This is a genomic window from Histidinibacterium lentulum, assembly GCF_003789055.1.
GTDB lineage: Bacteria > Pseudomonadota > Alphaproteobacteria > Rhodobacterales > Rhodobacteraceae > Oceanicola > Oceanicola lentulus.
This window is the reverse complement of record NZ_ML119084.1, coordinates 326,843-381,278: the sequence shown is the minus strand read 5'-3', so window position 1 is coordinate 381,278 and position 54,436 is coordinate 326,843. Positions and strand designations below refer to the sequence as shown.

General features: G+C 68.6%; 65 protein-coding genes and 1 tRNA gene (2 of these 66 cut by a window edge). 54 read left to right on the top strand and 12 right to left on the bottom strand.

Annotation, left to right across the window (positions count from 1 at the left end):
- The 4 genes in view from rapZ to EAT49_RS10215 are tightly spaced (at most 53 nt apart) and all read left to right on the top strand, a layout consistent with a single transcriptional unit that may run on beyond the window.
- On the top strand, positions 1-725 hold the 3' portion of the coding sequence (gene rapZ, locus EAT49_RS10230) for an RNase adapter RapZ (RefSeq protein WP_123642211.1). Its footprint begins 202 nt before the window's first position; only the last 725 of its 927 coding nucleotides appear in the window; its start codon lies beyond the left edge, outside the window; it ends in the stop codon at positions 723-725.
- Positions 722-1,126 (top strand): PTS sugar transporter subunit IIA, encoded by a 405-nt coding sequence (locus tag EAT49_RS10225; RefSeq protein ID WP_123642210.1) that lies wholly within the window; start codon positions 722-724, stop codon positions 1,124-1,126. Before rapZ ends, EAT49_RS10225 begins: the two co-directional genes overlap by 4 nt.
- Positions 1,123-1,401 carry an HPr family phosphocarrier protein gene (locus EAT49_RS10220; protein ID WP_123642209.1) on the top strand — a complete coding sequence of 93 codons (279 nt, stop codon included), beginning with the start codon at positions 1,123-1,125 and terminating at the stop codon, positions 1,399-1,401. Before EAT49_RS10225 ends, EAT49_RS10220 begins: the two co-directional genes overlap by 4 nt.
- Positions 1,402-1,454: 53 nt before the next feature.
- Complete coding sequence (locus tag EAT49_RS10215; protein WP_185020721.1) at positions 1,455-2,348, top strand: lysophospholipid acyltransferase family protein; 894 nt, start codon at positions 1,455-1,457, stop codon at positions 2,346-2,348.
- Between the two features lie 80 nt (positions 2,349-2,428).
- On the opposite strand, the gene EAT49_RS10210 is transcribed toward EAT49_RS10215, so the two are convergent.
- A complete protein-coding gene (locus EAT49_RS10210) occupies positions 2,429-3,304 on the bottom strand; it encodes a 3-hydroxybutyryl-CoA dehydrogenase (RefSeq protein WP_123642208.1) in 876 nt (291 codons plus the stop codon).
- Positions 3,305-3,452: 148 nt separating this feature from the next.
- Between EAT49_RS10210 and EAT49_RS10205 the strand changes: the two genes are divergently transcribed.
- Positions 3,453-4,322, top strand: coding sequence for a DUF6473 family protein (locus EAT49_RS10205; protein WP_185020720.1), 870 nt, complete (start codon positions 3,453-3,455; stop codon positions 4,320-4,322).
- A 179-nt stretch (positions 4,323-4,501) separates the two neighbouring features.
- On the opposite strand, the gene EAT49_RS10200 is transcribed toward EAT49_RS10205, so the two are convergent.
- The 6 genes from EAT49_RS10200 to EAT49_RS10175 form a co-directional block, all read right to left on the bottom strand.
- Positions 4,502-5,428 carry an electron transfer flavoprotein subunit alpha/FixB family protein gene (locus EAT49_RS10200; protein ID WP_123642207.1) on the bottom strand — a complete coding sequence of 309 codons (927 nt, stop codon included), beginning with the start codon at positions 5,426-5,428 and terminating at the stop codon, positions 4,502-4,504.
- Positions 5,425-6,186, bottom strand: coding sequence for an electron transfer flavoprotein subunit beta/FixA family protein (locus tag EAT49_RS10195; protein WP_123642206.1), 762 nt, complete (start codon positions 6,184-6,186; stop codon positions 5,425-5,427). Before EAT49_RS10195 ends, EAT49_RS10200 begins: the two co-directional genes overlap by 4 nt.
- A 113-nt stretch (positions 6,187-6,299) precedes the next feature.
- Positions 6,300-6,872 (bottom strand): cob(I)yrinic acid a,c-diamide adenosyltransferase, encoded by a 573-nt coding sequence (locus tag EAT49_RS10190; RefSeq protein ID WP_123642205.1) that lies wholly within the window; start codon positions 6,870-6,872, stop codon positions 6,300-6,302.
- Between the two features lie 3 nt (positions 6,873-6,875).
- On the bottom strand, positions 6,876-7,073 hold the full coding sequence (locus EAT49_RS10185; protein ID WP_123642204.1) for a twin transmembrane helix small protein: 198 nt from the start codon (positions 7,071-7,073) through the stop codon (positions 6,876-6,878).
- A 291-nt stretch (positions 7,074-7,364) separates the two neighbouring features.
- The gene (locus tag EAT49_RS10180; RefSeq protein ID WP_123642203.1) at positions 7,365-8,189 is read right to left on the bottom strand and encodes an SDR family NAD(P)-dependent oxidoreductase; all 825 of its coding nucleotides are present in this window, start codon (positions 8,187-8,189) and stop codon (positions 7,365-7,367) included.
- 55 nt (positions 8,190-8,244) lie between these two features.
- The gene (locus EAT49_RS10175; protein ID WP_123642202.1) at positions 8,245-8,850 is read right to left on the bottom strand and encodes an SH3 domain-containing protein; all 606 of its coding nucleotides are present in this window, start codon (positions 8,848-8,850) and stop codon (positions 8,245-8,247) included.
- A 194-nt stretch (positions 8,851-9,044) separates the two neighbouring features.
- Between EAT49_RS10175 and EAT49_RS10170 the strand changes: the two genes are divergently transcribed.
- The 12 genes from EAT49_RS10170 to nusG all read left to right on the top strand — a co-directional run bounded on the left by EAT49_RS10170 (position 9,045) and on the right by nusG (position 21,168).
- On the top strand, positions 9,045-11,471 hold the full coding sequence (locus tag EAT49_RS10170) for a DNA topoisomerase IV subunit A (RefSeq protein WP_123642201.1): 2,427 nt from the start codon (positions 9,045-9,047) through the stop codon (positions 11,469-11,471).
- A gap of 38 nt (positions 11,472-11,509) precedes the next feature.
- A complete protein-coding gene (locus EAT49_RS10165; protein WP_123642200.1) occupies positions 11,510-12,922 on the top strand; it encodes a DUF898 family protein in 1,413 nt (470 codons plus the stop codon).
- A complete protein-coding gene (locus EAT49_RS10160) occupies positions 12,919-14,055 on the top strand; it encodes a M48 family metallopeptidase (RefSeq protein WP_123642199.1) in 1,137 nt (378 codons plus the stop codon). The genes EAT49_RS10165 and EAT49_RS10160 overlap by 4 nt, the downstream gene beginning before the upstream one ends.
- A 146-nt stretch (positions 14,056-14,201) precedes the next feature.
- Positions 14,202-15,377, top strand: a complete 1,176-nt coding sequence (tuf, locus tag EAT49_RS10155; protein WP_123642177.1) for an elongation factor Tu — start codon at positions 14,202-14,204, stop codon at positions 15,375-15,377.
- A gap of 120 nt (positions 15,378-15,497) precedes the next feature.
- Complete coding sequence (locus EAT49_RS10150) at positions 15,498-16,481, top strand: zinc transporter ZntB (protein WP_123642198.1); 984 nt, start codon at positions 15,498-15,500, stop codon at positions 16,479-16,481.
- 201 nt (positions 16,482-16,682) lie between these two features.
- The gene (locus EAT49_RS10145) at positions 16,683-17,333 is read left to right on the top strand and encodes a CatB-related O-acetyltransferase (protein WP_123642197.1); all 651 of its coding nucleotides are present in this window, start codon (positions 16,683-16,685) and stop codon (positions 17,331-17,333) included.
- A gap of 222 nt (positions 17,334-17,555) precedes the next feature.
- Positions 17,556-18,737, top strand: a complete 1,182-nt coding sequence (locus EAT49_RS10140; protein WP_185020719.1) for a calcium-binding protein — start codon at positions 17,556-17,558, stop codon at positions 18,735-18,737.
- 87 nt (positions 18,738-18,824) lie between these two features.
- A tRNA-Trp gene (locus tag EAT49_RS10135) sits at positions 18,825-18,900 on the top strand.
- A 59-nt stretch (positions 18,901-18,959) separates the two neighbouring features.
- A complete protein-coding gene (locus EAT49_RS10130; protein WP_123642195.1) occupies positions 18,960-19,853 on the top strand; it encodes a hypothetical protein in 894 nt (297 codons plus the stop codon).
- A gap of 54 nt (positions 19,854-19,907) precedes the next feature.
- Positions 19,908-20,102, top strand: coding sequence for a preprotein translocase subunit SecE (gene secE, locus EAT49_RS10125; protein WP_123642194.1), 195 nt, complete (start codon positions 19,908-19,910; stop codon positions 20,100-20,102).
- Between the two features lie 111 nt (positions 20,103-20,213).
- Complete coding sequence (locus EAT49_RS10120; protein ID WP_123642193.1) at positions 20,214-20,504, top strand: hypothetical protein; 291 nt, start codon at positions 20,214-20,216, stop codon at positions 20,502-20,504.
- Between the two features lie 133 nt (positions 20,505-20,637).
- Entirely contained in the window at positions 20,638-21,168 is a 531-nt protein-coding gene (gene nusG, locus EAT49_RS10115; protein WP_123642192.1) for a transcription termination/antitermination protein NusG, read from the top strand.
- 75 nt (positions 21,169-21,243) lie between these two features.
- On the opposite strand, the gene EAT49_RS10110 is transcribed toward nusG, so the two are convergent.
- Positions 21,244-21,486: a hypothetical protein gene (locus EAT49_RS10110; protein ID WP_123642191.1), complete on the bottom strand. Its 243-nt coding sequence runs from the start codon at positions 21,484-21,486 to the stop codon at positions 21,244-21,246.
- 102 nt (positions 21,487-21,588) lie between these two features.
- Positions 21,589-22,209: a YdeI/OmpD-associated family protein gene (locus tag EAT49_RS10105; RefSeq protein ID WP_123642190.1), complete on the bottom strand. Its 621-nt coding sequence runs from the start codon at positions 22,207-22,209 to the stop codon at positions 21,589-21,591.
- 212 nt (positions 22,210-22,421) lie between these two features.
- Between EAT49_RS10105 and rplK the strand changes: the two genes are divergently transcribed.
- From rplK to rplP, 24 genes are all read left to right on the top strand, one after another.
- Entirely contained in the window at positions 22,422-22,847 is a 426-nt protein-coding gene (gene rplK / locus EAT49_RS10100) for a 50S ribosomal protein L11 (RefSeq protein WP_123642189.1), read from the top strand.
- A 1-nt stretch (position 22,848) separates the two neighbouring features.
- Complete coding sequence (gene rplA / locus EAT49_RS10095; protein ID WP_123642188.1) at positions 22,849-23,550, top strand: 50S ribosomal protein L1; 702 nt, start codon at positions 22,849-22,851, stop codon at positions 23,548-23,550.
- Between the two features lie 54 nt (positions 23,551-23,604).
- A complete protein-coding gene (locus EAT49_RS10090; protein WP_123642187.1) occupies positions 23,605-24,603 on the top strand; it encodes a hypothetical protein in 999 nt (332 codons plus the stop codon).
- A 324-nt stretch (positions 24,604-24,927) separates the two neighbouring features.
- Positions 24,928-25,446 (top strand): 50S ribosomal protein L10, encoded by a 519-nt coding sequence (gene rplJ / locus EAT49_RS10085; protein WP_123642186.1) that lies wholly within the window; start codon positions 24,928-24,930, stop codon positions 25,444-25,446.
- Positions 25,447-25,515: 69 nt separating this feature from the next.
- Entirely contained in the window at positions 25,516-25,896 is a 381-nt protein-coding gene (gene rplL, locus EAT49_RS10080) for a 50S ribosomal protein L7/L12 (protein ID WP_123642185.1), read from the top strand.
- Positions 25,897-26,226: 330 nt separating this feature from the next.
- On the top strand, positions 26,227-30,369 hold the full coding sequence (gene rpoB, locus EAT49_RS10075) for a DNA-directed RNA polymerase subunit beta (RefSeq protein WP_123642184.1): 4,143 nt from the start codon (positions 26,227-26,229) through the stop codon (positions 30,367-30,369).
- A gap of 68 nt (positions 30,370-30,437) precedes the next feature.
- The gene (locus EAT49_RS10070; protein WP_123642183.1) at positions 30,438-30,752 is read left to right on the top strand and encodes a hypothetical protein; all 315 of its coding nucleotides are present in this window, start codon (positions 30,438-30,440) and stop codon (positions 30,750-30,752) included.
- Between the two features lie 12 nt (positions 30,753-30,764).
- A complete protein-coding gene (gene rpoC / locus EAT49_RS10065) occupies positions 30,765-35,012 on the top strand; it encodes a DNA-directed RNA polymerase subunit beta' (RefSeq protein ID WP_123642182.1) in 4,248 nt (1,415 codons plus the stop codon).
- 242 nt (positions 35,013-35,254) lie between these two features.
- Positions 35,255-35,515: an acylphosphatase gene (locus tag EAT49_RS10060; RefSeq protein WP_123642328.1), complete on the top strand. Its 261-nt coding sequence runs from the start codon at positions 35,255-35,257 to the stop codon at positions 35,513-35,515.
- 59 nt (positions 35,516-35,574) lie between these two features.
- Entirely contained in the window at positions 35,575-36,387 is an 813-nt protein-coding gene (locus EAT49_RS10055; RefSeq protein WP_123642181.1) for a glycosyltransferase, read from the top strand.
- A gap of 60 nt (positions 36,388-36,447) precedes the next feature.
- Complete coding sequence (locus EAT49_RS10050; protein WP_123642180.1) at positions 36,448-37,287, top strand: glycosyltransferase; 840 nt, start codon at positions 36,448-36,450, stop codon at positions 37,285-37,287.
- A gap of 280 nt (positions 37,288-37,567) precedes the next feature.
- Entirely contained in the window at positions 37,568-37,939 is a 372-nt protein-coding gene (gene rpsL / locus EAT49_RS10045; protein ID WP_005621086.1) for a 30S ribosomal protein S12, read from the top strand.
- Positions 37,940-37,952: 13 nt separating this feature from the next.
- Positions 37,953-38,423 (top strand): 30S ribosomal protein S7, encoded by a 471-nt coding sequence (gene rpsG, locus EAT49_RS10040; RefSeq protein ID WP_123642179.1) that lies wholly within the window; start codon positions 37,953-37,955, stop codon positions 38,421-38,423.
- Positions 38,424-38,461: 38 nt separating this feature from the next.
- A complete protein-coding gene (gene fusA / locus EAT49_RS10035) occupies positions 38,462-40,603 on the top strand; it encodes an elongation factor G (protein WP_123642178.1) in 2,142 nt (713 codons plus the stop codon).
- A gap of 83 nt (positions 40,604-40,686) precedes the next feature.
- Positions 40,687-41,862, top strand: coding sequence for an elongation factor Tu (tuf, locus tag EAT49_RS10030; protein WP_123642177.1), 1,176 nt, complete (start codon positions 40,687-40,689; stop codon positions 41,860-41,862).
- A gap of 151 nt (positions 41,863-42,013) precedes the next feature.
- Entirely contained in the window at positions 42,014-42,328 is a 315-nt protein-coding gene (rpsJ, locus tag EAT49_RS10025; RefSeq protein ID WP_123642176.1) for a 30S ribosomal protein S10, read from the top strand.
- 14 nt (positions 42,329-42,342) lie between these two features.
- On the top strand, positions 42,343-43,215 hold the full coding sequence (rplC, locus tag EAT49_RS10020; protein ID WP_123642175.1) for a 50S ribosomal protein L3: 873 nt from the start codon (positions 42,343-42,345) through the stop codon (positions 43,213-43,215).
- Positions 43,212-43,829 (top strand): 50S ribosomal protein L4, encoded by a 618-nt coding sequence (rplD, locus tag EAT49_RS10015; RefSeq protein WP_123642174.1) that lies wholly within the window; start codon positions 43,212-43,214, stop codon positions 43,827-43,829. Before rplC ends, rplD begins: the two co-directional genes overlap by 4 nt.
- A complete protein-coding gene (locus EAT49_RS10010; protein ID WP_123642173.1) occupies positions 43,826-44,122 on the top strand; it encodes a 50S ribosomal protein L23 in 297 nt (98 codons plus the stop codon). Before rplD ends, EAT49_RS10010 begins: the two co-directional genes overlap by 4 nt.
- 166 nt (positions 44,123-44,288) lie before the next feature.
- Positions 44,289-45,131, top strand: a complete 843-nt coding sequence (gene rplB / locus EAT49_RS10005; RefSeq protein WP_123642172.1) for a 50S ribosomal protein L2 — start codon at positions 44,289-44,291, stop codon at positions 45,129-45,131.
- A 3-nt stretch (positions 45,132-45,134) separates the two neighbouring features.
- A complete protein-coding gene (rpsS, locus tag EAT49_RS10000; protein WP_123642171.1) occupies positions 45,135-45,413 on the top strand; it encodes a 30S ribosomal protein S19 in 279 nt (92 codons plus the stop codon).
- A 5-nt stretch (positions 45,414-45,418) separates the two neighbouring features.
- Entirely contained in the window at positions 45,419-45,799 is a 381-nt protein-coding gene (gene rplV, locus EAT49_RS09995; protein WP_123642170.1) for a 50S ribosomal protein L22, read from the top strand.
- Positions 45,799-46,518: a 30S ribosomal protein S3 gene (gene rpsC, locus EAT49_RS09990; RefSeq protein ID WP_123642169.1), complete on the top strand. Its 720-nt coding sequence runs from the start codon at positions 45,799-45,801 to the stop codon at positions 46,516-46,518. The genes rplV and rpsC overlap by 1 nt, the downstream gene beginning before the upstream one ends.
- Before the next feature lie 12 nt (positions 46,519-46,530).
- A complete protein-coding gene (gene rplP / locus EAT49_RS09985; RefSeq protein WP_123642168.1) occupies positions 46,531-46,944 on the top strand; it encodes a 50S ribosomal protein L16 in 414 nt (137 codons plus the stop codon).
- Positions 46,945-47,240: 296 nt separating this feature from the next.
- Here rplP and EAT49_RS09980 read toward each other — a convergent pair whose 3' ends face one another.
- Positions 47,241-47,966, bottom strand: coding sequence for a lysozyme family protein (locus EAT49_RS09980; RefSeq protein WP_246003815.1), 726 nt, complete (start codon positions 47,964-47,966; stop codon positions 47,241-47,243).
- A gap of 108 nt (positions 47,967-48,074) precedes the next feature.
- On the opposite strand from EAT49_RS09980, the gene EAT49_RS09975 reads away from it, so the two are divergent.
- Positions 48,075-48,695, top strand: a complete 621-nt coding sequence (locus EAT49_RS09975) for a TIGR02466 family protein (RefSeq protein ID WP_123642167.1) — start codon at positions 48,075-48,077, stop codon at positions 48,693-48,695.
- On the opposite strand, the gene EAT49_RS09970 is transcribed toward EAT49_RS09975, so the two are convergent.
- Together EAT49_RS09970 and EAT49_RS09965 are read right to left on the bottom strand one after the other, a co-directional pair.
- Entirely contained in the window at positions 48,676-49,074 is a 399-nt protein-coding gene (locus tag EAT49_RS09970; RefSeq protein WP_123642166.1) for a type II toxin-antitoxin system death-on-curing family toxin, read from the bottom strand. The genes EAT49_RS09975 and EAT49_RS09970 overlap by 20 nt on opposite strands.
- Positions 49,075-49,079: 5 nt before the next feature.
- On the bottom strand, positions 49,080-49,304 hold the full coding sequence (locus tag EAT49_RS09965; protein ID WP_123642165.1) for an AbrB/MazE/SpoVT family DNA-binding domain-containing protein: 225 nt from the start codon (positions 49,302-49,304) through the stop codon (positions 49,080-49,082).
- A 204-nt stretch (positions 49,305-49,508) separates the two neighbouring features.
- On the opposite strand from EAT49_RS09965, the gene rpmC reads away from it, so the two are divergent.
- From rpmC to rplO, 12 genes are all read left to right on the top strand, one after another.
- Entirely contained in the window at positions 49,509-49,718 is a 210-nt protein-coding gene (rpmC, locus tag EAT49_RS09960; RefSeq protein WP_123642164.1) for a 50S ribosomal protein L29, read from the top strand.
- A gap of 2 nt (positions 49,719-49,720) precedes the next feature.
- Positions 49,721-49,951, top strand: a complete 231-nt coding sequence (rpsQ, locus tag EAT49_RS09955; protein WP_123642163.1) for a 30S ribosomal protein S17 — start codon at positions 49,721-49,723, stop codon at positions 49,949-49,951.
- 73 nt (positions 49,952-50,024) lie between these two features.
- Positions 50,025-50,393, top strand: a complete 369-nt coding sequence (rplN, locus tag EAT49_RS09950) for a 50S ribosomal protein L14 (protein WP_107975769.1) — start codon at positions 50,025-50,027, stop codon at positions 50,391-50,393.
- On the top strand, positions 50,393-50,701 hold the full coding sequence (gene rplX / locus EAT49_RS09945) for a 50S ribosomal protein L24 (RefSeq protein ID WP_123642162.1): 309 nt from the start codon (positions 50,393-50,395) through the stop codon (positions 50,699-50,701). The genes rplN and rplX overlap by 1 nt, the downstream gene beginning before the upstream one ends.
- Positions 50,701-51,261, top strand: a complete 561-nt coding sequence (gene rplE / locus EAT49_RS09940) for a 50S ribosomal protein L5 (RefSeq protein WP_123642161.1) — start codon at positions 50,701-50,703, stop codon at positions 51,259-51,261. Before rplX ends, rplE begins: the two co-directional genes overlap by 1 nt.
- Before the next feature lie 11 nt (positions 51,262-51,272).
- Entirely contained in the window at positions 51,273-51,578 is a 306-nt protein-coding gene (gene rpsN, locus EAT49_RS09935; RefSeq protein WP_123642160.1) for a 30S ribosomal protein S14, read from the top strand.
- A 13-nt stretch (positions 51,579-51,591) separates the two neighbouring features.
- Positions 51,592-51,984 (top strand): 30S ribosomal protein S8, encoded by a 393-nt coding sequence (rpsH, locus tag EAT49_RS09930; protein ID WP_123642159.1) that lies wholly within the window; start codon positions 51,592-51,594, stop codon positions 51,982-51,984.
- Positions 51,985-51,994: 10 nt separating this feature from the next.
- Positions 51,995-52,528, top strand: coding sequence for a 50S ribosomal protein L6 (gene rplF / locus EAT49_RS09925; protein WP_123642158.1), 534 nt, complete (start codon positions 51,995-51,997; stop codon positions 52,526-52,528).
- A gap of 13 nt (positions 52,529-52,541) precedes the next feature.
- Entirely contained in the window at positions 52,542-52,901 is a 360-nt protein-coding gene (gene rplR, locus EAT49_RS09920; protein ID WP_123642157.1) for a 50S ribosomal protein L18, read from the top strand.
- A gap of 191 nt (positions 52,902-53,092) precedes the next feature.
- On the top strand, positions 53,093-53,689 hold the full coding sequence (rpsE, locus tag EAT49_RS09915; RefSeq protein ID WP_123642156.1) for a 30S ribosomal protein S5: 597 nt from the start codon (positions 53,093-53,095) through the stop codon (positions 53,687-53,689).
- 3 nt (positions 53,690-53,692) lie between these two features.
- Complete coding sequence (rpmD, locus tag EAT49_RS09910; RefSeq protein WP_123642155.1) at positions 53,693-53,881, top strand: 50S ribosomal protein L30; 189 nt, start codon at positions 53,693-53,695, stop codon at positions 53,879-53,881.
- A 299-nt stretch (positions 53,882-54,180) separates the two neighbouring features.
- Positions 54,181-54,436, top strand: the 5' portion of a protein-coding gene (rplO, locus tag EAT49_RS09905) for a 50S ribosomal protein L15 (RefSeq protein ID WP_123642154.1). 221 nt of this gene lie beyond the right edge of the window; 256 of the gene's 477 nt are visible here — the first part of the coding sequence; the start codon lies at positions 54,181-54,183; its stop codon lies beyond the right edge, outside the window.

The window sequence follows — 54,436 nt, the reverse complement described above, 5'->3', positions numbered from 1 at the left end:
ACCGCGACTTCAGCGTCGATGCGCTGAAGGAGCTGATCGAGGGGCTGTCGGGCCATGCCGGCCTCGGCGTGCTGCTGCTCTATCTGGATGCGGACGAGGACACGCTGGTCCGGCGCTATGCCGAGACCCGGCGCCGCCATCCGCTCAGCCCGACCGAGGCGCCGCTGACCGGGATCCGGCGCGAACGGGACCTGCTGCAGCCGATCCGCGCCCGGGCGGACGTGCTGATCGACACCGGCCCCCTGAGCCCGCACCAGCTCCGGGAGGAGGTGGGCCGCTGGTTCGCCACCGACGCGAGCGCGGGCCTCGTCGTGTCGGTCACCTCGTTCTCCTACCGGCGCGGCCTGCCGCGCGGGCTCGACATGGTGTTCGACACGCGGTTCCTGAAGAATCCGCACTGGGACGCTGCGCTGCGCCCGTTGAGCGGGCTCGACCCCTGCGTCGTCTCCCATGTGCACGGCGATCCCCGGTACGGCCCCTTCTTCGACCGCGTGCGCGACCTGGTGCAGTCGCTGCTCCCCGCCTTCCGGCAGGAGGGCAAGAGCCATCTGAGCATCGGCTTCGGCTGCACCGGCGGGCAACACCGCTCCGTGACGCTGACCGAGCATCTGGCGGCGGCGCTTGCGGAGGCGGGAGAGCGGGTGTCTATTCGGCACAGGGAGCTGGAGCGGCGCGCGGATCTTGCGGTGCCGCAGGACCGGCAGAGGGGAGCCCCGGTTCCATGATCGGAGTCGTGATCGTGGCCCATGGCGGACTGGCGAGAGAGTATCTCTCGGCGGTCGAACATGTCGTGGGTCCGCAGAAGGGCATCCTGGCCATCTCGATCCAGCCCGACGACGACCGCACGGCGAAGCAGTCCGAGATCTGCGCCGCGGCCAATGCTGTGGATACGGGCGGCGGCGTGGTGGTGGTCACCGACATGTTCGGCGGCTCGCCCTCGAACCTGTCGCTGCGCGCCTGTTCCGTCGGCGACCGCCGCATCCTCTACGGGGCCAACCTGCCGATGCTGATCAAGCTCGCCAAGTCGCGCCACCGCTCCGTCCCCGATGCCGTGGCCGCGGCCCTCGCCGCGGGTCGGAAGTATATTGACAGCCTCGTGATCGACGGCGATGTGAGCGCGCCATGAGCCAGACCATCCTGCGCCGCCTCCGGATCGTGAACATCAAGGGACTGCATGCGCGGGCTTCCGCCAAGCTCGCCGAGGTCGTCGAGGCGCATGATGCCGAGGCCATCGTCCGCCGGGACGGGGAGGAGGCGTCGGGCGACAGCATCATGGGGCTTTTGATGTTGGCAGCCTCCATGGGAACCATTATTGAGGTCGAGACCCGCGGACCGGAGGCGGAATCGCTGGCCGATGCCATCGAGACCTTGGTGGCCGACCGGTTCGGCGAAGGCGATTGAGGGCGCCTCGCACCGATGCCTCTGTGGGGGATGGATCGAGGGGACCGACCGGTTTGACTGATGCGACCAGCCGAAACACGGCCGCGCCGGGGGCGCTGCTGGGGCCGCGCGCGCCGAGGGTCTACGACCGCCGGTCGCTGACCTATTCGGAGACCTTCGACAGCGGGCTGAAGCGGACCACGATCAAGGCGATCGAATGGATGACCGGCAAGGTGGAGATCATCCGCCGCGTCCGCCGCTTCGAGCGCGAGGGCATCGCCTACGGGCAGTCGTTCTGGCCCGCGACGATGAAGATCATGGGCATCGACATCCAGACCCCGCCCGAGCAGCTGGAGCGGATCCCGTCGGAGGGGCCGGTGGTGCTGGTGGCGAACCATCCGCACGGGCTGGTGGACGGGATGGTTCTGGCGGACCTGATCGGGCGGCGGCGGAGCGACTACAAGATCCTGACGCGTTCGCTGCTGACGGGGCTCGACGAGAGCGCGGCGTCCTACATGATCCCGGTGCCCTTTCCGCACGAGCCCGACGCGCAGCAGAAGATGATCGAGATGCGCGCGGCGGCGATGGATCACCTGGGCAAGGGCGGGCTGATCGCGCTCTTTCCGAGCGGCGTCGTCGCCACGTCGCGCACCGCCTTTGGGCCGGTGGAGGAGGCGGAGTGGAACGTCTTCACCGCCAAGATGATCCGCCGGTCGGGGGCGCAGGTGGTGCCGTGCTTCTTTCCCGGGGCGAACAGCCGGGCCTATCAGATCGCGAACCGGATTTCTCCGACGCTGCGGCAGGGGCTGCTCATTCACGAGATCGTCCATGCCTTCGACAAGCCCCAGGCGCCGGTGATCGGTCATGCCATCGGGGCGGAGGAATGCATGGCGCGGAGCGAGGAGCCGCGCAAGTTCATCGCTTGGCTGAGGGAGCGGACGCTGGCGCTGAAACAGGGGGCGGGCTGAGCGTTTCACGATGTAACGCGCAGCAAGCCTATCAAATATCTCGGAAAAATGGTTAACGGCTCGGCGAGGGGCAGACCGCGTCAGCGCGTGGGCACGGGTTCGTCGCCGGTGTAGTCGTAGAAGCCGCGCCGGGTCTTGCGGCCGAGCCAGCCCGCCTCGACGTATTTCACGAGAAGCGGGCAGGGGCGGTATTTCGTGTCGGCAAGCCCGTCGTGCAGCACGTTCATGATCGCAAGGCAGGTGTCGAGGCCGATGAAATCCGCCAGTTCCAGCGGGCCCATGGGATGGTTTGCCCCGAGCTTCAGCGCGCGGTCGATGGAGGCCACGTTGCCCACGCCCTCGTAGAGCGTGTAGATCGCCTCGTTGATCATCGGGATCAGGATGCGGTTCACGATGAAGGCGGGGAAATCCTCGGAGCTGGACGCGGTCTTGCCGATCTTCTCGACGAGTTCGTGAAGCGTGGCATAGGTCTCGGGCGAGGTCGCGATGCCGCGGATCAGCTCCACCAGCTGCATCACCGGCACGGGGTTCATGAAATGGACGCCCATGAACCGTTCGGGCCGGTCGGTGCGCGAGGCGAGGCGGGTGATGGAGATCGACGAGGTGTTCGACGCGAGGATCGTGTCGGGCCCGAGATGGGGGCCGAGATCCTCGAAGATCGCCTGCTTGACGGTCTCGCGTTCGGTGGCGGCCTCGATGATCAGGTCGGACGGGCCGAGATCGGCGAGTGTCATGGTGGTGCGGATACGCGCCAGGGCGGCGTCCCGGTCGTCCCCGTTCACCTTGCCGCGGGAAACCTGTCGCTCGAGGTTCTTCTCGATCGTGGCGCGGGCGGCGTCGAGCGCCTCGGCGCTGACATCGGTCAGGAGCACGTCGTAGCCCGCGAGCGCGAAGACATGGGCGATACCGTTGCCCATCTGCCCGGCGCCCACCACGCCCACGGTCCTGATCTGCATGCCGCCTCTCCCGGAGCCCGCTGTCGCGGCGACCTTAGGGGCCAATGCCGCACCGCCGCAAGAGCGGGACGTCCCTAAAGATTGTCTCGACCCCGCGCTTTAACGAAGCGGCAAGACCTCCGCGGCAAACACGAGTCCGAAAGGGGACATGAGTGTGACACAGGTGGATCGACGCGTGCGGGCAGGGGGCGGGCTGGATTACCAGCTCGGAAGCTACGGCATCTCGCGGCTCCGGTTCCGCGGACCCCGGTCGGCCCTGGACCGGGGTCAGGTGGCCTTCGTCGGGGGCACGGAGACCTTCGGGAAGTTCATCGAGCGGCCGTTTCCGGCGCTGGTGGCGGAGCGGACGGGCATGGCCTGCATCAACTTCGGCATCGTCAACGCGGGGCTCGACGCGCATCTGGGCGACAGCGCGGTGATGGCGGCCTGCCACGATGCCGCGCTGACCGTGATCGAGGTGACGGGAGCGCATAACCTGACGAACCGGCTCTACCGCGTGCACCCGCGCCGCAACGACCGGTTCGTGCGCGCCTCCCCGCGGCTGCGGGAGCTCTACCCGGAGGTGGATTTCGCCGATTTCGCCTTTACCCGGCACATGCTGGCGGTCCTGCGCGCCACCTGCGCGGCGCGATTCGAGGTGGTGCGGGCGGAAGCGCAGCGGGTCTGGGTGCACCGGATGCGTGAGTTCGCCCGGGAGCTGCCGGTGCAGCCCCTCGTCCTGTGGTTCGCCGACCGTCCGCCCGGCGCGGCGGAGGAAGTCCATGGCGCCGAGCCGCTCTTCGTCACCCGGGCCATGCTGGAGGAGATCCGCCCGGCGGTCCGCGGCATCCTCGAGATCTGCCCCACCCCGGAGATCAGGGCCCGCGGCCGCGACCGGATGGTCCACGCCCCCGGGGAGGCCATGGCGGCGGCGATGATGCTCGGCCCCGGCGCCCACGAGGCGGCGGCGGCGGCGCTGGCGGCGGAGCTCGGGCATCTCCTGCGGGGGGACCTGGCGGAGCGCCTGCGGCGCGCCTGATGCGCTTGCCCCGCCCGGGGGGCGGCGCAAGCGGGGGGCGCTGCCCCCCACCTGCGAAAGCCGGGGCTTTCGCAGGACCCCCCCGGGATACTTCCGGCCAGAAAAGCGGGGCGGGGCGGGCTGGACCGGGGGCGCGTCCAAGGGGGAGGCGATGGCCCCGCCGGGCCTTCGCGATGCCGTCAGCCGAGTTTCTCGGTGAGTTCGGGGATCGCCTCGAAGAGGTCGGCGACGAGGCCGTAGTCGGCGACCTGGAAGATCGGCGCCTCCTCGTCCTTGTTGATCGCCACGATCACCTTCGAGTCCTTCATGCCCGCCAGGTGCTGGATCGCGCCCGAGATGCCCACGGCGATGTAGAGATCGGGGGCGACGACCTTGCCGGTCTGGCCGACCTGCCAGTCGTTCGGGGCATAGCCCGAATCGACGGCGGCGCGGGAGGCGCCCACGGCGGCGCCGAGCTTGTCGGCGAGGGTCTCGATGATCCGGAACTGTTCCTCGGAGCCGAGGCCGCGGCCGCCCGAGACGACGATGCCGGCGGAGGTCAGCTCGGGCCGGTCGCTGGCGGCGACCTTGTCCTCGACCCATTCCGAGAGGCCCGGGGCGGCGGGGGCGGCGATCTCCTCCACCGGGGCCTCGGCGCCGGGGGCGGCCGCCTCGAAGGAGGAGGTGCGGATGGTGAAGACCTTGGTGGCGTCGGAGGAGGTCACAGTCTGGACGGCGTTGCCGGCGTAGATCGGGCGGTCGAAGGTCTCGGCGTCGTGGATGCCGGAGATGTCGGAGATCACCATGACGTCGAGCAGGGCCGCGACGCGGGGCAGGATGTTCTTGGCGTCGGTCGTGGCGGGGGCGCAGATGTGGCTGTAGCCCTCCGCGAGCGAGACGATCAGCTCGGCCGTGGCCTCGGCGAGGCGGTGGTCGAGGCTGGCGCCCTCGGCCTTGAGGACCTTCGCGGGGCCGAGCCTCGCGGCCGCCGCGGCGGCCTCGGAGACGGAGCCGCCGGCGCAGAGGATGTGGACCTCTCCGAGCGCGGCGGCTGCGGAGAGGGCCTTGCCGGTGGCATCGGCGTTCAGCGTGCCGTCGGTGATCTCGGCGAGCAGCAGGACGGTCATGACACGGCTCCGGTTTCCTTGAGTTTCGCCACGAGCTCGTCCACCGAGCCGACCATCTCGCCGGCCTGGCGGGTCGGCGGCTCCACCGTCTTCAGCACGGTGAGGCGGGGGGTGATGTCGACCCCGTAATCGGCGGGGGTCTTTTCCTCGAGGGGCTTCTTCTTGGCCTTCATGATGTTCGGCAGCGAGGCGTAGCGCGGCTCGTTCAGGCGCAGGTCGACGCTGACGATGGCCGGAAGGGTGACCCGGATGGTCTGGAGGCCGCCGTCGACCTCGCGGGTGACGGTGGCGCGCCCGTCCGAGACGGCGATCTCGCTGGCGAAGGTGGCCTGGGACCAGCCGAGGAGGGCGGCGAGCATCTGGCCGGTGGCGTTCATGTCGTTGTCGATGGCCTGCTTGCCGCAGAGGACGAGGCCCGGCTCCTCCTCGCGGGCGACGGCGGCGAGGATCTTGGCCACGGCGAGGGGTTCGATGTCCTGGTGCACGTCCTCGGCGGCCGTGACGAGGATCGCGCGGTCGGCACCCATGGCCAGCGCGGTGCGCAGGGTCTCCTGGGCCTGTTTCACGCCGATGGAGACGGCCACGACCTCGGTGGCGGTGCCCGCTTCCTTCATGCGGATCGCCTCCTCGACGGCGATCTCGTCGAAGGGGTTCATCGACATCTTGACGTTGGCGAGATCGACACCGGACCCGTCGGCCTTGACCCGGACCTTCACGTTGTAGTCGATCACGCGCTTGACCGGTACGAGGACCTTCATCGCGCTTTGCTCCATGGAATTGCTGTCTTGCGGGGTGTGGTAGCGCGGAGGCGCGGGGCGGGACAGGGCAAAATCGTCACGTTAGCGCTCTCATCCGGCGGTGGTCGCCGGGATCAGCGGTTGGCGCCGGGGATCCAGAGCACGTCGGCGCGGCCGTCGTCGTTGGCGATGCGGGAGGCGACGAAGAACCAGTCCGAGAGGCGGTTGAGATAGGTGACGGCGGCGGGGTTCACCTGCTCCATCGCGGCGAGTTCCACCGTCTTGCGCTCCGCGCGGCGGCAGACGGTGCGGCAGAGATGCAGGTGGCTGGCGAGGGCGGAGCCGCCGGGCAGGACGAAGCTGCGCAGGGGTTCGAGGCGGGCGTTCATGGCGTCGATCTCGCGCTCGAGGCGGGCGGTCTGGCTTTCGGCCATGCGCAGCGGCGGGTAGTCGGCCTCGGCGTCCCTGTCCATGTCGGGGCGGCAGAGATCGGCGCCGAGGTCGAAGAGGTCGTTCTGGATCGCCGAGAGCTGGCCGTCGATCTCGCCCGTCGCGTGGAGGCGGGCCATGCCGAGGGTGGCGTTGAGCTCGTCCACCGTGCCGTAGGCGGTGACGCGCAGGCTGTGCTTGGCCACCCGGGCGCCGTTGCCGAGCGCGGTGTCGCCGGCATCGCCGGTCCTCGTGTAGATCCTCGACAGTACGACCATGGCTCAGCCTCCCCGGCGGACGAGTACGAACAGAAGAATGAGGGCGACCGCGACGGCCTGCCCGATGATGCGCCAGCGCATCAGCTTGTTGGCGGTCTTCGGATCGCCGCCCTTGCCGAAATTGCCGATGCCCATGAGCAGGATCACCGCCACGCCGAGCACGGCGGCGGCGGCGACGAGAAAGAGCGGATCACTGGCCATGGGCGGGTCCTTCGGTCATGTCCCGCCCGACATAGCAGGCGGGGCGGCGGTGCCAAGGCGGAGGCCGATCCCGTGGAGCGCCTGCGGCGCGCTGCCTGCGCCCGTCCCCGCCTGCGGCCGGGACGGGCAGGGGGGCGCTGCCCCCCTGCTGCGGGGAAAGCCGGGGGCTTTCCCCGCACCCCCCGGGATATTTCCGGCCAGAAAAGGCGGAGGCGGGGCGCGCCCGTCCTCCGGCCTGCGCATCGGGGAGGCGGGCGCGGACGGAAGGCGGCGCGCCCGGAGAGGCGGGCGTCAGGCGCGCGACAGGAGGCGGTCGAGAAGCCGCGCGGGCAGCAGGCGACGGAGGGCCATGGCCGCGGTGGTGTTCGGCGTCACGGGATAGCGCGCGGCGGGGCGGCGGGCCTCGAGCGCGCGGACGAGGACGCGGGTCACGGCGGCGGGGGGGTGCTGTGTCTTGCCGGCGGAGCCCTTGTAGAGCTTCTCGAGCAGGCCTGCGCGGTACTCCTCGGCGCGGGCGGAGCTTTCCCAGTCGACCCAGCGTTCGAACTGCCGGATCGCGTTCTCGCGCATCTTGGTGGCGATGGGCCCGGGCTCGATCAGGATGACGTGGATGCCGCTGCCGGCCAGTTCCTGCCGCAGCACGTCGCTGTAGCCTTCGATGGCGAATTTCGTCGCCACGTAGGCTCCGCGCCATTTCACGCCGACGAGGCCCAGAACCGAGGAATTCTGCACGATGCGCCCGTATCCCTGGGCGCGCATGACCGGGATGGCGCGGCGCGTGAGGTCGTGCCAGCCGATCACGTTGGCCTCGAGCTGCGCGCGCAGACCCGCGGAGGGGATGTCCTCTAGCGGGCCGGGGAGGGCATGGGCGCCGTTGTTGAAGAGCGCGTCGAGACGGCCGCCGGTGATCCCGAGCGCCTCCTCGAACCCCTCGGCGATGCTGGCCTCGTCGGCGTAGTCGAGGCGCACGGTCTTCAGTCCGTCGCCGCGCAGGCGGTCCACGTCGGCGGCGGAGCGGGCGGAGGCAACGACGCCCCAGCCAAGGCGCGAGAGTTTCAGCGCGGCGTCGCGGCCGATGCCGCTAGAGCAGCCGGTGATCAGGATCGTCCGGGTCATGGCCCCTCATGGCAAGGGGCCGCGGCGGCGTCCAGCCTTGGCGTGGCCGGAGCGGTCAGAGACCGTCGAGGAGATACTCCGCCATCCAGCCCTCCTCGCCGCTCGAGAGCCGGATCATCGCCCAGCCGCCGCGGAGTTCCACGAGGTCGACCTCGGTGCCGCGGGGCAGGGTCGCGAGCACCTCGAAATCGGTCCCGGGTCCGGTGCGGACATTCACGAGGCTGCCGTTGACGGAGACGACGCCCTCGGGCGCGGGCGCGGGCGCGGCCTGGGCGGCGCGGACGGCGGTCTCGATCGCCACGGCCTCTGCGAGCGCGTCGGCGGCGGAGGTCCAGCGGACGGCGCCGTCATCGCCGGGCGCGGAGCCGTCCGGGGGCGTCAGGAACCGGGCCTGGGTCACGCCGGCGGGCTGCGGCCCGGCGGGCCCGGACGGTCCGGCAGGGGAGGCGGGCCGGGGCGAGATCAGCGGCAGGCTCGCCGCGCGGGTGACGGCGGGTGCCGGCTCCGTCGCCTCCGCGGCGGGCAGGGGGTCGGGCGCGGGGACCGTCGCCGCGATCCGGTCGGCGCCGGGCCGGGTCTCGGGCACGAAATCGGCGCCTCCGGACATCTCCCAGAAGGTCCACGCCAGAAGGGCGAAGGTCAGCAGTATGAAGCGTTTCACGGTTCGGTCCCCCCAGGATCGCTGCCGGATACGGTATTTCTGCCCTGACGTTAACAGATGATCCGGCGATTCTTGAGGGCCAAAGCGACTTTTTCGGGCGGTTGTTCCTCGGGCTCCGCAGGGGGGCCAGACCTTGTGCCGCGGCGCCCCGGGACCGCTAGACCGGCCCGGCCCGCTTGTGTAAGGCGGGGGGCATGGCGGATATTCCCGATCCGGACGACACCCCCCGCGACATCGCCGAGCCGCTGCGCCGCGCGATCGGCGAGCGCTATCTGACCTATGCGCTCTCGACGATCATGCACCGCGCGCTGCCCGATGCGCGGGACGGGCTGAAGCCCGTCCATCGGCGGATTCTCTATGCGATGCGGGAGCTCAGGCTGTCGCCCGGCGGGGGCTTCCGCAAGTCCGCCAAGATCGCGGGCGACGTGATGGGCAATTACCACCCCCACGGGGATGCCGCGATCTACGACGCCATGGCGCGGCTCGCGCAGGATTTCGCCGTGCGCTATCCGCTCGTGGACGGGCAGGGCAATTTCGGCAACATCGACGGGGACAACCCGGCGGCCTCGCGCTACACCGAGGCGCGGCTGACGGCGCTCGCCGAGGCGCTGCTCGACGGGCTCGACGAGGATGCCGTCGATTTCCGGGACAATTACGACGGCACGCTGCGCGAGCCCGTGGTGCTGCCCGCCGCGGTGCCGAACCTGCTGGCGAACGGCTCGAGCGGGATCGCGGTGGGGATGGCCACCAACATCCCGCCGCACAACATCGACGAGCTGGTCGGCGCCTGCCTGCATCTGATCAAGGCGCCCGACGCGCGGGACGAGACGCTGCTGACCTATGTGCCGGGCCCCGATTTCCCCACGGGCGGCGTGATCGTGGAGCCGAAGGAGAGCATCGCCGAGGCCTATCGCACCGGGCGGGGGGGCTTTCGCCTGCGCTGCCGGTGGGAGCAGGAGGACCTCGGCAAGGGGACGTGGCAGATCGTCGTGACCGAGATCCCCTACCAGGTGCAGAAGTCGAAGCTGATCGAGAAGCTCGCCGAGGTGATCCAGCTGAAGAAGGTGCCTCTGCTGGCGGACGTGCGGGACGAGAGCGCGGACGACGTGCGGATCGTGCTGGAGCCGCGGTCGCGCAACGTGGACCCCGAGATGCTGATGGGGATGCTCTATCGCAACTCGGATCTCGAGGTGCGCTTCGCGCTCAATCTCAACGTGCTGATCGACGGGGTCACGCCCAAGGTCTGCTCGCTGAAGGAGGTGCTGCGGGCGTTTCTCGACCACCGGCGGGACGTGCTGCAGCGGCGCGCGCGACACCGGCTGCGGAAGATCGACCACCGGCTGGAGGTGGTGGACGGGCTGATCACCGCCTTCCTGAACCTCGACCGGGTGATCGACATCATCCGCTACGACGACGCGCCGAAACAGGCGCTGATGTACGAGGACTGGTCGAGGGCGCACCAGGCCGGGATCGCACGCGCGACGGACGAGGGGGATTACGCCTCGCCGCTCGAGGGGGTCGACGTGGCGGCGCTGGCGCTGGTCACCGATGCCGAGGCGGTGGCGCCCGGGGAGATCGCGGAGGAGGCGCCGCAGGGCGTGCCGCAGCGGTTCGACGGGCGCGAGAACGGGCTGTCGGACGTGCAGGCCGATGCGATCCTCAACATGCGCCTGCGCAGCCTCAGGCGGCTCGAGGAGCTGGAGCTCGTGGCGGAGAGGGACGCGCTGATGAAGGAGCGCGCGGAGCTGGTCGACCTTCTGGAGGACGAGGGTCTGCAGTGGGGCCGGATCGCCGGGGAGCTGCGCGAGGTCCGCGCGAAGTTCGGCGCGAAGGTCGAGGGCGGTCAGCGGCGCACCGGTTTCGCCGAGGCCGAGGAGGTGGCGGAGGTGCCGCTCGACGCGATGATCGACCGCGAGCCGGTGACCATCGTCTGCAGCCAGATGGGCTGGATCCGCGCCATGACCGGTCATCTGCCCGCCCAGAGGGAGCTGCGCTACAAGGACGGCGACGGGCCGAGGCACCGCTTTCACGCGGAGACGACGGACCGGCTGCTGCTTCTGGGCTCGAACGGGCGGGTCTACACGCTGCAGGCGAGCCAGCTTCCCGGCGGGCGCGGGATGGGCGAGCCGGTGCGGCTGATGATCGACATGCCCAACGAGGTGGAGATCGTGGCGCTCTTCGCGCATCGGCCGGGGGGCAAGCGGCTCATCGCGTCGAGCGCGGGCGACGGCTTCGTCGTGGCAGAGGAGGAGATGCTGGCGCAGACAAGGGCGGGCAAGCAGGTGCTGAACGTCAGGGCGCCGGCGGTGGCGAAGGTGTGCCGCGCGCTCGAGGGCGATCATGTCGCCGTGGTGGGCGAGAACCGCAAGCTGCTGGTCTTTCCGGTGGCGGAACTGCCGGAGATGGGCAAGGGCAAGGGCGTGCGCCTGCAGAAGTACAAGGACGGCGGCCTCAGCGACGCAACCACCTTCCGCTATGCCGCAGGGCTCTCGTGGCAGGACCCGGCGGGGCGGACCCGCACCGTGGCCCCGCCCGAGCTCGACGAATGGCGCGGGGCGCGGGCGGGGTCGGGCCGCATGGCGCCGCGCGGCTTTCCCCGCGAGAACCGGTTCGATGGCTGAGGCCGCCGGGCCGATGCCCGCCTTCGGCTGACGGCGCGATGCGGGAGGGTGGTCCGGAGCCCGACGGCAAGCCGCCCGCCTCTCCCTGGCCCGGGGGTGGCGGCGGGGCCGACGGCAGGCCCGGACCGGCAGACCCCGGGGAGACCGGCGCGGAGGCGGGGGCTTCGGCGGGCGGTGCCGGGGCAGACGGACAGGGGGCGGCGCCCGAGGCCCGCTCCTCCACCTGGCCCGGCGGAGCGACGCGCGACAGCGCGCCGCCGCCTCCCCCGACGCCGGACCCCGTGCAGCATGTCGCCCCGCCCGATGCCGACACGCTCGACGTGGCCTGCGTGGCCACGCGCGCACCGCTCTTCCGCCTCGCCCTGAGGACGGGCGCGCTGACGGTGCTGACCCTCGGCGTCTACCGGTTCTGGATGAAGACCCGGCTCCGGCGCTGGTACTGGTCCTCGGTCAGACCGGGCGGCCTGCCGATGGAATACGTCGGCGAGCCCCTGGAGAAGCTGCTGGGGTTCCTGACGGCGGTCGTGGTCCTCGCCTTCTACATCGGCGTGGTGAACCTCGCGCTGATGTTCCTGTCGCTGTCGCTCCTCGAAGGCTCGGCGCCGGCGCTCCTGCTCTCGCTGGTCGGCGTGATCCCGATCTGGTTCTACGCCACCTACCGCGCGCGGCGCTACAGGCTCGCCCGGACCCGCTGGCGCGGCCTGCGGTTCGGGCTGGAGCCGGGGGCCTGGGGCTATGCCGCCCGCGCGCTGGGGCATTGGGCGGCGACGATCCTGACCCTTGGTGTGCTCTGGCCGCGGATGACCTTCGGCCTCGAGAAGTTCGTGACCGACCGCACCCGCTTCGGCGACACCGCGCTGCATCAGGGCGGCGAGTGGCGGATGCTCTGGCCCGCCTTCGTCCATGCGGCGGGGGGCGGGTACCTGTCGCTCGCGGTGGGGCTGGTGGCGACCGGGGAGCCCGGGATGATCTGGATGCTCCTCGGGACGGTGCCCTGGTTCCTCTACGGGCTCGTCCATTACTCGGTGGAGAGCAAGCGGCTGATGACGGAGGCGAAGACCGCCGGGCCGCTGGGCCTCGTCTCCCGCGCGGACCCGCGGCGCGTGCTGCGCATCTACCTCTTCGGCGGGATCGCGGCACTGGTTGCGCTGATCCTGCCGCTGGCCGCGCTGGGGATGGCGCTGGTGGCGGTGGAGATGAGCCTCGAGGAGGCGGGGGAGCTGCCGACCGCGGTGCTCGCGGCCGGGGGGCTCGCGCTTTACATCGCCGTCGCGCTGATCTGGTCGGTTCTGCGTCATGTCTTCCTGATCATGCCGGTCTGGCGGCATTACGCCGAGACGCTGACGGTGACCGGGGCGGAGTCGCTCGGGACGATGCGTCAGCGCGACAGGGATGCGGCGCTGCAGGCCGAGGGTTTCGCCGAGGCGCTCGATATCGGGGGGGCGATGTGAGCGCGCGGACGCGGATCAACGTGGGCGCGGCGCCATCGGTGTTCCGTGCCACGGCGGTCTGGCTCGACGGGGAGAGCGCGGCGCTCCGGCCGGTGGAGCTGCGGCTCGACGACGAGGGCCGCGCGCTGGTGATCGGGGCCACGGGCGTGCGCTGGGCCTACGACCGGCTGCGGGCGTTGCCGGACCTCGCGGGCGGGGACCAGATGGTGCTGCGCTCCGCCGACGATCCGGTGGCGCGGGTGATCGTCAGCCGGGCGGAGGACGCGCGGGTGATCGCGACGCGGGCCACCGCCCTGGCGCGCGTGCCGCGCGCCACGGGGCTGGGGCGGATCTCGGCGGCGGCGGTGGCGGCGGTGGTCTCGGTCCTTCTGATCGTGTTCCTCCTCGTGCCGGCGCTGGCGGACCGGCTCGCCGGGTTCCTGCCGCCGGAGGGCGAGCGCGCGCTGGGCGAGGCGACCTTCGGGCAGATCCGCACGGCGCTGGCCGACGAGATGGGCATGCCGCTCGCGCTCTGCGACGCGCCCGAAGGGCGGGCGGCGCTCGACCGGATCGGGGCGCGGCTGACGGCGGTCGCCGATCTGCCGGTGCCGCTGACGTTGGAGGTGCTGGACGACGACATGGTCAACGCCTTCGCCCTGCCGGGGGGCTATGTCGTCTTCTTCGACGGGCTGATCCGGGAGGCCGCGCGGCCCGAGGAGGTCGCCGCGGTCTTTGCCCACGAGATGGGGCATGTGGCGGCGCGCGACCCCACGCGGATCGCGCTGCGCTCTGCGGGCTCGCTGGGGGTGCTGGGGCTGCTCTTCGGGGATTTCGCCGGGGGGGCGCTGGTGCTCTTGCTGACGAACCAGCTGATCGCCGCCGATTACACCCGCGAGGCGGAGGCGGCGGCGGATGCCTATGCCCACGACCTGCTGCTGAGGGCGGACCTGCCGCCCGACGCCATCGCCACGCTCTTCGAGAGGCTGGCGGCGGAGGAGGGGGAACCTTCGGATTTCGAGCAGCATTTCCTGTCGCATCCCGCCATTGGCGACCGCATCGCCGCGGCGCGCGCGGCGATGCCCGACGATGCCGCCTTCGAGCCGCTGCTGACCGACGAGGAGTGGGCGGCGTTGCAGGGCATCTGCGCGGAGTGACGGCCTTGCCTCGGGCGCTTGATTTTCCCTTGGCGCGGCAATACAGGGGCGCGCGTTGCATGACGGGTGGTGGGGCAAAACCTCACCCTACCCATAATCCGTAGGGTGGGGTTTCACCCCACCGACCCGACCATAAGGAGCCACCCATGGCCAAGGAAAAGTTCGCCCGCAACAAGCCGCATGTGAACATCGGCACGATCGGTCACGTGGACCACGGCAAGACGACGCTGACGGCGGCGATCACGAAGTATTTCGGCGACTTCCGCGCCTACGACCAGATCGACGGCGCGCCGGAGGAGAAGGCCCGCGGGATCACGATCTCGACGGCGCATGTGGAATACGAGACCGACTCGCGCCACTACGCCCATGTCGACTGCCCCGGCCACGCCGACTACGTGAAGAACATGATCACCGGTGCCGCGCAGATGGACGGCGCGATCCTCGTGGTGAACGCCGCCGACGGCCCGATGCCGCAGACGCGCGAGCACATCCTGCTGGGCCGCCAGGTGGGCATCCCGGCGATGGTCGTGTTCATGAACAAGGTCGACCAGGTCGATGATGCGGAGCTCCTGGAGCTCGTCGAGATGGAGATCCGGGAGCTTCTGTCCTCCTACGACTATCCCGGCGACGACATCCCGGTGATCCCGGGCTCGGCGCTGCACGCGATGAACGGGACGGAGCCCGCGATCGGCGAGGAAGCGATCCGCAAGCTGATGGCGGCGGTGGACGAGTACATCCCGACGCCGGAGCGGGCGATCGACATGCCGTTCCTGATGCCGATCGAGGACGTGTTCTCGATCTCGGGCCGGGGCACGGTGGTGACGGGCCGGGTCGAGCGCGGCGTGATCAACGTGGGCGACGAGATCGAGATCGTGGGCATCCGCGACACGAAGAAGACGACCTGCACGGGCGTGGAGATGTTCCGCAAGCTTCTCGATCGCGGCGAGGCGGGCGACAACATCGGCGCGCTTCTGCGCGGCATCGACCGTGAGGGCGTCGAGCGGGGGCAGGTTCTCTGCAAGCCCGGCTCGGTGAAGCCGCACACGAAGTTCGAGGCCGAGGCCTACATCCTGACGAAGGAGGAGGGCGGCCGCCACACGCCGTTCTTCGCGAACTACCGGCCGCAGTTCTATTTCCGGACGACGGACGTGACCGGCACGGTGACGCTGCCCGAGGGCACGGAGATGGTGATGCCGGGCGACAACCTGAAGTTCGAGGTGGAGCTGATCGCGCCGATCGCGATGGAGGACGGCCTGCGCTTCGCCATCCGCGAGGGCGGCCGCACCGTCGGCGCCGGCGTGGTCTCGAAGATCCTGCAGTAACGACCGGGCAGGGCGGGTCCGACCCCCCCCCCCGCAACAGTCAGGGGCGCCCTCCGCGGGGGGCGCCCTTTCACGTTCCGGGGGCTTTCGCTCCCGGTCCCTGCGGCTAGGCTGGGCGGCATGAATGCCGATCCGATCCATTTCGCCGTGCGCCTTTCGGACGGGGCCTGGCTTCACGAGGCGGACGCGGTGGTGGCCGCGCTCGAGGCGGAGGGGTGCGCCTGGGCGCATCTGCAGGCGGATCATCACCGCGCCGAGGACTGGATCGAGGCGCGGCTCGGACATCTGCCGGAACCGGTGCGGGAGGCCCTGACCGCGGGCGAGACCCGGCCCCGGGCGATGCATGTGGGCGGGGGTCTGCTCCTGAACCTGCGGGGCGTGAACCTAAATCCCGGCGCGGAACCCGAGGACATGGTCTCGCTGCGGATCTGGGTGGACGCGCGCCAGATCGTGACCCTGTCGCGCCGTCCGCTGCGGACGGTCGAGCGGATGGCCGACCTCTACCGCGCGGGACACGGGCCGACGCGGCCGGGTGCATTCGTGGCGTTGCTGGTGGAATGGCTGACCGACCGGATCGAGCAGGCGGTGGAGGAGCTCGACGACCGCACCGATGCGCTCGAGGAGCGGCTGATCCGGGGCGACAGCGAGAACCTGCGCGCGGACATCACGGACATCCGCTCGGCGCTGGTGGATTACCGCCGCTTTCTCGTGCCCCAGCGCGACGTGGTGGGGCGGCTGACCCTGCCGCGCGAGAGCGACCTGCTGTCCCGCGAGGACCTGCTGGAGCTGACGGAATCGGAGGATGCCATGCGGCGGCTCGTGGAGACGCTGGAAAGCGTGCGCGACCGGCTGCTGGTGATCCGGGACGAGTTGCAGGGCCTGTCGGATGCGCGGCTCAACCGCAATCTCTACATCCTGTCGGTCGTCTCGGCGGTGTTCCTGCCGCTGAGCTTCCTCACGGGGCTCATGGGGATCAACGTGGCGGGGATGCCCGGCGAGGGCTGGGAGCCGGCCTTCTGGGTGTTCACCGGAGGCTGCGGCCTGCTGTTCCTGGTGCTGCTCGTGGCGATGTGGCGGCTGCGGGTGTTGCGGGTGCGGCGGTAGGGGCCGGCGGCCGGGCCGCCGGAGCCCGGCGTTGCGGCGCAGGGTTTCGCGGCGCGTCCGACCGGCGTATACCTGCGACGGCAGGCCGGGCGGATGTCCGGCCGCGGCACGGGGCTTGCCAGCCCGACCGATGGAGGGACCGATGGACAAGACCGCAGCCTGAGCCGCTCTTCCAAGCCACTCCTGCCTGCGAGGTCTGCCATGCCTGCTCCGCTGCCCGCGTCCGGTACGCGCAATCCGCTGATCCTGCCCGACGCCACGGCCCATCCCGGGACCGTCTTCCTGGCCGCCGCCATCGACCATCCGCGCTGGGAGGTCGGCGCCTACAGCTATGCCTCGGCCGACGTGCCGCCAGAGGACTGGGCCATGGCGCTCGCGCCCTATCTGCACCCGATGCAGGCCGAGGGCCTGACGATCGGCCGGTTCTGCCAGATCGCGCAGGGGGTGGAATTCCTCGAAGGCGCGAATCACCGGCGCGACGGGTTCTCCTCTTACCCGTTCTTCATCTTCACGGGCTTCGGCGCGGACCGGGCGTCGATGCCCGCACCGGGACCGGGGACGGAGATCGGCCATGATGTCTGGATCGGGCGCGACGCGAAGATCCTGCCCGGCGCGCGGATCGGGTCGGGCTGCATCGTCGGCGCGGGCGCCGTCGCGGGCGGCCGCCTGCCGCCCTATTCCGTCGTCGCGGGCAATCCGGGGCGGGTGGTGCGACGCCGGTTCGACGGGGCGACCATCGCGGCGCTGCTCGAGATCGCCTGGTGGGACTGGCCGCCGGAGCAGATCCTCGCCGCGGAAGCCGCGATCTGCGGCGGCGACCTCGCCGCGTTGCGGGCGGCTGCGGAAGGCTGACCCGCCGACCGTCCTGCCGCAGCGGAAACGCCTTGATCTTCCCGCTGCGTCAAGCAAGGCTTTTGCCCGGAGGGTGGCAGGGCCCCGGCGATCTCGTCGGCGGTCATGGAGCGGGCCGTGACCTCGCCGCGTGCCGGGTCATGGCCGGAAGGCCGCCCGTCCGGATGAAACCTCCCGGGCGGCATGACGGCGCTGCGCGGACGCAAGAAGGAAAGACCGACCATGGCCCGAGTGATCGCCCGCCAGAGCTTCAACATTCCCGCCCTCAGGTTCAGCGATCTGCTGGACGACGATGCGGAGCTTCTGGACAACGTCAACAATACCTACCGGGGCGACCGTTACACCGACGTCATCGTCGTCGAGACCCCGGGCAGCGCGGGCTTCATGGCTTTCGGCGGTCCGAACCTGACCCTGAACCCGACCAGCGGCACCGTGACCGGGGTGCTGATCCAGAGCTTCACCACGGATACCGAACAGCTCTACATCTCCGGGATCAGCGTGCCGGCGGCACAGATCGAGGCGGCGATCCGGACCACGAGCCAGGTCGACGATTTCGCCGTCTGGGCCCGCATCTTCAAGGGCGCGGACGATGTCTACCTGTCCGGCTTCGCCGATGTCGCCCGCTTCGGCCAGGGCAACGACTTCATCCGCGGCTTCGGCGGCGATGACAGCCTCTGGGGAGAGGCCGGCAACGACATCATGCTCGGCGGGGGCGGCGACGACTACCTGTCCGGCGGGGGCGGTCGGGATTTCATCCGGGGCGGCGCCGGGGACGACACGCTCGAGGGCGGGGGCAACGACGACAACCTGGCCGGCCAGGCGGGGGACGACACGCTGAACGGCCAGCAGGGGAACGACTTCCTCAACGGCAACGGCGGCGACGACAGCCTGATGGGCGGCGGCGGCAAGGACATTCTCGTGGGCGGCGGCGGCAACGACACCCTGTCCGGCGGCGGCAACGACGACCGGCTTCTGGGCGGCGCAGGCAGTGACGTCCTGTTCGGCGACATCGGCAGCGACGAGCTGTTCGGCGGCGGCGGCGACGACATCCTGTTCGGAGGCGGCGGCCGGGACCGGCTCGATGGCGGCGGCGGTGACGATACCCTGACCGGCGGACGCGGGGCCGACGACTTCGTCTTCCGCAAGTTCTACGGGCGGGACGAGATCACCGATTTCGAGCTGGGGGTGGACCGCCTCGCGCTCGATCCGGCCCTCTGGGGCGGCGGGCTCACGCTCGAGGAGGTCGTGGAGCAGTTCGGGTTCGTGTCCCAGAGCGGGGTCGGGGTCGCGCCCGTCGTCGGGCTCGACTTCGGGTCGGACGTCATCCGCTTCACCGGTCTGAATGTGGACGGGCTCACATTCGCGCAGCTGGCCGACAACCTCATCCTGTTCGGCGATCTCTGACCGGGCGGCGAGGGCGGGACGCGCCGGGTTTCCGGCGCTATCCGCTTGACCGCCCGACCGGCTGTGCATAGGGATCACGGGGCCTGAAGGGGTATAGCTCAGTTGGTAGAGCATCGGTCTCCAAAACCGAGGGTCGGGGGTTCGAGTCCCTCTGCCCCTGCCAGGCCCTCCGCCTCCCGCATCGACGAGACCTCCGCCCGGCCCGAGGGATGGCCCGGGTGCGTGGCGGTGCATCTCGGGGCGCACAAGACAGCCTCCACCCATTTCCAGAAGGGCCTGCGCCGGGGCGGCGAGGCCTTCGTCGCGGCGGGCGCGGCGCTCTACACGCCGCCGGAGCTGCGGCGGGCGGGGGAGAAGCTGAAGGACCGCCTGGGCCTCTCCTTCGTCCGGGGCGGGCGGCGCAAGGACTGGTCGCCGGAAATGCTGGCGCGCACGGCACGGGGGCACGGGCGGCTGGTGCTCAGCGAGGAGAACATCCTCGGCCAGATGTCCGGCACCGCCGGGCGGCCCGAGGCGCGGCTCTATCCCCAGGCGGGCGCGCGGGTCGCGGCGCTGTCGGAGGCGGTGGCGCCGCTGCCGCTGATGCTGTTCCTGACGATCCGGGAACCGGCGGGCTTTCTGGCCTCGGCCTGGTCGCAATCTCTCTATGGCGGCTACGGCGAGAGTTTCGAGACCTTCGCCGGGCGCATTCCGCTCGAGGGGGTGGACTGGTGCGGGCTGGTGGAGTGCCTGCTGGCGGCGCCGCGCGTGGCGGGCGTCACTGTCTGGCGCAAGGAGGACTATCCCGCGGTGGCGGTCGCCGCGGCGAATGCGCTGGCGGGGGCGGAGATCGCGCGGGAGGACTGGTTCGACCACGCCGCGCTGCATCGGGGTCTCTCGGCGCGGGGAGCCGCCCATGCCCTCGCCGCGCCGCGCGGCAGGGCCCGCGCGAAAGCCGCGGGCGAGGCGCGGCGCCTCTATCCGACAGGCCCCGACAACCCGCCGTTCCGGCCTTTCGACGACGAGCTGACGGCGCTCGGCGCGGAGTTCTATGCCGCGCAATGGCGCAGGCTTCGGGCGATGCCGCAGGTGCGCTGCCTCGAACCGGCGAGGCTCGCCCCCGCGCAAGGGGGTTGAATCGCGCGCCCGCGCCCCGTATCTGCCGCCCATCGCCGCGTAGAGAGAGCGTCCATGGCCCGCACCAACCCCGCCCAGTTCATCAGCCAGGTCCGTGCCGAGGTCTCCAAGGTCGTGTGGCCCACGCGGCGCGAGGTGACCATGACCACGATCATGGTGTTCCTGCTGGCGTCGGTCGCGGCGATCTTCTTCTTTTTCGTCGATCTGGGCATCCGCAGCGGTCTGCAGGGCATCCTGAGCTTCTTCTAGGCGGGTCTGCCGCATTATCGTCCCGAAGTGGCCGCGCCCCTGTCGTGGGCCGGCCGCCGTGTGGCCCGGTTCCGGTCGTTTCCTTCCTTGTGGCGAACACGAGGCAGGATCATGGTTTCGGGACTTTTCTCCAGCAAGCTGCCGCGCGGGTCGGGGCTGGCGCTCCTGACGGTCGTGCTGATCGTTCTCGTCCATCCCGCCGCTGCGGCACTGGTCCTCGGGCTCGCCCTCGCGGTCCGGTTTCTCCTCAGGGGTCCGGCGCTGGACCTGCAGCCGCCCACCGCGGACCGGCCGACGTGGTCCGAGGCGGGCGCCCATGATCCGATGGCCTCCAACCGGTGGCAGGACCCGCCGCAGCCGTCGCGCCCGATGGGCCCTCCCGACCGGCACGGCGGCGCCTGAGCCTCTTGCAACCGGCGGGGCAGGACGCTAGACGCTTCAAACTCCCCCGACATGGCGCGCTGCGAATCGAGCTGCGCGCCAGTTTTTTGTCTGAGGGGTCCAGGTAGGATACGCCCGGAAAGGTCGAGGAAACATGGCGAAGCGGTGGTATTCGGTAAGCGTTCTCTCGAACTTCGAGAAGAAGATCGCCGAGCAGATCCGGACATCGGTGGCCGAACAGGGCCTGGAGGACCAGATCGACGAGGTGCTGGTCCCGACCGAAGAGGTCATCGAGGTCCGCCGCGGCAAGAAGGTCTCGACCGAGCGGCGCTTCATGCCGGGCTATGTGCTGGTGCACATGGAGATGTCCGACGAGGGCTATCACCTGATCAACTCGATCAACCGTGTCACCGGCTTTCTTGGCCCCCAGGGGCGCCCGATGCCGATGCGCGACGCCGAAGTCCAGGCGATCCTCGGCCGCGTTGCCGAGGGCGAGGAAACCCCGCGCACGCTGATCCATTACGAGATCGGCGAGAAGGTGAAGGTGAACGACGGACCGTTCGAGGATTTCGACGGAACCGTCGAGGAAGTCGACGAGGACAACCAGCGCCTGAAGGTGTCGGTGTCGATCTTCGGCCGCGCCACGCCGGTGGAACTGGAATTCACCCAGGTGACGAAGCAGTAGGGTGCAGGCGGCACCCCGGCTTCGGGGTGTGCGCGGCTTATCTCCGGCCTGCGGAGGCCGTGCGCCCGGGTCACGTCATCCGGCGATGGGGATGAGGGCCGGGACCCGGTTCATGCTGCTGTAGTCGTTGATGCAGGTGACGGTGACGCCGCCCGCCTGGATCGTTCCGCCGACCGACAGGCACTCCGCGGCCCCGACCCCGTTCAGCACGAGGACGGCGAGCGCGGTGCCGCCGCCGAGCACGAGGCCGAGTCGGCGGACCCTTCGTCCGGCCCGGTCGGCGCGGCTGTCCTGGCGGGGGATGTCCTGAATCGTCATCGGGAAAGGCTCCATCGGCAGTTGCGGCGTGGAGCCACCTAGACCCTTCCATGATGGCACAATCCCGGCGGGATCGGACCCCTTCGAAGGCACGGCGGGCGCTCAGCGCTCGGTGGCGCCCTTGCCGGCGAGGATGCGGGGGCGGAACTTCGCGATGCGGGCGATGCGGGTCTCCGGCTTCTTCGCCCCGGAAAGGGCGATGGCGTAGCTGCGCTGACGGCCGGGAGTAAGGGCGTGGAAGGCCTCGGCGAGTTCCGGGTCGGTGTCGAGCGCCTCCGTCAGTTCCTCGGGCAGGTCGGGGGCGGCGGGATCCTTCGGCGGTTTCACGCCGCGCTCGGCATAGTCCTTCGCCTCTGCGAGGTAGGCGCGGATCATGTCGGCCCGTCCGATCACGTCGGAGACATGGCGGAACCGGAGCATGTCGGGATGCCGGGTGTTCGGGCCCTGCCGCTCCAGCGCGCCCTCCGGATCCGTCATCAGCGCGGCGTTGAAGAAGCTCAGCCGGACATCGCCGCGGTGGGCGCCGAGGATCGCGATGTTGCGCCCGCCGTGTTCGTAGCAGGGGTGGCCCCACTTGACGGCCTCGGTCAGCCCCGCCTCCCGGCAGAGCGCGCGCAGGCTCGCAAGGCTCTCCGACCACAGGCGCGTGGCGCAGTCGGGCGTGTCGAAGCGGGCGCAGCGGCCGCAGCCCCTGGTGAAATAGTCCTCGATATCGGTGATCATCGGCGCCCTCCCGCGGCAAGACTAGAGACGGGCGCAGCGGATGTCACCGCGCCGCGGCTTGCATCGGGCGAAGAGGCGCTGTAACGGCCCCCCCTGTCGCCTTCGGGCGGCGCCCATGTGGGAGGCGAGGGTCACGCGTGATCCGGACCGGACCACATCAACCGATCCCGCGCGGGCGCGCCTGCGGCGGGAGTTGAGAAAGGAGCGGCCACATGGCCAAGAAAGTCATCGGGCAGCTGAAGCTGCAGGTCAAGGCGGGGCAGGCGAACCCCTCTCCGCCGGTGGGCCCCGCGCTCGGTCAGCGCGGCATCAACATCATGGAATTCTGCAAGGCGTTCAACGCGAAGACCGCCGAGATGGAGCCGGGCGCCCCGTGCCCGACCGTGATCACCTACTACCAGGACAAGTCCTTCACCATGGAGATCAAGACGCCGCCGGCGTCCCACTATCTCAAGAAGGCCGCCAAGCTGCAGTCGGGGTCGAAGCAGCCCGGCAAGAGCACCGCGGGCACTGTCACGGTCGCGCAGGTGCGCGAGATCGCCGAGGCGAAGATGAAGGATCTGAACGCCAACGACGTCGAATCGGCGATGCAGATCATCCTGGGCTCCGCCCGCTCCATGGGCATCGAGGTGAAGTAGGATGGCAAAGATCGGAAAACGCACCCGCGCCGCACGCGAGGCCTTCGGCGGCCGCGAGAACCTCTCCGTCGCCGAGGCGGTCAAGCTGGTGAAGGAGAACGCCAGCGCGAAGTTCGACGAGACCGTCGAGATCGCGCTGAACCTCGGCGTCGATCCGCGCCACGCCGACCAGATGGTCCGCGGCAAGGTCAGCCTGCCCGGCGGCACCGGCAAGGACGTCCGCGTGGCGGTCTTCGCCCGCGGTGACAAGGCCGACGAGGCCAAGGCCGCCGGCGCCGACATCGTGGGCGCCGAGGACCTGATGGAGACCATCCTCGGCGGCACCATCGAGTTCGACCGCTGCATCGCCACGCCCGACATGATGCCCGTCGTGGGCCGTCTCGGGAAGGTGCTCGGCCCGCGGAACCTGATGCCGAACCCGAAGGTCGGCACGGTGACGATGGACGTGAAGGGCGCCGTCGAGGCCGCCAAGGGCGGCGAGGTCCAGTTCAAGGTCGAGAAGGCCGGGATCGTCCATGCCGGGATCGGCAAGGCCTCGTTCGATGCCGGGAAGCTGGAGCAGAACATCCTCGCCTTCGTGGACGCGGTGCAGAAGGCGAAGCCCGCGGGCGCCAAGGGCACCTACCTGCGCAAGGTCTCGCTGAGCTCCTCCATGGGGCCGGGCGTGTCGATCGACGTGACGAGCGCGACGGGCAACGCCTGAGGCGTTCGACTGGTCCATGCGGTTCGGGACGATCAGAAGACTGTCGGGGCGCCCGTGAGGCGCCCCGACCTGTTTCTGCATGTCGGCTCCCACAAGACCGGGACCACGGCGATCCAGAAGCACTTCGCGGGCTGCCGTGACGACCTGCCGAGGGATGGGGTTCTGTACCCGGAACCCGGCGCGGGCGCCTCTCACAACCACAACGCCATCCTGCTGCGCCTGAGCCGCGATCCGCGGTCGCCCGAGGCCCATGGCTTCGCCCGCCGGGTGGCGGCGGAGGCATCGGGGATGCGGGCGGTCCTTCTCAGTGCGGAAGTGGCCTACCGGGCTGCGGCCGGCGAGGTGCACTGGGCGTCTCCAGGCTTTGCCAAGGCCCGCCGGGACTTGATGGAGCAAGTGATCGCGCTGTTCCCCGGCTTCTCGCCGCGCTTCGTGCTGTGCCTCCGCCGTCCCGACCGGCTGGCCGAGGCCTACTACGCCGAGACCATGGTGACCACGCCGGACGCTCCGGATTTCACGGAGCACCTCGCCACCAGGCCCTATCGGTACGATTATGTCGGGCAGGTCCAGATGTTCCGGTCTGTCGCTCCGCTGACGCTCATCGGTTACGAGGCGGCGACGTCGTGCGGACTGGTCGCGACGTTCCGCAAGCTTCTGGGCCTGCCGGTCGCGGACGACTCCGAGATCATCGTGCGTCCGTCGGTGGCGATCCGGGCGCAGGCGTGGCTCCGCGATGCGAAGCGCGCCTCGGTCGTCGATCCTGCCGATCTTCGTCGGAGGTGGCGCTTTGCGCTCGAACGCGGCAGCGGAGCCCCGTTCAATGGCCCGCCGGCATCGTTCTGGCCCGACGGCGCATGTCGGCGGAGCTTCGTGGCCCGATCGCTTGCCGGTTTCGACGAGCTGGAGTTCGACGTTCCGGGCGATCCTCCGCCGCTGCTCGACTGGTCTGCGGGGGATCAGGAAGAGGCGGAACACGCCTACCGGGATTGGACGCGGCAGAATGCGGAACGCCTCGCGGCACGGGCGGCGGCGGGGCTTCGCGCATTCGAATGAGCCCGGGAGCCGGAAATGCGGGAAGGCCCGTTGTCAAGTGAAAGTTCGCGGGCACGGGTTGCGCCCGATCAGCAAGCGCGCTAGGGGAGCCCTCCGTATCGGTGCGCAGGTGACTCGGACCGCTACGATTCGTCCGAGACGGTGGGCTGCCCTCATGGCGCTAAGTCCTGCCCGAGACGGGAAAGACCCAAGTTTCTTCCGGTGAGCCGCATGGCACCGCCGGGGCGTTCTTGGACGGACCCGTAAGGACCCGATGGCCGGGCTCTTTCATGGGGGTCCGGCTGAACTGAGCCGGAGGTATCCCCTCCAAACTTGGAGTGAACTGTGGATAGAGCCCAGAAAGAAAAGGTGGTCGAAGAACTCGGCCAGATCTTCGAAAGCTCTGGCGTCGTGGTGGTGTGCCGCTACGAAGGTCTCACGGTTGCCGAAATGCAGGACCTGCGCGCGCGCATGCGCGAAGCGGGCGGGTCCGTGCGTGTCGCCAAGAACAGGCTCGCCAAGATCGCCCTGGACGGCAAGCCCTGCGAAAGCATCGGTTCGCTGCTCACGGGCATGACCGTGCTCTCCTACAGCGAGGACCCCGTGGCCGCGGCCAAGGTCATCGTGAAATACGCCAAGGACAACCAGAAGCTGGAAATCCTGGGCGGCGCGATGGGAGAGACGGCGCTCGACGCCGATGGTGTGAAGGCGGTTTCCGAAATGCCGTCCCGCGAGGAGCTCATCGCTTCCGTCGTGGGCTGCATCGGGGCTCCCGCTTCGAACATCGCCGGCGCGATTGGCGCGCCCGCCAGCAACATCGCTGGCATCCTCTCGACCCTCGAGGAGAAGGCCGAGGCGGCATAGGCATCCCGGACCGACGTGTGGATCAAGACCCACGCGCCCGAACACATCTAGTCAAACGGAACGCATGACATGGCTGACCTGAAGAAACTCGCCGAAGAGATCGTGAACCTCACGCTGCTCGAGGCCCAGGAACTGAAGACGATCCTCAAGGACGAATACGGCATCGAGCCCGCCGCCGGCGGCGCGGTGATGATGGCCGGTCCCGCCGCCGGTGGCGAAGCCGCCGCCGCGGAAGAGGAAAAGACCGAGTTCGACGTCGTCCTAAAGAACGCCGGCGCGCAGAAGATCAACGTGATCAAGGAAGTGCGCGCGATCACCGGTCTCGGCCTCAAGGAGGCCAAGGACCTCGTAGAGGCGGGCGGCAAGATCAAGGAAGGCATCGCGAAGGCCGAAGCCGAGGAGATCAAGGGCAAGCTCGAGGCTGCCGGCGCCGAGGTGGAGCTGGCCTAAGGGCAAGGTGGGTTGGAAACCCACCCTGTGGAAGGTGGGTTGAAAACCCACACTGCGGGGTGTGGTGTCCGGCCCGCGACGCCGCGTCGGGCTTGAACCGCGCGGAAAGATGCACAAATGGCGGGGTCCGGCCTTGGTGCCGGTCCCCGTCAACCCTGTCTCAGAGACGGCATCCGCGGATGCCGCCTCTCGGGCAGGCACCAGGATCGAGAGGCGGCCGGTGGGACGGCCGCCAGGAATGGATCCCCGTGTCATCCCTTCTCGGGAGAGGCCGCGCCGTGGCCCCGGCGGCGTGAGAGCCTCAGAGAGATAGCAAAGGTGACGCACCACATGGCTCAGACCTTCCTCGGCCAGAAACGTTTGCGCAAATACTACGGCAAGATCCGCGAAGTGCTGGAGATGCCGAACCTCATCGAGGTCCAGAAATCCTCCTACGAGCTGTTCCTCGCCTCCGGCGACGGCCCCAAGCCCGCCGACGGCGAGGGGATCATGGGCGTGTTCCAGTCCGTGTTTCCGATCAAGGACTTCAACGAGACCGCCGTGCTCGAGTTCGTGCGCTACGACCTCGAGAAGCCGAAGTACGATGTCGACGAGTGCATGCAGCGCGACATGACCTACGCCGCGCCGCTGAAGGTGACGCTGCGGCTGATCGTGTTCGACGTGGACGAGGATACCGGGGCGAAATCGGTCAAGGACATCAAGGAGCAGGACGTCTTCATGGGCGACATGCCCCTGATGACGCCGAACGGCACCTTCATCGTCAACGGCACCGAGCGGGTCATCGTCAGCCAGATGCATCGCTCGCCCGGCGTGTTCTTCGACCATGACAAGGGCAAGACCCACTCGTCGGGCAAGCTGCTGTTCGCCTGCCGGATCATTCCCTACCGGGGCTCCTGGCTCGACTTCGAGTTCGACGCCAAGGACCTCGTCTACGCGCGCATCGACCGCCGGCGCAAGCTGCCGGTGACGACGCTGCTCTACGCCCTGGGCCTCGACCAGGAAGCGATCATGACCGCGTATTACAACACGGTCGACTACGTCTTCGAGAAGAACAAGGGCTGGAAGACGAAGTTCTTCCCCGAGCGCGTGCGCGGCACCCGACCGACCTTCGATCTGGTGGATGCCGACACGGGCGAGGTGATCTGCAAGGCCGGCGACAAGGTCACGCCGCGCCAGGTCAAGAAGCTCCTCGACGAGGGCAACGTGACGCACCTTCTGGTGCCGCACACCCATATCGCCGGCAAGTTCGCCGCGCGCGACATCATCAACGAGGAAACCGGCGCGATCTACGTCGAGGCCGGCGACGAGCTGACGATCGAGCGCGACCGTGACGGCGAGATCATCGGCGGCACGGTGAAGGACCTGCTCGACGCGGGCGTCACCACGATCCCGGTGCTCGACATCGACAACGTCTCGGTGGGTCCGTACATGCGGAACACCATGGCCGCGGACAAGAACATGAACCGCGAGACCGCGCTCATGGACATCTACCGCGTCATGCGTCCGGGCGAACCGCCGACGGTGGAGGCGGCCTCCACGCTGTTCGATTCCCTGTTCTTCGACAGCGAGCGCTATGACCTGTCGGCCGTGGGCCGGGTGAAGATGAACATGCGTCTGGCGCTCGATGCCGACGACACCCAGCGCACGCTGCGCCGCGAGGATATCGTGGGCTGTATCAAGGCGCTGGTCGAGCTGCGCGACGGCCGCGGCGAGATCGACGACATCGACCACCTCGGCAACCGCCGGGTGCGGTCGGTGGGCGAGCTGATGGAGAACCAGTATCGCGTCGGCCTCCTGCGCATGGAGCGCGCGATCAAGGAGCGGATGTCCTCGGTCGAGATCGACACGGTGATGCCGCAGGACCTGATCAACGCGAAGCCCGCCGCGGCCGCGGTGCGCGAGTTCTTCGGGTCGTCCCAGCTGTCGCAGTTCATGGACCAGACCAACCCGCTGTCCGAGGTGACGCACAAGCGCTGCCTCTCGGCGCTCGGGCCGGGCGGCCTGACGCGGGAACGGGCGGGCTTCGAGGTGCGCGACGTGCACCCGACGCATTACGGCCGGATGTGCCCGATCGAGACGCCGGAAGGTCCGAACATCGGCCTGATCAACTCGCTCGCCACCTTCGCGCGGGTGAACAAGTACGGCTTCATCGAGACCCCCTACCGGGTGGTGAAGGACGGGCAGGTCACCGACGAGGTGCACTACATGTCCGCCACCGAGGAGATGCGGCACACGGTGGCCCAGGCCAACGCGTCGCTCGACGAGGGCGGCAAGTTCGTCAACGAGATGGTCAACACCCGCCAGTCCGGTGAATACACGCTGGCGCCGGTGGAGAACGTGGACCTGATCGACGTCTCGCCGAAGCAGCTGGTGTCCGTGGCGGCCTCGCTGATCCCCTTCCTCGAGAACGACGACGCGAACCGCGCTCTCATGGGCTCGAACATGCAGCGTCAGGCTGTGCCGCTCCTGCGGGCCGAGGCGCCCTATGTGGGCACCGGGATCGAGGGCAAGGTGGCGCTCGATTCCGGCGCGGCCATCGTGGCGCGGCGTGCGGGCGTGGTGGACCAGGTCGACGCGGCGCGGATCGTCATCCGGGCCACCGAGGACATGGATCCCGGCGATCCGGGCGTCGACATCTACCGGATGCGCAAGTTCCAGCGCTCGAACCAGAACACCTGCATCAACCAGCGTCCGCTGGTGAAGGTGGGACAGACCGTGGTGAAGGGCGAGGTGATCGGCGACGGTCCGTCGACCGACATCGGCGAGCTGGCTCTGGGCAAGAACGTGGTCGTCGCCTTCATGCCGTGGAACGGCTACAACTACGAGGACTCCATCCTCATCTCCGAGCGGATCGTGAAGGACGACGTCTTCACCTCGATCCACATCGAGGAGTTCGAGGTCGCGGCGCGCGACACCAAGCTCGGCCCCGAGGAGATCACCCGCGACATTCCCAACGTCGGCGAGGAGGCGCTGCGCAACCTTGACGAGGCGGGCATCGTCTACATCGGCGCCGAAGTGGGGCCGGGCGACATCCTCGTGGGCAAGATCACCCCGAAGGGCGAGAGCCCGATGACGCCGGAGGAGAAGCTTCTCCGCGCCATCTTCGGGGAGAAGGCCTCGGACGTGCGCGACACGTCGCTGCGGCTTCCGCCAGGGGATTACGGCACGATCGTCGAGGTGCGGGTGTTCAACCGGCACGGCGTCGAGAAGGACGAGCGGGCGCTCCAGATCGAGCGCGAGGAGGTGGAGCGTCTGAGCCGCGACCGCGACGACGAGCTCGCCATCCTCGACCGCAACATCTACGCGCGCCTGCGCAACGTCATCGAGGGCAAGACCGTCGCCAAGGGCCCGCGCGGCATCAAGGCCGGGGCGGTCATCGACGACGAAATGCTGAGCAGCATGCCCCGCGGCCAGTGGTGGCAGCTCGCCCTGAAGGAAGAGGCCGACGCGCAGATCGTCGAGGCGCTCAACGAGCAGTACGAGGCGCAGAAGCGCCAGCTCGACGCGCGGTTCGAGGACAAGGTGGAGAAGGTCCGCCGCGGCGACGACCTGCCTCCGGGCGTGATGAAGATGGTCAAGGTCTTCGTGGCGGTGAAGCGCAAGCTGCAGCCGGGCGACAAGATGGCCGGCCGTCACGGCAACAAGGGCGTGATCTCCAAGGTGGTGCCCGAGGAGGACATGCCGTTCCTCGGGGACGGCACGCCGGTGGACTTCGTTCTCAACCCGCTGGGCGTGCCCAGCCGGATGAACGTGGGCCAGATCCTCGAGACGCACATGGGCTGGGCCGCGCGCGGTCTGGGCATCCAGATCGACGAGGCGCTGCAGGAATACCGGCGCTCGGGCGATCTGACGCCGGTCCGCGAGGCGATGCGCCTGGCCTATGGCGACGACGTCTATGAAGAGGGCATCGAGGGCATGGACGAGGATCACCTCGTCGAGGCGGCGGGCAACGTGACCCGCGGCGTGCCGATCGCGACGCCGGTCTTCGACGGCGCCAAGGAGGCCGACGTGGACGACGCGCTGCGCCGGGCGGGCTTCGACGAAAGTGGCCAGTCGATCCTCTTTGACGGGCGCACGGGCGAGCAGTTCGCGCGCCCCGTGACGGTGGGCATCAAGTATCTGCTGAAGCTGCACCACCTCGTGGACGACAAGATCCACGCGCGCTCGACCGGGCCCTACAGCCTCGTCACCCAGCAGCCGCTGGGCGGCAAGGCGCAGTTCGGCGGCCAGCGCTTCGGCGAGATGGAGGTCTGGGCGCTGGAGGCATACGGCGCGGCCTACACCCTGCAGGAGATGCTGACGGTGAAGTCCGACGACGTGGCGGGCCGCACGAAGGTCTACGAGTCGATCGTCAAGGGCGAGGACAATTTCGAGGCCGGTGTGCCGGAATCGTTCAACGTGCTCGTCAAGGAGGTCCGGGGCCTCGGCCTCAACATGGAACTCCTGGATGCGGAGGAAGAGGACGCCGAGTGATGTCCCGAGTTTTCGGCGGGGGCCTGACCGGGCCCCTGCCGGGCTGTCTCTTGTCGGAGAACCCCTGAATGGATGACGAAATCCGCGCCCGTTTCGACCGGATCGACAGGTCTTTCGACGATGCGATGACACGCATCGACGAGACGCCAGGCACGATCCTGACCCGCCTGGACCGGCAGGATTCGCAACTGCAGGCGATCGTCGTGCGGCTCGATGAACAGGATGCGAGCCACGACCGGTTGATGGCCAAGGTCGACAGGCTATCCGCGAAAGTTGACAGCCTCTCCGTGCTGGCCCGCGCCGGCGAAGAAGCCATGACCTCCCTCGACGCGCTTTCCCGCCGCGTCGCCAAGCTCGAAGCCGCCAAGCGCGACCCGAATTAAAGGACTGGACGCATGAACCAGGAACTTACGAACAACCCGTTCAACCCGCTCACGCCCGCCAAGACCTTCGACGAGATCAAGGTCTCCCTCGCCTCGCCCGAGCGGATCCTCTCGTGGTCCTTCGGCGAGATCAAGAAGCCCGAGACGATCAACTACCGCACGTTCAAGCCCGAGCGTGACGGTCTCTTCTGCGCGCGCATCTTCGGCCCGATCAAGGACTACGAGTGCCTCTGCGGCAAGTACAAGCGCATGAAGTATCGCGGCGTCGTCTGCGAGAAATGCGGCGTCGAGGTGACGCTGCAGAAGGTCCGGCGCGAGCGCATGGGCCATATCGAGCTTGCCGCCCCCGTCGCCCACATCTGGTTCCTGAAGTCGCTCCCCAGCCGTATCGGCCTCATGCTCGACATGACGCTGCGCGATCTGGAGCGGATCCTCTATTTCGAGAACTACGTCGTCATCGAGCCGGGCCTGACGGACCTGCAGTACGGCCAGCTGATGACCGAGGAGGAATTCCTCGACGCGCAGGACGCCTACGGCATGGACGCCTTCACCGCCAACATCGGCGCCGAGGCGATCCGCGAGATGCTGTCGCTCATCGACCTCGAGGCGACGGCGGAACAGCTGCGCGAGGACCTCAAGGAGGCCACCGGCGAGCTGAAGCCGAAGAAGATCATCAAGCGGCTGAAGATCGTCGAGAACTTCCTCGAGTCGGGCAACCGGCCCGAGTGGATGATCATGACGGTGATCCCGGTCATTCCGCCGGAGCTGCGCCCGCTGGTGCCGCTCGATGGCGGCCGGTTCGCCACCTCGGACCTCAACGACCTCTATCGCCGGGTCATCAACCGCAACAACCGCCTCAAGCGGCTGATCGAGCTCAGGGCGCCCGACATCATCGTGCGCAACGAGAAGCGGATGCTGCAGGAATCGGTCGACGCGCTCTTCGACAACGGCCGTCGCGGCCGGGTCATCACCGGCGCCAACAAGCGGCCGCTGAAGTCGCTCAGCGACATGCTCAAGGGCAAGCAGGGCCGCTTCCGCCAGAACCTTCTCGGCAAGCGGGTCGACTTCTCCGGCCGGTCGGTGATCGTGACCGGGCCCGAGCTCAAGCTGCACCAGTGCGGCCTGCCCAAGAAGATGGCGCTTGAGCTCTTCAAGCCGTTCATCTATTCGCGGCTGGAGGCCAAGGGCCTGTCGTCCACCGTCAAGCAGGCCAAGAAGCTGGTCGAGAAGGAGCGTCCCGAGGTCTGGGACATCCTCGACGAGGTGATCCGCGAACACCCCGTCCTGCTGAACCGCGCGCCGACGCTGCACCGCCTCGGCATCCAGGCCTTCGAGCCGGTGCTGATCGAGGGCAAGGCGATCCAGCTCCATCCGCTGGTCTGCTCCGCCTTCAACGCCGACTTCGACGGCGACCAGATGGCCGTGCACGTTCCGCTCTCGCTCGAGGCGCAGCTCGAGGCGCGGGTCCTGATGATGTCCACGAACAACGTGCTGTCGCCCGCCAACGGCGCGCCGATCATCGTGCCGTCCCAGGACATGATCCTCGGCCTCTACTACGTCACGATCATGCGTGACGGCATGAAGGGCGAAGGCGCGATCTTCTCCTCCGTCGAGGAGGTCGAGCACGCCCTGACCGCGGGCGAGGTGCATCTGCACGCCCGCATCCAGTGCCGGATCAAGCAGATCGACGAGGAGGGCCAGGAGGTCACCCGCCGGTTCGAGACCACGCCGGGCCGGGTGCGGCTTGGCGCGCTCCTGCCGCTCAACGCCAAGGCGCCCTTCGACCTGGTGAACCAGCTTCTCCGGAAGAAGGACGTGCAGCGCGTCATCGACACCGTCTACCGCTACTGCGGCCAGAAGGAATCGGTGATCTTCTGCGACCAGATCATGTCGCTCGGCTTCAAGGAGGCGTTCCGCGCGGGCATCTCCTTCGGCAAGGCCGACATGGTGGTGCCCGAGACCAAGTGGCAGCTCGTCGAGGAGACCCGCGAGCAGGTCAAGGATTTCGAGCAGCAGTACATGGACGGCCTGATCACCCAGGGCGAGAAGTACAACAAGGTCGTGGACGCCTGGTCGAAGTGCAACGACAAGGTGACCGAGGCCATGATGGCCACGATCTCCGCCAAGCATGTGGACGGGAACGGCGCCGAGCAGGAACCGAACTCGGTCTACATGATGGCCCATTCCGGCGCCCGGGGCTCGGTCACGCAGATGAAGCAGCTCGGGGGCATGCGCGGCCTGATGGCCAAGCCCTCCGGAGAGATCATCGAGACGCCGATCATCTCGAACTTCAAGGAAGGCCTGACCGTGCTGGAGTACTTCAACTCCACCCACGGCGCGCGGAAGGGTCTGTCGGACACCGCTCTGAAGACGGCGAACTCGGGCTACCTGACCCGCCGTCTGGTGGACGTGGCGCAGGACTGCATCGTGCGTCAGCACGACTGCGGCACCGACCGCTCGATCACCGCGGAGCCCGCAATCTCGGACGGTGAGGTCGTGGCCTCCATCGGCGAGCGCGTGCTGGGCCGGGTCGCGGCCGAGGATGTCATCATCCCCGGCACCGACGAGGTTCTGGTGCGGCTCGGCGAGCTGATCGACGAGCGCAAGGCCGATGCCATCGAGGCCGCCAAGCTGCAGACGGTGCGCATCCGCTCGCCGCTGACCTGCGAGGCCGACGACGGCGTCTGCGCCATGTGCTACGGGCGCGACCTTGCCCGCGGCACCATGGTGAACCAGGGCGAGGCCGTGGGCATCATCGCGGCGCAGTCCATCGGCGAGCCGGGCACGCAGCTGACGATGCGGACCTTCCACATCGGCGGCGTGGCCCAGGGCGGTCAGCAGTCCTTCCTCGAGGCGGCGCAGGACGGCCGCGTCGAGTTCCGGGGCGCGCAGCTTCTCGACAACGCGGCGGGCGAGCAGATCGTCGTGGGGCGGAACATGGTCCTCGCGATCATGGATCCCGACAGCGGCGCGGAGCGGGCCACCCACAAGGTCGGCTACGGCACCAAGCTGCATGTCCGCGACGGGCAGGAGATCAGCCGCGGCACCAAGATGTTCGAATGGGACCCCTATACCCTGCCGATCATCGCGGAGCGGTCGGGCACGGCGCGCTACGTGGACCTCGTCACCGGCGTCGCCGTCCGCGAGGAGACCGACGACGCCACCGGCATGACCCAGCGGATCGTGTCGGACTGGCGGTCGGCGCCCAAGGGCAACGAGCTCAAGCCCGAGGTGCTGATCCTCGACGACGACGGCGAGCCGGTGCGCAACGAGGCGGGCAATCCCGTGACCTACCCGATGTCGGTGGACGCGATCCTGTCGGTCGAGGACGGCCAGCGGGTCGAGCCCGGCGACGTCGTGGCGCGGATCCCGCGGGAGGGTGCCAAGACGAAGGACATCACCGGCGGTCTGCCGCGGGTGGCCGAACTCTTCGAGGCGCGCCGTCCCAAGGACCATGCCATCATCGCGGAGATCGACGGCTACGTCCGGTTCGGCAAGGACTACAAGAACAAGCGCCGGATCGCGATCGAACCCGCGGACGAGACCCTCGATCGGGTCGAGTACATGGTCCCGAAGGGCAAGCACATCCCCGTCCAGGAGGGGGACTACGTCCAGAAGGGCGACTACATCATGGACGGCAACCCCGCGCCCCACGACATCCTCGCGATCATGGGTGTCGAGGCGCTGGCGAACTACATGGTCGACGAGGTGCAGGAGGTCTACCGGCTCCAGGGCGTGAAGATCAACGACAAGCACATCGAGGTCATCGTCCGGCAGATGCTCCAGAAGTGGGAGATCCAGGACTCGGGCGACACCGTGCTCCTGAAGGGCGAGACGGTGGACAAGGTCGAGTTCGACGAGAACAACGAGAAGGCCATCGCCAAGGGCGGGCGGCCGGCGACGGGCGAGCCGATCCTTCTGGGGATCACCAAGGCGAGCCTGCAGACCCGGTCGTTCATCTCCGCCGCCTCGTTCCAGGAGACGACGCGGGTGCTCACCGAGGCCTCGGTGCAGGGCAAGCGGGACAAGCTCGTGGGTCTCAAGGAGAACGTCATCGTGGGCCGGCTGATCCCCGCCGGCACCGGCGGCGCCACGAGCCGCGTGCGGCTCGAGGCCTCGCGGCGCGACAACGTGGTGATCGAGGCCCGGCGTGCCGAGGCCGAGGCCGCCGCGGCGCTGGCGGCTCCGGAGGCCGAGGACGTGATCGGCGGCGACGAGTTCGACACCGTCATTGCGGACACGACCGACAGCCGCGAGTGATCCTCCCGGACCGGTGATCCAACGGCAAGGCCCCGCTTCGGCGGGGCCTTTCCTTATGCGCCGGGCCGTGCCGGCCCGGCCGGGGGGCGCGGCCCCCCGATCCGGCGGGGCGGGGCCCCGCCGGCCCCCCGGAGTATTTCCGGCCAGATGAAGCCGGAAAGAGGCGCTTGCCCGAACCGGCTGGACGGAACGGCGCGGGGCGGCGCAGAGTTGAGCGAGGGGAGGTGGAAGAGATGAAAGCCATGGACATTCGCGTCACCGGCCGGGTGCAGGGCGTGGGCTTCCGCGCCTGGACCGTGCAGACCGCGCGCCGCCTCGGCGTCGCGGGATGGGTGCGCAACCACGCGGACATGAGCGTGCTCGCCCATGCCGAGGGGTCGGAGACCGACGTGGACGCCTTCGTCGGGGCGCTGAGGGAGGGGCCCGCCGCCGCCAAGGTGGACCGCGTGGCGGCGGTCCCCTGCGAGGCCACCGGCTGCGAGGGTTTCGCGATCCGGCCCTGAGACCGGACCGGCGCGCGAAACCGGTTTCCCGGGCCGCGCGGTTTCCCTAGCGTGGCGTCATGCTCCAGCTTCTCGGTCTCTGCCGCTTTTCCTATCCCGCGCTCGCGGACTTCCAGACGTCCCATGCCGACCTCGCGGCGCGGAAGGCCGCGCTTTTCGCGCCCGAACGGCTCGACCTGCGGCTGATGTGGTTCCGGCACATCCTGCTGCCCGCGATCCGCGCCCAGACCGATCCGGATTTCACGCTGCTCCTGCTGCTGGGCGAGGACCTGCCCGAGCCCTGGCGCGGGCGGCTTCTCGAGGCGGTGGGCGAGGTGCGGCAGATCGTGCCGGTGTTCCGACCGCCGATGAATCACCGCGCCGTCTGCCGGGAGGTGCTGATGGAGGCGCGGGACCAGGATGCGGACTGGGTCGCGGAGTTCCGGCTCGACGACGACGACGCGGTGGCGGTGGATTTCGTGGAGCGCGCGCGCCGGGATTTCGCGGCCCATGTCCGGGGGCTCGCGGAGGAGCACGGCTCGGCGCTGCTCGACTACCAGCGCGGCCTCGTGGTCGAGGCGGGTCCGGAGGGCCTCGCGCTGCATCCCCTGGTGGCGCGGGCCTGGGCGGCGGGGCTGTGCCTGATCTACCCGCCGTCCGAGCCGACCGCGCTCATGGACTATCCCCATCACCGGGTCTGGTGGCGGATGCCCTGCGTGTCGCGTCCCGAGGTGATGATGTTCCTGCGCGGCGCGCACGGGACCAACGACAGCCTCGTGAACCGCCGCGAGGGGATCACGCTGAAGATGGGCCAGCCCGCGGTGCGGCGCATCCTGAAGAGCCGGTTCGCCGTCGATCTGCCCGCGTTCCGGCAGGCGCTTGCCGCGCTCTGACCGCCGCTTGCCGCGGGCGACGCGCCCGCCTAGCCTCGCCCGGGCGGACGGGGGAGAGCGATGGAGAGACTACAGGTCCTGGGGCTGTGCCGGTTTTCCTACCCGTCGGCGCCGGGGGCGTTCGACGACGGCGGGGAAACGCTGGAGGCGCTGAGGGCGCGGCTCTATGCGCCGCGGCGTCTGGCGCTGCGGTTCCTGTGGTTCGAGCATGTGGCGCTGCCCTGCCTGCGCCGTCAGACCGACCCCGATTTCCGGCTGATCCTGCTGGCGGGCGAGGGCCTGCCTGCCGAATGGCGCGCGCGGCTGGAGGCGCTGGTGGCGGATGTGCCGCAGATCGTGCCGCTGTTCCTGCCCGAGGGCGGCGTGCACCGGGAGGTCTGCCGGGACGCCATGCGCGCCCATCGCGAGCCCGGGGCCCATGCGGTCGCGGAGTTCCGGCTCGACGATGACGACGCGGTGGCGGACATCTTCGTGGCGCGGGCACGGATGGTGTTCCGGCATGTGCGGCAGCTCTACGCCATGCGGCCCAGGGTTGCGGTGGACTTCTCCCGCGGGATCCTGCTGCGGGCGACGCCTGCCGGGATCGACCTTGCCCCGGTGATCGCCCAGCACTGGACGCCGGGTCTGGTGACCTACCGGACGCCCGATGACGAGGCCAGCCTGCTCGACGCCAACCACACCCGGCTGTGGAAGACGATGCCGGAGCTTCTCATGCCGTTTCCGCCGATGTATGTGCGGGGGGCGCACGAGGACAACGCCAGCGACCTCGCGCGGCGCTGGGACCGGGTTGACCGGTGGCAGGCGGGCGAGGAGGAACTGCGCGGCCTTGCCGCGGGCACCTTCGGGCTCGATCTGCCGGGCTTCGAGGCGGCGCTGGCGGCGTGGCGGTCCGCGGGCTGAGGCGGCGCCAGGGGCGCTTGTTGACAACCCCCCCGATTCCCCCTAAGACGCGCGCACCCTGCCGGGGCGCCCTGCGTGCCGCGGCGGTAAATCAAGGTTTCGTGGTCATGATCCGGGCCCGCTACGGCGCCCCGATCCTCTGAAGACCCACCGCACCGGTCCCCGGAGGGACCGCCTGCGGTTCTTTGCGCTTTGCGGACGCGTGCGGCGCGACAGGAAGAAGATGAACGGCGGCGCCCCGGGGCCCGCGCATGAAGACAGGAAACGGGAAGCGAGCCCTATGCCAACGATCCAGCAGCTGATCCGCAAGCCGCGGCAGCCCAAAGTCAAACGGTCCAAGTCGATGCACCTGGAGCAGTGCCCGCAGAAGCGCGGCGTCTGCACCCGGGTCTACACCACCACGCCGAAGAAGCCGAACTCGGCCATGCGGAAGGTGGCCAAGGTCCGTCTGACCAACGGCTTCGAGGTGATCAGCTACATCCCCGGTGAGAGCCACAACCTTCAGGAGCACTCGGTGGTCCTGATCCGTGGCGGCCGGGTGAAGGACCTTCCCGGCGTCCGCTACCACATCCTGCGCGGCGTTCTGGATACCCAGGGCGTGAAGGACCGCAAGCAGCGCCGGTCGAAATACGGCGCGAAGCGGCCGAAGTAAGGAGAGACCCAAGATGTCCCGTCGTCACGCCGCCGAAAAGCGCGAGATCCTTCCCGACGCCAAGTACGGCGACAAGGTTCTGACCAAGTTCATGAACAACCTGATGGTGGACGGCAAGAAATCCGTCGCCGAGAAGATCGTCTACAACGCGTTCGAGCGCGTCGAGGGCCGCCTGAAGAAGGCGCCCGTCGAGGTGTTCCACGAGGCGCTCGACAACATCAAGCCGTCGGTCGAGGTCCGCTCCCGCCGGGTCGGCGGCGCCACCTACCAGGTGCCCGTCGAGGTCCGCCCCGAGCGCCGCGAGGCGCTGGCGATCCGCTGGATGATCGACGCCGCCAAGAAGCGGAACGAGAACACCATGGAAGAGCGGCTTGCCGGTGAACTGATCGACGCCGTGCAGGGCCGCGGCACCGCCGTGAAGAAGCGCGAAGACACCCACAAGATGGCCGATGCCAACAAGGCGTTCAGCCACTACCGCTGGTAACCGGCCAGCCCCCATTCCTCGCCTCTGGAGCGATCACGATGCAACGCGACTACCCCCTCACGCGCTACCGGAATTTCGGGATCATGGCGCATATCGACGCCGGCAAGACCACGACGACCGAGCGGATCCTGTATTACACCGGCAAGTCCCACAAGATGGGTGAGGTGCACGAAGGCGCCGCAACCATGGACTGGATGGAGCAGGAGCAGGAGCGGGGCATCACGATCACCTCGGCGGCGACGACCACCTTCTGGTTCCGCACCGAGGACGGCAAGAACCCGACCGGCATCTACGGCGACACGCCCGAGGAGGCCCGGTTCCGCTTCAACATCATCGACACGCCCGGCCACGTCGACTTCACCATCGAGGTGGAGCGCTCGCTCGCCGTGCTGGACGGTGCCGTCGCCGTGCTCGACGCCAACGCCGGGGTCGAGCCGCAGACCGAGACCGTCTGGCGCCAGGCCGACCGCTACAAGGTGCCGCGCATCGTCTTCGTCAACAAGATGGACAAGATCGGCGCGGACTTCTTCAACTGCGTGCGGATGATCAAGGACCGGACCGGGGCGACCCCGGCGCCGATCCAGCTGCCCATCGGGGCCGAGGATCAGCTCGAGGGCCTGATCGACCTCGTGACCATGAAGGAATGGGTCTGGAAGGGCGAGGATCTCGGTGCCTCCTGGGTCGTGCAGGAGATCCGCGACGACCTGAAGGACCTCGCCGATGAATGGCGCGCGACGCTCATCGAGACTGCGGTCGACATGGACGACGACGCGATGGAGAAGTACCTCGAGGGCGTGGAGCCCGACGAGGCGACGCTGCGGTCGCTGATCCGCAAGGGGACGCTGTCGATGTCCTTCGTGCCCGTTCTCTGCGGCTCCGCGTTCAAGAACAAGGGCGTGCAGCCCATGCTCAACGCGGTGATCGACTACCTGCCCGGTCCGCTCGACGTGCCGCCCTACATGGGCTTCAGCCCCGATGACGAGACCGAGACCCGCAACATCGAGCGGCGCCCCGGCGACGACGAGCCGTTCGCCGGTCTCGCGTTCAAGATCATGAACGACCCCTTCGTGGGCTCGCTGACCTTCACCCGGATCTATTCGGGCATGATGAAGAAGGGCGACTCGGTCCTGAACTCCACCAAGGGCAAGAAAGAGCGCATCGGCCGGATGATGATGATGCACTCGAACTCCCGCGAGGAGATCGACTGGGCGGGCTCGGGCGACATCATCGCCATCGCGGGCCTGAAGGACACCACCACCGGCGACACGCTCTGCGATGCGCAGAAGCAGGTCGTGCTGGAAACCATGACCTTCCCCGATCCGGTCATCGAGATCGCCGTGGAGCCGAAGACGAAGGCCGACCAGGAGAAGATGTCCCAGGGCCTGCAGCGGCTTGCCGCCGAGGACCCGTCCTTCCGCGTCGAGACCGACATCGAGAGCGGCCAGACCATCATGAAGGGCATGGGCGAACTTCACCTCGACATCCTCGTCGACCGGCTGAAGCGCGAGTTCAAGGTCGAGGCCAACATCGGTGCGCCGCAGGTGGCCTACCGCGAGACCATCCGCAACAAGATCGAGCACACCTACACACACAAGAAGCAGTCGGGCGGCTCGGGCCAGTTCGCCGAGGTCAAGCTGGAGATCGCGCCGACCGTGCCGGGCGAGGGCTACTCCTTCGAGAGCCGCATCGTCGGCGGGGCCGTGCCCAAGGAATACATCCCCGGCGTCGAGAAGGGCATCAAGTCGGTCATGGACTCCGGTCCGCTCGCCGGCTTCCCGGTGATCGACTTCAAGGTGGCGCTGCTGGACGGCAAGTTCCACGACGTGGACTCGTCGGTGCTCGCCTTCGAGATCGCCGCCCGGATGTGCATGCGCGAGGGCCTCAAGCGGGCCGGCGCGCAGCTGCTCGAGCCGATCATGAAGGTCGAGGTGGTGACCCCCGAGGAATACACGGGTGGCATCATCGGCGACCTGACCTCGCGGCGCGGCATGGTGCAGGGGCAGGACACGCGCGGCAACGCCAACGTGATCAACGCCTTCGTGCCGCTGGCCAACATGTTCGGCTACATCAACACGCTGCGGTCGATGTCGTCGGGCCGGGCCCAGTTCACCATGCTCTTCGACCACTACGAGCCGGTGCCGCAGAACATCTCGGAAGAGATCCAGGCCAAATACGCATGACGGGTGGTGGGGTGAAACCCCACCCTACCCATAACCCGTAGGGTGGGTTTCGAACCCACCGATCCGACCATAAGGAGCCACCCATGGCCAAGGAAAAGTTCGCCCGCAACAAGCCGCATGTGAACATCGGCACGATCGGTCACGTGGACCACGGCAAGACGACGCTGACGGCGGCGATCACGAAGTATTTCGGCGACTTCCGCGCCTACGACCAGATCGACGGCGCGCCGGAGGAGAAGGCCCGCGGGATCACGATCTCGACGGCGCATGTGGAATACGAGACCGACTCGCGCCACTACGCCCATGTCGACTGCCCCGGCCACGCCGACTACGTGAAGAACATGATCACCGGTGCCGCGCAGATGGACGGCGCGATCCTCGTGGTGAACGCCGCCGACGGCCCGATGCCGCAGACGCGCGAGCACATCCTGCTGGGCCGCCAGGTGGGCATCCCGGCGATGGTCGTGTTCATGAACAAGGTCGACCAGGTCGATGATGCGGAGCTCCTGGAGCTCGTCGAGATGGAGATCCGGGAGCTTCTGTCCTCCTACGACTATCCCGGCGACGACATCCCGGTGATCCCGGGCTCGGCGCTGCACGCGATGAACGGGACGGAGCCCGCGATCGGCGAGGAAGCGATCCGCAAGCTGATGGCGGCGGTGGACGAGTACATCCCGACGCCGGAGCGGGCGATCGACATGCCGTTCCTGATGCCGATCGAGGACGTGTTCTCGATCTCGGGCCGGGGCACGGTGGTGACGGGCCGGGTCGAGCGCGGCGTGATCAACGTGGGCGACGAGATCGAGATCGTGGGCATCCGCGACACGAAGAAGACGACCTGCACGGGCGTGGAGATGTTCCGCAAGCTTCTCGATCGCGGCGAGGCGGGCGACAACATCGGCGCGCTTCTGCGCGGCATCGACCGTGAGGGCGTCGAGCGGGGGCAGGTTCTCTGCAAGCCCGGCTCGGTGAAGCCGCACACGAAGTTCGAGGCCGAGGCCTACATCCTGACGAAGGAGGAGGGCGGCCGCCACACGCCGTTCTTCGCGAACTACCGGCCGCAGTTCTATTTCCGGACGACGGACGTGACCGGCACGGTGACGCTGCCCGAGGGCACGGAGATGGTGATGCCGGGCGACAACCTGAAGTTCGAGGTGGAGCTGATCGCGCCGATCGCGATGGAGGACGGCCTGCGCTTCGCCATCCGCGAGGGCGGCCGCACCGTCGGCGCCGGCGTGGTCTCGAAGATCCTGCAGTAACGACCGGGCAGGGCGGGTCCGACCCCGCCCCCCGCGACAGTCAGGGGCGCCCTCCGCGGGGGGCGCCCGTCACGCAAGAAGACCGATACGTGGCCCGAGGCAATTCCGCCGGTCCACCTCTTTCGGAAAGATGCCGCGAAAGGCTTCCCCCATGGCAGTTCAAAGCCAGAATATCCGGATCAGGCTCAAGGCCTTCGATTTCCGGGTGCTCGACGCCTCCACCCACGAGATCGTCCAGACCGCCAAGCGCACCGGCGCCAGCGTCCGCGGACCGATCCCGCTGCCCAACAAGATCGAGAAGTTCACCGTTCTGCGGGGACCTCACATCGACAAGAAGAGCCGCGACCAGTTCGAGATCCGCACCCACAAGCGGCTTCTCGACATCGTGGATCCGACGCCCCAGACGGTGGACGCGCTGATGAAGCTCGACCTCGCCGCCGGCGTCGACGTCGAGATCAAGGTCTGAGGGGGGCACCAGCCATGTTGCGCTCTGGAATCATCGCAAAGAAGATCGGCATGACGCGGATCTTCCAGGAAGACGGGCGGCAGATCCCGGTCACCGTGCTGCAGCTCGACAAGCTGCAGGTCGTGGCCCAGCGGACCGCCGACCGTGACGGATACACCGCCGTCCAGCTTGGCGCGGGCACCGCGAAGGCCAAGCGGACCACCGCGGCCCTGCGCGGCCATTTCGCCAAGGCCAGCGTCGAGCCGAAGCGGAAGATTGCGGAATTCCGCGTCGCCCCCGAGAACCTGATCGAGGTCGGCGAGGAGATCACCGCGGACCACTATTTCGAGGGCCAGTATGTCGACGTGTCCGGCACGTCGATCGGCAAGGGCTTTCAGGGCGCCATGAAGCGGCACAACTTCGGCGGTCTGCGCGCGTCGCACGGCGTGTCGATCAGCCACCGCTCCCACGGCTCCACCGGCCAGTGCCAGGACCCCGGCAAGGTGTTCAAGGGCAAGAAGATGGCCGGCCACATGGGCGCCGTGCGCGTCACCACGCAGAACCTGCAGGTGATCCGCACCGACGCCGACCGTGGCATCATCATGGTCAAGGGCGCGGTGCCCGGCTCGAAAGGCGGCTGGGTCACCGTCAAGGACGCGGTCAAGAAGCCCGTGCCCGAGAACGTGATCTACCCGGCGGCGCTGAAATCCGCAGCCGACGAGGCGCGGCGCCTCGCCGAGGAGGCCGCGGCCCAGGCCGAGGCCGAGGCGAAGGCCGCCGAGGAGGCGCGTCTGGCCGAGGAGGCCGCCGCCCAGGAGGCCGCGCTCGAGGAAGCAAAGGCGGAGATCGCCGAAGAAGGTGCGGACACCGACAAGTCGGAGCCCGAAAAGAAGGACGGTGAGGAATGAAACTCGACGTGATCACCCTCGACGGCGGCAGCGCCGGGTCGGTCGAGCTCGACGAGGCCCTGTTCGGCCTCGAGCCGCGCGCCGACATCCTGCACCGCGTGGTCCGCTGGCAGCGCAACAACGCGCAGCAGGGCACCCACAAGGTGAAGACCCGCCGCGAGACCAGCTACTCGACCAAGAAGATCTACAAGCAGAAGGGCACCGGCGGCGCGCGTCACGGTGACCGGAATGCCCCGATCTTCCGCAAGGGCGGCGTCTACAAGGGCCCCGTCCCGCGCAGCCACGGCCACGAGCTGACGAAGAAGTTCCGCAAGCTGGGCCTCAAGCATGCGCTCTCGGCCAAGGCCAGGGCGGGCGAGCTCGTCGTGATCGAGGCCGCCGCGACCGAAGGCAAGACCGCCGTGCTCGCCAGGCAGCTGAAGAACCTCGGCTGGAAGCGCGCGCTCGTCATCGACGGGGCGGAGGTCAACGAGGGCTTTGCCCGCGCCGCGCGCAACATCGAAACCGTGGACGTGCTGCCCTCCATGGGCGCCAACGTCTACGACATCCTCCGCAGTGACACGCTCGTGCTCACCAAGGCGGGTGTCGAAGCCCTGGAGGCACGACTGAAATGACCGCAACCCCTGCGCATTACGACGTGATCCTGAAGCCCGTGATCACCGAGAAGTCGACCATGGCCTCCGAACAGGGCGCCGTCGTCTTCGAGGTGGCGCCCGACGCGACCAAGCCGCTCATCAAGGAGGCGGTCGAGTCGCTCTTCGGGGTCAAGGTGAAGGCCGTGAACACGACCATCACCAAGGGCAAGACCAAGCGGTTCCGGGGCAAGCCCGGACGCCGCAAGGACGTGAAGAAAGCCTATGTGACGCTCGAAGAGGGCAATGCCATTGACGTGAGCACGGGCCTCTAATACGAGGCCCCATCGCGCGGCCCCGGCATCCCCGGGGCCGTTCGATTTGCCGCACAGGCGAAGGACGGGTGCAGCGCACCTGTCTTGAACCGGGGACCTTCGGGGCCCTTCATCGACCGGACCCGCAGGTGCGGTGTCCCGCAAAGCAAACGGAAAGACAGTAATCATGGCACTCAAGTCGTACAAACCGACGACGCCTGGCCAGCGCGGGCTGGTTCTGATCGACCGTTCGGAGCTTTGGAAAGGCCGCCCCGTCAAGTCCCTCACCGAGGGCCTGACGAAGAAGGCGGGCCGGAACAACACCGGACGGATCACCATGCGTCGCCGTGGCGGGGGCGCGAAGCGTCTCTACCGCATCGTCGATTTCAAGCGCACGAAGCACGACGTCGAAGCGGTCGTCGTCCGCATCGAGTACGATCCGAACCGGACCGCGTTCATCGCGCTGATCCAGTATACCGACGGCGAGCAGGCCTATATCCTCGCGCCGCAGCGGATCGCCGTGGGCGACAAGATCATCTCGGGCGCCCGGGTCGACATCAAGCCGGGCAACGCGATGCCCTTCTCCGGCATGCCCATCGGCACCATCGTCCACAACGTGGAGATGAAGCCGGGCAAGGGCGGCCAGATCGCCCGGGCCGCCGGCACCTATGCCCAGTTCGTGGGCCGGGACGGCGGCTATGCCCAGATCCGTCTCAGCTCGGGCGAGCTGCGGCTGGTGCGGCAGGAATGCATGGCGACCGTGGGCGCCGTGTCGAACCCCGACAACTCGAACCAGAACTTCGGCAAGGCCGGCCGGATGCGCCACTATGGCAAGCGTCCCTCCGTCCGCGGCGTCGTCATGAACCCGGTGGACCACCCGCACGGCGGCGGCGAAGGCCGCACCTCGGGCGGCCGGAACCCGGTCACCCCCTGGGGTGTGCCGACCAAGGGCAAGCGGACCCGGGACAAGAAGAAGGCGAGCCAGAAGCTCATCATCCGTTCGCGGCACGCCCGCAAGAAAGGCCGGTAATCCATGTCCCGTTCTGTCTGGAAAGGCCCGTTCGTCGACGCCTACGTTCTCAAGAAGGCCGAGAAGGCCCGCGAGTCGACCCGCAACGACGTCATCAAGATCTGGTCCCGCCGCTCGACGATCCTGCCCCAGTTCGTGGGCCTGACCTTCGGCGTCTACAACGGCCACAAGCACATCCCCGTCAACGTCACCGAAGACATGATCGGCCAGAAGTTCGGCGAATACGCGCCGACGCGGACCTATTACGGTCACGCGGCCGACAAAAAAGCGAAGCGGAAATAAGCGTCATGGGCAAGGAAAAGAACCCCCGCCGCGTCGCCGAGAACGAGGCGATGGCGAAAACGCGGATGCTGAAGACCAGCCCGCAGAAGCTGAACCTGGTCGCCGCGATGATCCGCGGGAAGAAGGTGGACAAGGCCCTCACGGACCTGACCTTCTCCAAGCGCCGCATTGCCGGCGACGTGAAGAAGTGCCTGCAATCGGCGATCGCGAACGCCGAGAACAACCACGGGCTCGACGTCGACGAACTGATCGTCGCGGAGGCCTGGGTCGGCAAGAACCTCACGCTCAAGCGCGGACGTCCCCGTGGCCGTGGCCGGTTCGGCCGGATCATGAAGCCGTTCGCGGAAATCACCATCAAGGTGCGTCAGGTCGAGGAGCAAGCCTAATGGGTAACAAGGTCAATCCCGTCGGGATGCGCCTCCAGGTCAACCGCACCTGGGACAGCCGCTGGTATGCCGACACCAAGGAGTACGGCGACCTTCTGCTCGAGGATCTGAAGATCCGCGAGTTCATCAAGAAGGAGTGCAAGCAGGCGGGCATCAGCCGCGTGATCATCGAGCGTCCGCACCGCAAGTGCCGCGTCACGATCCACACCGCCCGCCCGGGCGTCATCATCGGCAAGAAGGGCGCGGACATCGAGACGCTGCGCAAGAAGCTGGCCAAGATGACCGCGAGCGAGCTGCACCTGAACATCGTCGAGGTGCGCAAGCCCGAACTGGACGCGGCCCTGGTGGGCGAGAGCATCGCCCAGCAGCTCGAGCGGCGGGTCAGCTTCCGGCGCGCGATGAAGCGGGCGGTTCAGAACGCCATGCGCATGGGTGCCCTCGGCATCCGGGTCAACGTGGCGGGCCGTCTCGGCGGCGCCGAGATCGCCCGGACCGAATGGTACCGCGAGGGTCGCGTTCCGCTGCACACGCTGCGCGCGGATATCGATTATGCGCATTCCGAGGCCGTGACCCCCTACGGCATCATCGGGATCAAGGTCTGGATCTTCAAAGGCGAGATCATGGAGCACGATCCCCAGGCACGCGACCGCAAGGCGCAGGAGCTGCAGGACGGGCCCGCCCCGCGCGGCGCCGGCGGCGGCCGTCGCGGCGACCGGTAAGGAGTAGGACAGATGCTTCAACCGAAACGTACGAAGTTCCGCAAGGCCCACAAGGGCCGGATCAGCGGCGAGGCCAAGGGTGGCTCCGACCTCAACTTCGGGACCTACGGGCTCAAGGCCCTGCAGCCCGAGCGGGTCACCGCCCGTCAGATCGAGGCCGCCCGCCGGGCCATGACGCGCCACATGAAGCGTCAGGGCCGGGTGTGGATCCGGATCTTCCCGGACCTGCCGGTCACGTCGAAGCCGGTCGAGGTCCGGATGGGCAAGGGCAAGGGCTCGGTCGATTACTGGGCCTGCAAGGTCAAGCCGGGCCGGATCATGTTCGAGATCGACGGCGTGAACGAGGACATCGCCCGCGAGGCCCTGCGCCTTGCCGCGATGAAGCTGCCGATCAAGACCCGCACCGTGGTGCGCGAGGACTGGTAAGCGGCCCGGGGGCCTTCGGACCCCGGTTCAGGATTTGGCCCCCGGCGGGAGACCGCCGGGGGCTTTTCGTTGGGGGCGCGATGGCGAGGCCGGGCCCGGGCTCAAGCCCGGCCTCCTTTCGCCCGGCCCGGGGCGCGCTCCAGCCCCATGCCCGAGGTCACCTCGGCAGGCCGGGCTCAAGCCCGGCCTACGTCCCGTGCGGTCCGCGGCGCGCTCGCGGCCCGATCCCCCGTCACCTTCGTAGGCCGGGGTTCAGCCCGGCCATCCCTTGTCCGGTCGTCCCGGACCATCGCCCCTCACGCCCGCGATCCCGGGAAGATCGCCGTCATCGCGCCGTGAAACTCCGCCCAGCTCTTTGTCGCGCGGTTCCCGGCGTAGCCGTGATAATGGCTGCGGCCCGAGGAGGTGGGCAGGCCCGCCCAGACCCGGGCGAGGCGGTTCATGAAGTCGACGCGCCCGATCTCGCCCGCGAGGAACCTCTCGAGCCCCGCCTCCACCAGCAGGATATCGGCCATCCGGTCCTGCACCGCGGGCGAGAACGGGGCGTCCCGGGGCAGGCCGAGCTGCCGCACCAGCCGCCGGAAGGTGGGCGGGATGAACTGGTAACGCCCGATCGCATGGGGCTGGCCGGGCGTCGCCCTGATCCAGTCGTCGATCTGCCCGATCGTGAGCCGCGTCGGCGGCGCGGGCGGGCGGATGCGGGCGCCGTGCTGCACCGCGTCATAGCCCGCCGGCCCCGCCTCCGCCGCCGCGATGAGGTCGCGCAGCCGCGCCACCGGCCCGCCCCCGCCCGACAGGGGCGCCGCGGCCTGCCGGAGCGGGGCAGGGGCGCGGTCCGGCCAGGGCGCAAAGAACCCGGCGGCATCCTGCCCGATGAAGGTGCTGGGTCCCGCCGCCGCGACGCTGTCCGACCGTACGGCGCCGGCCGCCGCGAAGAGCGACGGACCCTGCGCCGCCGCCGCCATCGCCCAGACGCAGAGGCCCAGCCACGCCGCGAGCCAACCCCCTGTCCACCCCGTCATCCGCGCCCCCGTGTCGCCCTGCCGGGGACCATGACCGCGAAGCGTTGAGATTCGCTTGACCGCCGGCAGGGGCTTTCGCGTGTCCGCGCCAGCGGCTAGAGCGGCGCCATGGCCCAGATCCGCTCGCTCTTCGCGACCCGCCTCTACCGCGCGCGCCTTTCCGACCACGCCCCGGCGGTGGACGAACGGGAGCTGCGTGCCTCCTGCTATTCCATCGCCGAGGACGACGAGGCGGGGCAGGACTGGTGCGACGAGAACGGCTATCCGGGCTACACCTCCTATGCCTCGCTGACCGACCTGCCCTGGCGGTTTCCGGTCTTCGCGGAGCTGGTCAGATGCCTCGACGCCCATGTCGCGGCCTTCGCGCAGGATCTCGCCTTCGATCTCGGGGACAAGGGGCTGGAGCTCGAGGACATCTGGATCAACATCCTGCCCGAGGGCGGCAGCCACGGCAGCCACATCCACCCCCATTCGGTGATCTCCGGCACGACCTACGTCGCCATGCCCGAGGGCACGAGCGCGCTGAAGCTCGAGGATCCGCGCCTGCCGATGATGATGGCCGCGCCCCCGCGGCTGAAGACGGTGCCCGAGGAGCTCAAGACCTTCGTGTCGGTGCCCACGGATCCGGGCGACGTGCTCCTCTGGGAAAGCTGGCTGCGCCACGAGGTGCCGATGAACCAGGCCGAGGACGACCGGATCAGCGTCAGCTTCAATTATCGGTGGGGGTGAGCGGGGTCGCTCCGGACTGCAACCAGTTCCGGAATTCCTCCTCGGAAATCTCGCCCGCGGCCAGTCCCTCCATCATCCGGAGACCCTCGTCCGGGTCCGGCCTGAATGCATGGCCGTTCAGCCTCAGGAAGGCGGCCGCCGTCACGAAGGCCGTCCGCTTGTTCCCGTCCACGAAGGCGTGCGCCTTGGCGATCCCGAAAGCATAAGCGGCGGAAAGGGCAAAGAGATCGGTCTCTCCATAGAAGAACCGGTTTCGCGGCCGGTCGGCGGCCGCTTCGAGAAGCGTCCCGTCTCGAAGGCCCGCCGCGCCGCCATGGCGCGCGATCTGCCGGTCGTGGATCGCCACGACGGCGGCCAGGGGCACCCGGGCGGGCTCCATCGCTCTCAGGCGAGCTTCTGGAGGAGGTCGCGGTTCTCGTCCATCACGGTCTCGGCCGCCTCCAGCGCCGCGGCGACATCGGGATCGGAGGCGAGTATCCTGAGGGTCCCGTCCCCGCTCTGGACCAGGTAGATCGTGTCGCCCTCCGCGATCTTGAGGAGGGTGAGCATTTCCGGTGTGAGGGTCATCACGGCGGTCTCGCCGATCCTGCGAACCTTGGTCTCGATCATCGGCCATGCCTCCGGGCAACCTGCGACATATACGCATGCCGGGGCCCAAGTCCACAATCGGGCGCCGGAGCACAACGCCCTGTTGCCATGTCGGATGCAATGGCCTATGGACGCCGCTCATCCCACCTCCACCGGGAATCAGGGTGACCCAGAACCAAACGTCTGGGGCCTTCCGGTGATGTTGCAACGACGAAGGACGAGGCAATGACCGCCGCAGACCTGCGCGACAAGACTCCGGACGAGCTCCGCGACCAGCTTGTCGCCCTCAAGAAAGAGGCCTTCAACCTGCGTTTCCAGCAGGCCACCGGCCAGATCGAGAACACCGCCCGCATGCGCAGCGTCCGCCGCGACGTGGCCCGGGTGAAGACCATCCTGAACGAAAAGGCCCGCGCGGCCGCCGGCACGGAGGCCTGATCATGCCCAAGCGTATCCTGTCCGGCACCGTCACCTCGACGCAGAACAAGCAGACCGTCACCGTTTCGGTCGAGCGCCGCTTCAAGCACCCGCTTCTGCAGAAGACCGTGCGGAAGTCGAAGAAATACCGCGCCCATGACGAGAACGAGACGTTCAACGTGGGCGACACCGTGCGCATCATCGAATGCGCCCCGAAATCGAAGACCAAACGCTGGGAGGTCATCGCCCAGTAGGCTTTGACACCCGGTTCGACGAAACCCTGGGGGCCAACCAGAAGAACAGCCCCCATAGGTCGGGAGAACCTGAATGATCCAGATGCAGACCAATCTGGATGTCGCTGACAATTCCGGAGCCCGGAAGGTTCAGTGCATCAAGGTGCTCGGCGGCTCCCACCGCCGTTACGCCTCGGTCGGCGACATCATCGTCGTCTCCGTCAAGGAAGCGATCCCGCGCGGCCGCGTGAAGAAGGGCGACGTCCGCAAGGCCGTCGTCGTGCGCACCGCGAAGGAAGTGCGCCGCGAGGACGGCACCGCGATCCGCTTCGACCGCAACGCCGCGGTCATCCTCAACAACAACAACGAGCCCGTGGGCACCCGGATCTTCGGACCCGTGGTGCGCGAGCTGCGCGCGAAGAACTTCATGAAGATCATCTCGCTCGCTCCGGAGGTGCTCTGATGGCCGCGAAGATCAAGAAGGGCGACAAGGTCGTCGTGCTCGCCGGCAAGGACAAGGGCAAGACCGGTGAGGTCTCCCAGGTCCTGCCGAAGGACGGCAAGGCCGTCGTCGACGGCGTGAACATCGCGATCCGTCACCAGCGCCAGTCCCAGACCAGCCAGGGCGGCCGCACGCCGAAGGCGATGCCGATCCACCTGTCGAACCTCGCGCTGCTCGACGGCAACGACAAGCCGACGCGCGTGGGCTTCCGGTTCGACGACGAGGGCAAGAAGGTCCGGTACGCCAAGACAACCGGGGAGACGATCTGATGCTCGACCAGGCCACCTACACCCCCCGCCTCAAGGCTCTCTACCGCGAGACGATCAAGCCCGCGCTGGTCGAGGAGTTCGGCTATTCGAACCCGATGATGGCGCCCCGGCTCGAGAAGATCGTGCTGAACATCGGCGCCGGCGCCGAGGCGGTGAAGGACAGCAAGAAGGCGAAATCCGCGGCCGACGATCTGACCCTGATCGCCGGTCAGCAGGCCGTCATCACCAAGGCGAAGAAGTCCATCGCGGGCTTCCGCGTCCGCGAGGACATGCCGCTCGGTGCCAAGGTCACCCTGCGCGGCGACCGCATGTACGAGTTCCTCGACCGCCTGATCACCGTGGCGATGCCCCGCATCCGCGACTTCCGCGGCGTGAAGCCCAGCTTCGACGGGCGCGGCAACTTCGCCATGGGCATCAAGGAGCACATCGTGTTCCCCGAGATCAACTTCGACAAGGTCGACGAGGTGTGGGGCATCGATGTGATCATCGTGACCGACGCCAAGACCGACGCCGAGGGCAAGGCTTTGCTCAAGGCGTTCAACATGCCGTTCAACGCGTAAGGACCAGGACCATGGCAAAGAAATCCATGATCGAACGCGAGAAGAAGCGCCAGCGCCTGGTCGCGCAATACGCGGCCAAGCGCGCGGCTCTCAAGAAGATCGCGACCGACACAGATCAACCGATGGAAGAGCGGTTCAAGGCCCGGCTGAAGCTGGCCGAGCTGCCCCGGAACTCCTCTCCCACCCGTCTTCACAACCGTTGCCAGCTGACGGGGCGTCCCCACGCCTATTACCGCAAGCTGAAGATGAGCCGGATCGCCCTGCGCGAGCTCGGCAGCCAGGGTCAGATCCCCGGCCTCGTGAAGTCGAGCTGGTAAGGGAGGGCAGGACATGAACGATCCCATCGGCGATATGCTGACCCGCATCCGCAACGGACAGATGCGCCACAAGTCCACCGTCTCCACGCCGGCCTCCAAGCTGCGTGGCTGGGTGCTCGACGTGCTCAAGGACGAGGGCTACATCCGAGGCTACGAGAAGACGACCGACAAGAACGGCCACCCGGCCTTCGAGATCTCGCTGAAGTACTACGAGGGCACCCCGGTGATCCGGGACCTCAAGCGCGTCTCCAAGCCCGGCCGCCGCGTCTACATGGCCTGCAACGACCTGCCCCAGGTCCGCCAGGGCCTCGGCGTGTCGATCGTCTCGACGTCCCGCGGTGTCATGACAGATGCAAACGCCCGCTCCGCCAATGTCGGCGGAGAGGTGCTCTGCCAGGTATTCTGAGGAGGGACCGATGTCTCGTATTGGAAAGAAGCCGGTCGAGCTGCCCTCGGGCGTCGAGGCCAGTGTCTCCGGCCAGACGATCGAGGTGAAGGGTCCCAAGGGCACCCGCAGCTTCACCGCCACCGACGACGTGACCCTGACCGTCGCCGACGGCGAGATCCGGGTGGAGCCCCGCGGCAAGTCCAAGCGCGCGCGCCAGCAGTGGGGCATGTCCCGCACGCAGGTCGCGAACTGCGTGCAGGGCGTGACCGAGGGCTTCAGGAAGGAACTGGAGATCCAGGGCGTGGGCTACCGCGCGCAGATGCAGGGCAACACCCTGAAGCTGAACCTGGGCTACAGCCACGACGTGAACTTCGACGTGCCCGAGGGCGTGACGATCACGGCCCCGAAGGTGACCCAGGTCATCGTCGAGGGCACGGATCAGCAGCAGGTCGGACAGGTCGCCGCGAACATCCGCGAATGGCGCGCGCCGGAGCCCTACAAGGGCAAGGGCATCCGCTACTTGGGCGAGTATATCTTCCGCAAGGAAGGCAAGAAGAAGTAAGGACGGGACAGAGATGGCCAACAACAAGCGCACCTTGTTCATCAAGCGCCGCCTGCGCGTCCGGAACAAGCTTCGCCGGGTGAATGCAGGGCGTCCGCGCCTGAGCGTGCACCGCTCGAACAAGAACATCAGCGTCCAGCTGATCGACGACGTGGCGGGCGTGACGCTCGCCGCGGCCTCCTCGCTCGAGAAGGATCTCGGCGTGGTGGGCAAGAACAACGTGGAAGCCGCCGCCAAGGTGGGCGCCGCGATCGCCGAGCGTGCCAAGGCCGCCGGCGTGACGGAGGCCTATTTCGACCGGGGCGGGTTCCTCTACCACGGCAAGGTCAAGGCCCTCGCCGATGCAGCGCGCGAAGGCGGGCTGAAGTTGTAAGGCATGGCCGGGCTGAAGCCCGGCCTACCTCTTCGCCCCGGCGACGGGGATCGAGAAAATGCGTAGGCCGGGCTTCAGCCCGGCTTATGGATAAGCGTAGGCGGCCGATGCCGCCTCGATGACCGGGGAGCCGCGCGCTCACCGCGGTTGGACAACCAGGGCGACCTCGCCCGCGAAGGAACGGAGGCCGCATGGCCAGAGAACCGAACAGAGATGGCGGACGCGACGGCGGCCGCGGACGCCGCGACCGCGAGGAGGCTCCCGAATTCGCCGATCGCCTCGTGGCGATCAACCGGGTGTCGAAGACAGTGAAGGGCGGCAAGCGCTTCGGCTTCGCGGCGCTTGTCGTCGTGGGCGACCAGAAGGGCCGCGTGGGCTTCGGCAAGGGCAAGGCCAAGGAGGTCCCCGAGGCGATCCGCAAGGCGACCGAACAGGCCCGCCGCAAGATGATCCGCGTCCCTCTCCGTGAGGGCCGGACCCTGCACCACGACGGCTACGGCCGCCACGGCGCGGGCAAGGTCGTCATGCGCACCGCGCCGCAGGGGACGGGCATCATCGCCGGCGGCCCGATGCGCGCCGTGTTCGAGATGCTGGGCCTGCAGGACGTGGTGGCGAAGTCCATCGGCTCGCAGAACCCCTACAACATGATCCACGCCACGCTCGACGGCCTCACCCGCCAGCAGAGCCCCCGCAACGTCGCCCAGCGGCGCGGCAAGAAGGTGGCGGACATCCTGCCGAAGCGGGACGAATCCCCCGCCGCGCAGAGCCAGGTTTCGGAGGACGCGTAAGTCATGGCCAAGACCATCGTCGTCAAGCAGATCGGCAGCCCGATCCGCCGCCCCGCCAAGCAGCGCCAGACGCTGATCGGCCTCGGGCTGAACAAGATGCACCGGACCCGCGAACTCGAGGACACCCCCGCCGTGCGCGGCATGGTGGCGAAGATCCCGCATCTGGTGGAGATCGTCGAAGAGCGCGGCTGAGCCCCGCTCCCGACCTTTCCGAACGTCGAAAGCCCCGGCCCGGTGACGGGCTCGGGGCTTTTCCGTGTGCCGATTTTGCGGCCGAGGTCGCGGCGTCTCGTCCGGGAAAAGGGGCGGGGACGGCACCGCGGGGCGTCCCGGTCCGGGAGCCGGGAGGCCTCTCTGAGAGGCGCGCTTGCACCGCGCGCCGCTTTTCGCTATGCGCCGCCGGTGGCCCCGTGCCATCCGATTCAACCATACGTCACGCCGTGTGCCGCTCTCGTTCGCTTCGGGGCGGTCTTCCGGCAAGGAGAAGCGACATGAAACTGAACGAACTGCGCGACAATCCGGGCGCAACCAAGAAGCGCATGCGCGTCGGCCGCGGCCCCGGCTCCGGCAAGGGAAAGATGGGCGGCCGCGGCATCAAGGGCCAGAAGTCCCGCTCGGGCGTCGCGATCAAGGGCTACGAGGGCGGCCAGATGCCGCTCTACCAGCGCCTGCCGAAGCGCGGCTTCAACAAGCCGAACCGCAAGTCCTACGCGATCGTGAACCTGGGCCTGATCCAGAAGTTCATCG

Coding starts and splice junctions, on each gene's coding strand:
- rpsJ (WP_123642176.1), top strand. CDS start 42,014: ATGGCAGTTCAAAGCCAGAATATCCGGATCAGGCTCAAGGCCTTCGAT.
- rpsG (WP_123642179.1), top strand. CDS start 37,953: ATGTCCCGTCGTCACGCCGCCGAAAAGCGCGAGATCCTTCCCGACGCC.
- EAT49_RS09980 (WP_246003815.1), bottom strand. CDS start 47,966: ATGACGGGGTGGACAGGGGGTTGGCTCGCGGCGTGGCTGGGCCTCTGC.
- rplF (WP_123642158.1), top strand. CDS start 51,995: ATGTCTCGTATTGGAAAGAAGCCGGTCGAGCTGCCCTCGGGCGTCGAG.
- rpsH (WP_123642159.1), top strand. CDS start 51,592: ATGAACGATCCCATCGGCGATATGCTGACCCGCATCCGCAACGGACAG.
- rplV (WP_123642170.1), top strand. CDS start 45,419: ATGGGCAAGGAAAAGAACCCCCGCCGCGTCGCCGAGAACGAGGCGATG.
- EAT49_RS10120 (WP_123642193.1), top strand. CDS start 20,214: ATGGTTTCGGGACTTTTCTCCAGCAAGCTGCCGCGCGGGTCGGGGCTG.
- rpoC (WP_123642182.1), top strand. CDS start 30,765: ATGAACCAGGAACTTACGAACAACCCGTTCAACCCGCTCACGCCCGCC.
- rplK (WP_123642189.1), top strand. CDS start 22,422: ATGGCCAAGAAAGTCATCGGGCAGCTGAAGCTGCAGGTCAAGGCGGGG.
- rpmD (WP_123642155.1), top strand. CDS start 53,693: ATGGCCAAGACCATCGTCGTCAAGCAGATCGGCAGCCCGATCCGCCGC.
- rplA (WP_123642188.1), top strand. CDS start 22,849: ATGGCAAAGATCGGAAAACGCACCCGCGCCGCACGCGAGGCCTTCGGC.
- EAT49_RS10055 (WP_123642181.1), top strand. CDS start 35,575: ATGCTCCAGCTTCTCGGTCTCTGCCGCTTTTCCTATCCCGCGCTCGCG.
- secE (WP_123642194.1), top strand. CDS start 19,908: ATGGCCCGCACCAACCCCGCCCAGTTCATCAGCCAGGTCCGTGCCGAG.
- EAT49_RS10195 (WP_123642206.1), bottom strand. CDS start 6,186: ATGAAGGTCCTCGTACCGGTCAAGCGCGTGATCGACTACAACGTGAAG.
- rpsC (WP_123642169.1), top strand. CDS start 45,799: ATGGGTAACAAGGTCAATCCCGTCGGGATGCGCCTCCAGGTCAACCGC.
- EAT49_RS10225 (WP_123642210.1), top strand. CDS start 722: ATGATCGGAGTCGTGATCGTGGCCCATGGCGGACTGGCGAGAGAGTAT.
- rplB (WP_123642172.1), top strand. CDS start 44,289: ATGGCACTCAAGTCGTACAAACCGACGACGCCTGGCCAGCGCGGGCTG.
- EAT49_RS10060 (WP_123642328.1), top strand. CDS start 35,255: ATGGACATTCGCGTCACCGGCCGGGTGCAGGGCGTGGGCTTCCGCGCC.
- EAT49_RS10050 (WP_123642180.1), top strand. CDS start 36,448: ATGGAGAGACTACAGGTCCTGGGGCTGTGCCGGTTTTCCTACCCGTCG.
- EAT49_RS10190 (WP_123642205.1), bottom strand. CDS start 6,872: ATGGTCGTACTGTCGAGGATCTACACGAGGACCGGCGATGCCGGCGAC.
- rplD (WP_123642174.1), top strand. CDS start 43,212: ATGAAACTCGACGTGATCACCCTCGACGGCGGCAGCGCCGGGTCGGTC.
- EAT49_RS10110 (WP_123642191.1), bottom strand. CDS start 21,486: ATGACGATTCAGGACATCCCCCGCCAGGACAGCCGCGCCGACCGGGCC.
- EAT49_RS10170 (WP_123642201.1), top strand. CDS start 9,045: ATGGCGGATATTCCCGATCCGGACGACACCCCCCGCGACATCGCCGAG.
- EAT49_RS09975 (WP_123642167.1), top strand. CDS start 48,075: ATGGCCCAGATCCGCTCGCTCTTCGCGACCCGCCTCTACCGCGCGCGC.
- EAT49_RS10200 (WP_123642207.1), bottom strand. CDS start 5,428: ATGACCGTCCTGCTGCTCGCCGAGATCACCGACGGCACGCTGAACGCC.
- EAT49_RS10105 (WP_123642190.1), bottom strand. CDS start 22,209: ATGATCACCGATATCGAGGACTATTTCACCAGGGGCTGCGGCCGCTGC.
- rplL (WP_123642185.1), top strand. CDS start 25,516: ATGGCTGACCTGAAGAAACTCGCCGAAGAGATCGTGAACCTCACGCTG.
- EAT49_RS10165 (WP_123642200.1), top strand. CDS start 11,510: ATGCGGGAGGGTGGTCCGGAGCCCGACGGCAAGCCGCCCGCCTCTCCC.
- rpsQ (WP_123642163.1), top strand. CDS start 49,721: ATGCCCAAGCGTATCCTGTCCGGCACCGTCACCTCGACGCAGAACAAG.
- EAT49_RS09970 (WP_123642166.1), bottom strand. CDS start 49,074: ATGGAGCCCGCCCGGGTGCCCCTGGCCGCCGTCGTGGCGATCCACGAC.
- EAT49_RS10210 (WP_123642208.1), bottom strand. CDS start 3,304: ATGCAGATCAGGACCGTGGGCGTGGTGGGCGCCGGGCAGATGGGCAAC.
- EAT49_RS10140 (WP_185020719.1), top strand. CDS start 17,556: ATGGCCCGAGTGATCGCCCGCCAGAGCTTCAACATTCCCGCCCTCAGG.
- rpsN (WP_123642160.1), top strand. CDS start 51,273: ATGGCAAAGAAATCCATGATCGAACGCGAGAAGAAGCGCCAGCGCCTG.
- EAT49_RS10220 (WP_123642209.1), top strand. CDS start 1,123: ATGAGCCAGACCATCCTGCGCCGCCTCCGGATCGTGAACATCAAGGGA.
- nusG (WP_123642192.1), top strand. CDS start 20,638: ATGGCGAAGCGGTGGTATTCGGTAAGCGTTCTCTCGAACTTCGAGAAG.
- rpmC (WP_123642164.1), top strand. CDS start 49,509: ATGACCGCCGCAGACCTGCGCGACAAGACTCCGGACGAGCTCCGCGAC.
- EAT49_RS10185 (WP_123642204.1), bottom strand. CDS start 7,073: ATGGCCAGTGATCCGCTCTTTCTCGTCGCCGCCGCCGCCGTGCTCGGC.
- rpsE (WP_123642156.1), top strand. CDS start 53,093: ATGGCCAGAGAACCGAACAGAGATGGCGGACGCGACGGCGGCCGCGGA.
- EAT49_RS10150 (WP_123642198.1), top strand. CDS start 15,498: ATGAATGCCGATCCGATCCATTTCGCCGTGCGCCTTTCGGACGGGGCC.
- EAT49_RS10205 (WP_185020720.1), top strand. CDS start 3,453: ATGAGTGTGACACAGGTGGATCGACGCGTGCGGGCAGGGGGCGGGCTG.
- rpsL (WP_005621086.1), top strand. CDS start 37,568: ATGCCAACGATCCAGCAGCTGATCCGCAAGCCGCGGCAGCCCAAAGTC.
- rplX (WP_123642162.1), top strand. CDS start 50,393: ATGGCCGCGAAGATCAAGAAGGGCGACAAGGTCGTCGTGCTCGCCGGC.
- rplE (WP_123642161.1), top strand. CDS start 50,701: ATGCTCGACCAGGCCACCTACACCCCCCGCCTCAAGGCTCTCTACCGC.
- EAT49_RS10010 (WP_123642173.1), top strand. CDS start 43,826: ATGACCGCAACCCCTGCGCATTACGACGTGATCCTGAAGCCCGTGATC.
- rplR (WP_123642157.1), top strand. CDS start 52,542: ATGGCCAACAACAAGCGCACCTTGTTCATCAAGCGCCGCCTGCGCGTC.
- rplC (WP_123642175.1), top strand. CDS start 42,343: ATGTTGCGCTCTGGAATCATCGCAAAGAAGATCGGCATGACGCGGATC.
- EAT49_RS10180 (WP_123642203.1), bottom strand. CDS start 8,189: ATGACCCGGACGATCCTGATCACCGGCTGCTCTAGCGGCATCGGCCGC.
- EAT49_RS10145 (WP_123642197.1), top strand. CDS start 16,683: ATGCCTGCTCCGCTGCCCGCGTCCGGTACGCGCAATCCGCTGATCCTG.
- EAT49_RS09965 (WP_123642165.1), bottom strand. CDS start 49,304: ATGATCGAGACCAAGGTTCGCAGGATCGGCGAGACCGCCGTGATGACC.
- fusA (WP_123642178.1), top strand. CDS start 38,462: ATGCAACGCGACTACCCCCTCACGCGCTACCGGAATTTCGGGATCATG.
- rplP (WP_123642168.1), top strand. CDS start 46,531: ATGCTTCAACCGAAACGTACGAAGTTCCGCAAGGCCCACAAGGGCCGG.
- rpsS (WP_123642171.1), top strand. CDS start 45,135: ATGTCCCGTTCTGTCTGGAAAGGCCCGTTCGTCGACGCCTACGTTCTC.
- rpoB (WP_123642184.1), top strand. CDS start 26,227: ATGGCTCAGACCTTCCTCGGCCAGAAACGTTTGCGCAAATACTACGGC.
- tuf (WP_123642177.1), top strand. CDS start 14,202: ATGGCCAAGGAAAAGTTCGCCCGCAACAAGCCGCATGTGAACATCGGC.
- EAT49_RS10070 (WP_123642183.1), top strand. CDS start 30,438: ATGGATGACGAAATCCGCGCCCGTTTCGACCGGATCGACAGGTCTTTC.
- tuf (WP_123642177.1), top strand. CDS start 40,687: ATGGCCAAGGAAAAGTTCGCCCGCAACAAGCCGCATGTGAACATCGGC.
- rplN (WP_107975769.1), top strand. CDS start 50,025: ATGATCCAGATGCAGACCAATCTGGATGTCGCTGACAATTCCGGAGCC.